Origin of the sequence: Atopomonas hussainii, assembly GCF_900109735.1 — a bacterium.
GTDB lineage: Bacteria > Pseudomonadota > Gammaproteobacteria > Pseudomonadales > Pseudomonadaceae > Atopomonas > Atopomonas hussainii.
The window spans coordinates 1-56,789 of record NZ_FOAS01000004.1 but is presented as its reverse complement, the minus strand read 5'-3'; the positions used below and the strand labels follow the sequence as shown (position 1 = coordinate 56,789).

At 59.2% G+C, this 56,789-nt stretch carries 49 protein-coding genes and 1 pseudogene (1 of these 50 running past the window's edge); 18 read left to right on the top strand and 32 right to left on the bottom strand.

Annotation, left to right across the window (positions count from 1 at the left end):
* The 3 genes from BMX80_RS04630 to gloA form a co-directional block, all read left to right on the top strand.
* Nucleotides 1-593: the 3' portion of a flagellar protein MotY gene (locus tag BMX80_RS04630; protein WP_407922776.1), read on the top strand. The gene continues 436 nt to the left of window position 1, outside the view; the window shows 593 of its 1,029 coding nt (coding positions 437-1,029); its start codon lies off the left edge, out of view; its stop codon occupies nt 591-593.
* Nucleotides 594-667: 74 nt separating this feature from the next.
* The gene (locus BMX80_RS04625; RefSeq protein ID WP_074865700.1) at nt 668-1,885 is read left to right on the top strand and encodes an argininosuccinate synthase; all 1,218 of its coding nucleotides are present in this window, start codon (nt 668-670) and stop codon (nt 1,883-1,885) included.
* A 206-nt stretch (nt 1,886-2,091) separates the two neighbouring features.
* The gene (gene gloA / locus BMX80_RS04620) at nt 2,092-2,484 is read left to right on the top strand and encodes a lactoylglutathione lyase (RefSeq protein WP_074865697.1); all 393 of its coding nucleotides are present in this window, start codon (nt 2,092-2,094) and stop codon (nt 2,482-2,484) included.
* 63 nt (nt 2,485-2,547) lie between these two features.
* Here the strand turns inward: gloA and BMX80_RS04615 are convergent, their stop codons facing one another.
* The 9 genes from BMX80_RS04615 to metG all read right to left on the bottom strand — a co-directional run bounded on the left by BMX80_RS04615 (nt 2,548) and on the right by metG (nt 12,002).
* Complete coding sequence (locus tag BMX80_RS04615) at nt 2,548-2,739, bottom strand: PA3496 family putative envelope integrity protein (protein ID WP_074865694.1); 192 nt, start codon at nt 2,737-2,739, stop codon at nt 2,548-2,550.
* A gap of 106 nt (nt 2,740-2,845) precedes the next feature.
* Nucleotides 2,846-3,481, bottom strand: coding sequence for an endonuclease III (gene nth / locus BMX80_RS04610; RefSeq protein WP_074865691.1), 636 nt, complete (start codon nt 3,479-3,481; stop codon nt 2,846-2,848).
* Between the two features lie 43 nt (nt 3,482-3,524).
* Nucleotides 3,525-4,241: an electron transport complex subunit E gene (locus tag BMX80_RS04605; protein WP_074865688.1), complete on the bottom strand. Its 717-nt coding sequence runs from the start codon at nt 4,239-4,241 to the stop codon at nt 3,525-3,527.
* A complete protein-coding gene (rsxG, locus tag BMX80_RS04600; protein ID WP_071873456.1) occupies nt 4,234-4,872 on the bottom strand; it encodes an electron transport complex subunit RsxG in 639 nt (212 codons plus the stop codon). The genes BMX80_RS04605 and rsxG overlap by 8 nt, the downstream gene beginning before the upstream one ends.
* Before the next feature lies 1 nt (nt 4,873).
* A complete protein-coding gene (locus BMX80_RS04595) occupies nt 4,874-5,944 on the bottom strand; it encodes an RnfABCDGE type electron transport complex subunit D (RefSeq protein ID WP_074865685.1) in 1,071 nt (356 codons plus the stop codon).
* A 10-nt stretch (nt 5,945-5,954) separates the two neighbouring features.
* Nucleotides 5,955-8,486 (bottom strand): electron transport complex subunit RsxC, encoded by a 2,532-nt coding sequence (rsxC, locus tag BMX80_RS04590; RefSeq protein ID WP_074865683.1) that lies wholly within the window; start codon nt 8,484-8,486, stop codon nt 5,955-5,957.
* Entirely contained in the window at nt 8,483-9,064 is a 582-nt protein-coding gene (gene rsxB, locus BMX80_RS04585; RefSeq protein ID WP_071871967.1) for an electron transport complex subunit RsxB, read from the bottom strand. The genes rsxC and rsxB overlap by 4 nt, the downstream gene beginning before the upstream one ends.
* Before the next feature lie 9 nt (nt 9,065-9,073).
* Nucleotides 9,074-9,658 carry an electron transport complex subunit RsxA gene (gene rsxA / locus BMX80_RS04580; protein ID WP_071872147.1) on the bottom strand — a complete coding sequence of 195 codons (585 nt, stop codon included), beginning with the start codon at nt 9,656-9,658 and terminating at the stop codon, nt 9,074-9,076.
* Between the two features lie 298 nt (nt 9,659-9,956).
* The gene (gene metG / locus BMX80_RS04575) at nt 9,957-12,002 is read right to left on the bottom strand and encodes a methionine--tRNA ligase (RefSeq protein ID WP_074865680.1); all 2,046 of its coding nucleotides are present in this window, start codon (nt 12,000-12,002) and stop codon (nt 9,957-9,959) included.
* A gap of 106 nt (nt 12,003-12,108) precedes the next feature.
* On the opposite strand from metG, the gene apbC reads away from it, so the two are divergent.
* Nucleotides 12,109-13,200, top strand: coding sequence for an iron-sulfur cluster carrier protein ApbC (apbC, locus tag BMX80_RS04570; protein WP_074865677.1), 1,092 nt, complete (start codon nt 12,109-12,111; stop codon nt 13,198-13,200).
* A gap of 94 nt (nt 13,201-13,294) precedes the next feature.
* Nucleotides 13,295-13,861, top strand: a complete 567-nt coding sequence (dcd, locus tag BMX80_RS04565) for a dCTP deaminase (protein WP_071871970.1) — start codon at nt 13,295-13,297, stop codon at nt 13,859-13,861.
* A gap of 76 nt (nt 13,862-13,937) precedes the next feature.
* Here the strand turns inward: dcd and BMX80_RS04560 are convergent, their stop codons facing one another.
* Nucleotides 13,938-15,536 (bottom strand): sensor domain-containing diguanylate cyclase, encoded by a 1,599-nt coding sequence (locus BMX80_RS04560; protein WP_074865674.1) that lies wholly within the window; start codon nt 15,534-15,536, stop codon nt 13,938-13,940.
* Nucleotides 15,537-15,771: 235 nt separating this feature from the next.
* On the bottom strand, nt 15,772-18,312 hold the full coding sequence (locus BMX80_RS04555) for a penicillin acylase family protein (RefSeq protein ID WP_074865671.1): 2,541 nt from the start codon (nt 18,310-18,312) through the stop codon (nt 15,772-15,774).
* A gap of 147 nt (nt 18,313-18,459) precedes the next feature.
* Between BMX80_RS04555 and BMX80_RS04550 the strand changes: the two genes are divergently transcribed.
* Nucleotides 18,460-19,359, top strand: a complete 900-nt coding sequence (locus BMX80_RS04550) for a haloalkane dehalogenase (RefSeq protein ID WP_074865669.1) — start codon at nt 18,460-18,462, stop codon at nt 19,357-19,359.
* 35 nt (nt 19,360-19,394) lie between these two features.
* Here the strand turns inward: BMX80_RS04550 and BMX80_RS04545 are convergent, their stop codons facing one another.
* Nucleotides 19,395-23,534 carry an EAL domain-containing protein gene (locus BMX80_RS04545; protein ID WP_235821604.1) on the bottom strand — a complete coding sequence of 1,380 codons (4,140 nt, stop codon included), beginning with the start codon at nt 23,532-23,534 and terminating at the stop codon, nt 19,395-19,397.
* Between the two features lie 384 nt (nt 23,535-23,918).
* Here BMX80_RS04545 and ettA point away from each other — a divergent pair, with 384 nt between their 5' ends.
* A complete protein-coding gene (gene ettA / locus BMX80_RS04540; protein ID WP_071871975.1) occupies nt 23,919-25,583 on the top strand; it encodes an energy-dependent translational throttle protein EttA in 1,665 nt (554 codons plus the stop codon).
* Between the two features lie 56 nt (nt 25,584-25,639).
* On the opposite strand, the gene panC is transcribed toward ettA, so the two are convergent.
* The 9 genes from panC to dksA all read right to left on the bottom strand — a co-directional run bounded on the left by panC (nt 25,640) and on the right by dksA (nt 36,100).
* On the bottom strand, nt 25,640-26,491 hold the full coding sequence (panC, locus tag BMX80_RS04535) for a pantoate--beta-alanine ligase (RefSeq protein WP_074865663.1): 852 nt from the start codon (nt 26,489-26,491) through the stop codon (nt 25,640-25,642).
* Nucleotides 26,488-27,288, bottom strand: coding sequence for a 3-methyl-2-oxobutanoate hydroxymethyltransferase (gene panB / locus BMX80_RS04530; protein WP_074865661.1), 801 nt, complete (start codon nt 27,286-27,288; stop codon nt 26,488-26,490). The genes panC and panB overlap by 4 nt, the downstream gene beginning before the upstream one ends.
* An 81-nt stretch (nt 27,289-27,369) precedes the next feature.
* Complete coding sequence (gene folK, locus BMX80_RS04525) at nt 27,370-27,885, bottom strand: 2-amino-4-hydroxy-6-hydroxymethyldihydropteridine diphosphokinase (protein ID WP_074865658.1); 516 nt, start codon at nt 27,883-27,885, stop codon at nt 27,370-27,372.
* Nucleotides 27,885-29,270 (bottom strand): polynucleotide adenylyltransferase PcnB, encoded by a 1,386-nt coding sequence (pcnB, locus tag BMX80_RS04520; protein WP_074865656.1) that lies wholly within the window; start codon nt 29,268-29,270, stop codon nt 27,885-27,887. The genes folK and pcnB overlap by 1 nt, the downstream gene beginning before the upstream one ends.
* Nucleotides 29,271-30,085: 815 nt before the next feature.
* On the bottom strand, nt 30,086-31,498 hold the full coding sequence (locus BMX80_RS04515; protein WP_071871830.1) for a sigma-54-dependent transcriptional regulator: 1,413 nt from the start codon (nt 31,496-31,498) through the stop codon (nt 30,086-30,088).
* A 53-nt stretch (nt 31,499-31,551) separates the two neighbouring features.
* Entirely contained in the window at nt 31,552-34,518 is a 2,967-nt protein-coding gene (locus BMX80_RS04510; protein ID WP_071871829.1) for a sensor histidine kinase, read from the bottom strand.
* The gene (locus BMX80_RS17665) at nt 34,502-34,678 is read right to left on the bottom strand and encodes a hypothetical protein (RefSeq protein ID WP_139214022.1); all 177 of its coding nucleotides are present in this window, start codon (nt 34,676-34,678) and stop codon (nt 34,502-34,504) included. The genes BMX80_RS04510 and BMX80_RS17665 overlap by 17 nt, the downstream gene beginning before the upstream one ends.
* 67 nt (nt 34,679-34,745) lie before the next feature.
* Complete coding sequence (gene gluQRS, locus BMX80_RS04505) at nt 34,746-35,621, bottom strand: tRNA glutamyl-Q(34) synthetase GluQRS (RefSeq protein ID WP_074865653.1); 876 nt, start codon at nt 35,619-35,621, stop codon at nt 34,746-34,748.
* 38 nt (nt 35,622-35,659) lie between these two features.
* Entirely contained in the window at nt 35,660-36,100 is a 441-nt protein-coding gene (gene dksA, locus BMX80_RS04500; protein ID WP_071871827.1) for an RNA polymerase-binding protein DksA, read from the bottom strand.
* 226 nt (nt 36,101-36,326) lie between these two features.
* On the opposite strand from dksA, the gene BMX80_RS04495 reads away from it, so the two are divergent.
* Nucleotides 36,327-37,511 (top strand): pyridoxal phosphate-dependent aminotransferase, encoded by a 1,185-nt coding sequence (locus BMX80_RS04495; protein WP_074865648.1) that lies wholly within the window; start codon nt 36,327-36,329, stop codon nt 37,509-37,511.
* Entirely contained in the window at nt 37,501-38,214 is a 714-nt protein-coding gene (gene sfsA / locus BMX80_RS04490; RefSeq protein ID WP_074865646.1) for a DNA/RNA nuclease SfsA, read from the top strand. Before BMX80_RS04495 ends, sfsA begins: the two co-directional genes overlap by 11 nt.
* On the opposite strand, the gene BMX80_RS04485 is transcribed toward sfsA, so the two are convergent.
* Both BMX80_RS04485 and BMX80_RS04480 read right to left on the bottom strand, forming a co-directional pair.
* Complete coding sequence (locus tag BMX80_RS04485) at nt 38,211-38,531, bottom strand: Rieske (2Fe-2S) protein (RefSeq protein ID WP_074865644.1); 321 nt, start codon at nt 38,529-38,531, stop codon at nt 38,211-38,213. The two genes, sfsA and BMX80_RS04485, sit on opposite strands and share 4 nt — an antisense overlap.
* Before the next feature lie 213 nt (nt 38,532-38,744).
* Complete coding sequence (locus BMX80_RS04480) at nt 38,745-41,000, bottom strand: TonB-dependent hemoglobin/transferrin/lactoferrin family receptor (RefSeq protein WP_074865641.1); 2,256 nt, start codon at nt 40,998-41,000, stop codon at nt 38,745-38,747.
* Between the two features lie 196 nt (nt 41,001-41,196).
* Between BMX80_RS04480 and BMX80_RS04475 the strand changes: the two genes are divergently transcribed.
* From BMX80_RS04475 to BMX80_RS04440, 8 genes are read left to right on the top strand one after another with little or no spacing between them, the layout of a single operon-like run.
* Nucleotides 41,197-41,877, top strand: coding sequence for an energy transducer TonB (locus BMX80_RS04475; protein WP_074865638.1), 681 nt, complete (start codon nt 41,197-41,199; stop codon nt 41,875-41,877).
* Between the two features lie 11 nt (nt 41,878-41,888).
* The gene (locus BMX80_RS04470) at nt 41,889-42,953 is read left to right on the top strand and encodes a hemin-degrading factor (RefSeq protein WP_074865635.1); all 1,065 of its coding nucleotides are present in this window, start codon (nt 41,889-41,891) and stop codon (nt 42,951-42,953) included.
* Nucleotides 42,954-42,955: 2 nt separating this feature from the next.
* Complete coding sequence (locus BMX80_RS04465; protein ID WP_074865632.1) at nt 42,956-43,627, top strand: MotA/TolQ/ExbB proton channel family protein; 672 nt, start codon at nt 42,956-42,958, stop codon at nt 43,625-43,627.
* Nucleotides 43,624-44,052, top strand: coding sequence for an ExbD/TolR family protein (locus tag BMX80_RS04460; RefSeq protein WP_074865629.1), 429 nt, complete (start codon nt 43,624-43,626; stop codon nt 44,050-44,052). Before BMX80_RS04465 ends, BMX80_RS04460 begins: the two co-directional genes overlap by 4 nt.
* Nucleotides 44,042-44,917 carry a heme/hemin ABC transporter substrate-binding protein gene (locus tag BMX80_RS04455; RefSeq protein WP_074865626.1) on the top strand — a complete coding sequence of 292 codons (876 nt, stop codon included), beginning with the start codon at nt 44,042-44,044 and terminating at the stop codon, nt 44,915-44,917. The genes BMX80_RS04460 and BMX80_RS04455 overlap by 11 nt, the downstream gene beginning before the upstream one ends.
* 9 nt (nt 44,918-44,926) lie before the next feature.
* Nucleotides 44,927-45,964 (top strand): FecCD family ABC transporter permease, encoded by a 1,038-nt coding sequence (locus BMX80_RS04450; RefSeq protein WP_074865623.1) that lies wholly within the window; start codon nt 44,927-44,929, stop codon nt 45,962-45,964.
* Complete coding sequence (locus tag BMX80_RS04445) at nt 45,957-46,724, top strand: heme ABC transporter ATP-binding protein (protein WP_074865620.1); 768 nt, start codon at nt 45,957-45,959, stop codon at nt 46,722-46,724. Before BMX80_RS04450 ends, BMX80_RS04445 begins: the two co-directional genes overlap by 8 nt.
* Nucleotides 46,721-47,560 (top strand): ChaN family lipoprotein, encoded by an 840-nt coding sequence (locus tag BMX80_RS04440; RefSeq protein WP_074865617.1) that lies wholly within the window; start codon nt 46,721-46,723, stop codon nt 47,558-47,560. Before BMX80_RS04445 ends, BMX80_RS04440 begins: the two co-directional genes overlap by 4 nt.
* Nucleotides 47,561-47,609: 49 nt before the next feature.
* On the opposite strand, the gene fdxA is transcribed toward BMX80_RS04440, so the two are convergent.
* From fdxA to BMX80_RS04410, 6 genes are all read right to left on the bottom strand, one after another.
* Complete coding sequence (fdxA, locus tag BMX80_RS04435) at nt 47,610-47,933, bottom strand: ferredoxin FdxA (RefSeq protein ID WP_071871802.1); 324 nt, start codon at nt 47,931-47,933, stop codon at nt 47,610-47,612.
* Between the two features lie 193 nt (nt 47,934-48,126).
* A complete protein-coding gene (locus BMX80_RS04430; RefSeq protein WP_074865614.1) occupies nt 48,127-48,396 on the bottom strand; it encodes a SemiSWEET transporter in 270 nt (89 codons plus the stop codon).
* Nucleotides 48,397-48,405: 9 nt separating this feature from the next.
* Nucleotides 48,406-48,855 (bottom strand): YcgN family cysteine cluster protein, encoded by a 450-nt coding sequence (locus BMX80_RS04425; protein WP_071872039.1) that lies wholly within the window; start codon nt 48,853-48,855, stop codon nt 48,406-48,408.
* Between the two features lie 134 nt (nt 48,856-48,989).
* On the bottom strand, nt 48,990-49,412 hold the full coding sequence (locus tag BMX80_RS04420; RefSeq protein WP_074865611.1) for an Hsp20 family protein: 423 nt from the start codon (nt 49,410-49,412) through the stop codon (nt 48,990-48,992).
* Between the two features lie 132 nt (nt 49,413-49,544).
* Nucleotides 49,545-50,513 carry a tRNA dihydrouridine synthase gene (locus BMX80_RS04415; RefSeq protein WP_074865609.1) on the bottom strand — a complete coding sequence of 323 codons (969 nt, stop codon included), beginning with the start codon at nt 50,511-50,513 and terminating at the stop codon, nt 49,545-49,547.
* A gap of 52 nt (nt 50,514-50,565) precedes the next feature.
* A complete protein-coding gene (locus BMX80_RS04410) occupies nt 50,566-51,000 on the bottom strand; it encodes an acyl-CoA thioesterase (RefSeq protein WP_074865606.1) in 435 nt (144 codons plus the stop codon).
* A 114-nt stretch (nt 51,001-51,114) separates the two neighbouring features.
* On the opposite strand from BMX80_RS04410, the gene BMX80_RS04405 reads away from it, so the two are divergent.
* Complete coding sequence (locus BMX80_RS04405; RefSeq protein WP_175474875.1) at nt 51,115-53,010, top strand: sensor domain-containing diguanylate cyclase; 1,896 nt, start codon at nt 51,115-51,117, stop codon at nt 53,008-53,010.
* Nucleotides 53,011-53,321: 311 nt separating this feature from the next.
* On the opposite strand, the gene BMX80_RS04400 is transcribed toward BMX80_RS04405, so the two are convergent.
* The 3 genes and pseudogenes from BMX80_RS04400 to BMX80_RS04390 all read right to left on the bottom strand — a co-directional run.
* The gene (locus BMX80_RS04400) at nt 53,322-55,055 is read right to left on the bottom strand and encodes a GEVED domain-containing protein (protein ID WP_074865599.1); all 1,734 of its coding nucleotides are present in this window, start codon (nt 55,053-55,055) and stop codon (nt 53,322-53,324) included.
* Nucleotides 55,056-55,339: 284 nt separating this feature from the next.
* Complete coding sequence (locus BMX80_RS04395) at nt 55,340-56,203, bottom strand: DUF1444 family protein (protein WP_083394239.1); 864 nt, start codon at nt 56,201-56,203, stop codon at nt 55,340-55,342.
* A gap of 280 nt (nt 56,204-56,483) precedes the next feature.
* A pseudogene (locus BMX80_RS04390) lies at nt 56,484-56,699 on the bottom strand (restriction endonuclease); the annotation flags it as partial.
* Nucleotides 56,700-56,789 lie beyond the last annotated feature (90 nt).

The following is a 56,789-nucleotide window of genomic DNA, read 5'->3' as shown; positions in this document are numbered from 1 at the left end:
CCTCCGACGACCAGCAGGCCGGCCGCTTGCTCACCGGCTTTATGGAAGGCCGCGTTGCGGCGGTGAAGCAGATGCAGTGGAAGGGCGGCATGCCGGTAGAGGTGCGCATGCTGGCGACCAATTTTATGACGCCCTACAACGACTACTTAAAGTGCGTCGCTGGGCTGTTGCCGGTGAATTTCGACCAGATTAAAAGCAGCATCATTGGTTTTCCCGGCGGTGGTTATGACCTCGAAGAAGTCGGCCGCGCCAAGCTGGAAATCATCGCCGATTACTTAAAGGCCGACCCCAGCGTGACGCGGGTGATCCTCGAAGGGCACTCCGATAACAGTGGCAATCGCTTGCTCAACCGCGACTTGTCGCGCCGGCGCGCCTTGGCCGTGGGGGAATACTTAAAAGCCTTGGGCATTCCCGAAGAGCGCATGCTGATTCGCTTCTTGGGCGAACGTCAGCCATTGGTGCCGAATAACTCCGCCGCTAACCGCGCGAAGAACCGCCGCGTGGGCCTAGAGCTCAGTCGAGTGCCGGTTGCAGAGCAGACCTTAGTACCGCCGGCCAGCGGTGATGCCGAGCAGGCCACACTGTCGGATTGACGTGGTGGCTGAGATTTCTGTCGCACCCGTGTAAAATGCCCGCCTTTGTGTTTGTGCGCGGGAGTTCTCACGGCATGTCCGAAATCAATAAAGTGGTACTGGCTTACTCGGGTGGTTTGGATACCTCAGTCATCCTTAAGTGGCTGCAAGATACCTACAACTGCGAAGTGGTGACCTTCACCGCCGATCTGGGCCAAGGTGAAGAAGTCGAGCCAGCGCGTGCTAAGGCACAAGCGCTGGGCGTGAAAGAAATCTATATCGAAGACCTGCGCGAAGAATTCGTGCGTGACTTCGTGTTCCCGATGTTCCGCGCCAACACCATCTACGAAGGCGAGTACCTGCTGGGTACCTCCATCGCGCGTCCGCTGATCGCTAAGCGCTTGATCGAGATCGCCAACGAAACCGGCGCTGACGCCATTTCTCACGGCGCCACCGGCAAAGGCAACGACCAAGTGCGTTTCGAGCTGGGCGGTTATGCGCTGAAGCCGGGTGTGAAAGTGATTGCTCCGTGGCGTGAGTGGGATCTGCTCTCGCGTGAAAAGCTGATGGATTACGCCGAGAAGCACGGTATTCCGATTGAGCGTCACGGCAAGAAAAAGTCGCCGTACTCGATGGACGCCAACTTGCTGCACATCTCCTACGAAGGCGGCGTGCTGGAAGATACGTGGACCGAGCACGAAGAAGACATGTGGCGCTGGACTAAGTCGCCAGAAGCCGCTCCAGATCAGCCGACCTATATTGAACTGACCTACCGCAAGGGCGATATCGTCGCCATCGACGGCGTCGACATGAGCCCGGCCACTGTGTTGGCGCACCTGAACAAGATCGGTGGCGAGAACGGCATTGGCCGTTTGGACATCGTGGAAAACCGCTACGTGGGCATGAAGTCGCGTGGCTGCTACGAAACCCCCGGCGGCACCATCATGCTGCGTGGCCACCGCGCGATTGAGTCGATCACCCTCGACCGCGAAGTGGCGCACCTGAAAGACGAGCTGATGCCGCGTTACGCCAGCCTGATCTACAACGGCTACTGGTGGAGCCCTGAGCGCACCATGCTGCAGCAGATGATCGACGCTTCTCAGGCCAATGTGAACGGCGTTGTGCGTATGAAGCTGTATAAGGGCAACGTGACTGTGGTGGGCCGTAAGTCGGATGACTCACTGTTCGATGCCAACATCGCCACCTTCGAAGAAGACGGCGGTGCTTACAATCAGGCCGATGCGGCGGGCTTTATTAAGCTCAACGCCCTGCGTCTGCGGATTGCCGCTGGTAAAGGGCGCGACCTGCTGTAAGGCGGCTTGATTGAATGGCTGCACGGCCCAATCACGGCGTTGTGCGGTGCTCGCAATCTCGCCCACCAACAGGTATGTCTCGGTTGCTGCGCTCCGTACGCCTTGTGCTTGAGTCGTTCGCCGATTCACTCAGCGCCTCCTAAGCTATGACGAGTGAACACAAAGCCTCGGTGATCCCGAGGCTTTGTCATTTAAGGAGAACCAACATGCGTTTACTGCACACCATGCTGCGCGTGGGTGACTTGGATAAATCCATCGCCTTTTACACAGAGGTGCTGGGGATGACCCTACTGCGCCGCAAAGACTACCCCGAAGGGAAGTTCACCCTGGCGTTTATTGGCTACGGCAACGAAGCCGAAAACACCGTGATTGAGCTGACCCATAACTGGGACATCGAGCGCTACGATTTGGGCAATGGTTATGGCCATATCGCCCTAGAGGTGCAGGATGTCTACAAGGCTTGCGAAGATATTCGCGCGCGTGGCGGCAAGATCACCCGTGAGCCGGGGCCGATGCTGCATGGCACGAGTATTCTGGCCTTTGTCGAAGACCCCGATGGCTACAAGATTGAGCTGCTGTCGCCCAAGCGAGCCGATTAAGCCTGAATCTAAACAACAACCCCGCCAGCTGGCGGGGTTGTTGTTTAGGGCTTAGCCAGCGCCTCAGTCGAAGTCGTAATCGCTGATTTGCTTCTGTAAACGCCGTTCGGCAAGCATGTTGTCGATCTGCCGACGCTTGGTCAGGTTGTTGCTTTTACTGTTGGCACTGCTGCTGGTTTCAGCGGCTTTGCTGTCGTTGTCATCATCGCCATCGAAGCTATCTTCGAAGTCGATATCGGAATCGCTGCCTGCCATAACGGACTCCTTAAAGATCAAGGGCTTTTCGGCGTCCTTATAACGACAAAGTACGAGCGCGACAAAAAGTTTTTTTTAATCAAAAAAAACAAATTTCAAGCTTTTTTTAATCAATGCTCTTTTGCTTGAACTCGCAGAGGTCTTCGATGCGACAGCTGCCGCATTGTGGCTTACGGGCTTTGCACACGTAGCGGCCATGCAGAATCAGCCAGTGATGGGCATCTAGCAGGAAATCTTTGGGCACAAACTTGAGCAGTTTTTTCTCCACTTCCAGCACGTTTTTACCCGGTGCAATGCCGGTGCGGTTGCTGACGCGGAAGATATGCGTATCCACCGCCATCGCCGGCTGGCGAAAGGCGGTGTTGAGCACCACGTTGGCGGTTTTACGCCCGACGCCGGGCAGCGCTTCGAGCGCCTCGCGGGTATCCGGCACTTGGCTGTTATGCCGCTCGACCAGCAAGCGGCAAGTCTCGATAACGTTCTTGGCTTTGCTGGGGTACAGGCCGATGGTTTTGATGTATTCGCAGAGGCCCTCATAGCCCAAGGCATAGATGGCCTCTGGCGTGTTGGCGACGGGGAACAGCTTGGCGGTGGCCTTGTTCACCCCCACGTCGGTGGCTTGCGCCGAGAGAATCACCGCAATCAGTAGCTCGAAGGCGTTGCTGTAGGCCAGCTCGGTAGTCGGGTTGGGGTTGTCGGCGTGCAGGCGCTGAAAGATTTCCAGGCGTTTGGCGGCGTTCATCGGCAGGCTCGCAAGCGGTGTGGGCTGGGCTGGGCCCAGCTGGTTATTCGATCACCCCGGTGACGCGCACCCGACGGCTAACTTTCGGGGCGTCCACGGCGGCGGCTTTGGCACGGGCTTCGAGACGGTCGTCGATGATGTTTTTCAGCGCGATCAACAGACCCAATACCAAGAAGGCGCCCGGCGGCAGAATCGCCAGTAAGAAGCCTTGGTAGCTCGCGCCAAAGGGCTGCATGGTCCAACCACTGGCCATCGGGCCCAGGAGCAGCTGCATATTGGCGAACAGCGTGCCGCTGCCCAGTAGCTCGCGCAGCATGCCGATAGCCAGCAGCACGGCGCCGAAGCCAACGCCCATCATAAAACCGTCGAGGGCGGCGTGGCTCACCGGGTTCTTCGCCGCAAACGCATCGGCGCGGCCGAGGATGATGCAGTTGGTGGTGATCAACGGAATAAAAATACCGAGGATCTGGTACAGCTCGTAAGTAAAGGCCTGCATCAGCAGTTCGGTGCAGGTGGTCAGCGCGGCGATGATCATCACAAACGCGGGCAAACGCACGGCGTCGGTAACCGCCGAGCGAATCAGCGATACGGCGATGTTCGAGCAGGTCAGTACCAAGGCGGTGGCGAGCGCTAGGCCTAAGGCGTTGACCGTCGAGTTAGTCACCCCCAGCAGCGGACATAAGCCGAGTAGCTGTACTAGACCGGGGTTGTTCTTCCACAGGCCGTTAACGGTGATGTCGCGAAAGCTGGTGTTAGCCACGAGGTTTTTCCTCCGTTACGGCGAGCAGCGGTTGGCGCTCGCGGGCGAAGTACTGCAGGGCGCGCTGCACGGCGCCGACCACCGCGCGCGGGGTGATTGTCGCACCGGCGAAGGCATCAAACTGGCCGCCGTCTTTTTTCACCGCCCAGCCGCTCTCGTTGGGATTGGTGAGGCTTAGGCCGTTAAAACCGAGAATCCACGGTGTTTTGCTCAGCTCGATCTTATCGCCAAGTCCCGGGGTTTCTTTGTGACTGACCACGCGCACGCCGGCCAAGGTGCCGTCGGCGTTGATCGCCACCAGCAACTGGATTGAGCCGCTGTAGCCATCGGGCGCGGTCACCGGCAGGATCACGGCGCTGACTTGGCCGTTCAGGCGCGCACGGTTGGCCTCAAGCGGACGGCGATTGCCCAGCAGTGGGTCGACCGCCAAGGGCAGGGTGTCGGCGAGCATGTCGTTGTCATGCCGCTCGCTGGGGATGAGCTCATTCAGCGCCTTGTGCTGTGCCTCGCGCTCGGCGGCAGCGATGCGCTCGGCGGTGCCGAGCTTGATCGCCGCCACACTGCCCACCGTGGCTATGGCAAATGCGCCGAGAATCAGGCTGTTGCGAATAATCGAAGAACCCGTCTGCATCTCAGTTACCTAGGTTCGGGCCGCGGCTGGGCGAGCTGTGCCCGTAGGTGCGCGGTCGGGTGTAGTAGTCGATGGTCGGCGCGGCAAGGTTCATCAGCAGCACGGCAAAGGCCACGCCGTCGGGATAACCGCCCCACGTGCGGATGATGTACACCAAGGCGCCGACGCACAGGCCAAAGATAAAACGGCCCTTGTTACTGGTGGCGCCGGAGACTGGGTCGGTGACGATGAAAAACGCGCCGAGCATAGTGGCGCCGGTGAGTAGGTGAAACAGCGGCGAACCATTGGAGTCCGAGCCCGAGCCACTCCAGAACAGCAGGCTCATTACGCTGAGGCCCAGTAGCATGCCCACCGGCGCATGCCACGTGATGATATGACGAGCTAGCAGATACAGACCGCCGGCGAGAAACGCCAGATTCACCGCCTCGACGCCGCGACCGCCCAGCCAACCAAATTCCGGGTGGCTAGCCCACAGCTCGCTGATGGTTAGGCTGTTATTGATCTTCAGGGTATCCAGCGCCGTGGCGTGTGCCCAAGCATCTGGCAGACCAGCGCCGCCGGCGAAGATGCGCACGATGGCGTCCCACAGGCCCAAGGTGGGTTGGATCGCGCCGTTGGTGAGCAGCGCCATGTCGCGTGCAGCGGGCCAGCTGGTCATCTCTACCGGGAAGGAAATCAGCGCCACCACGTAGCCGAGCATGGCCGGGTTAAACGGGTTCTGGCCAAGGCCGCCAAATAAGTGCTTACCAAAGATCATGGCAAAGCCCACGGCAATCAGGGTGAGCCACCACGGCGCGAAGGGCGGCAGTGCCATGGCCAGCAGCACAGCGGTGACCACGGCGCTGCCATCTTGCAGGAAGAAGCTCAGCGGGCGACGGCGGGCCAGCAGCACCAGCGCTTCGAAGCTTAGGGCCAAGGCACTGGCCCAGAGCAGGTTGATTAAGGTGCCAAAACCAAATAGCCACGTCAGGGCGAGAATGCCCGGCAGACAAGCCAAGAGGACATGCAGCATCACCGTTTGGGTACGGTTGCGGCCGTGGGCGTGGGGCGAGGTAATGCGTAGCAGCGCCATGGGTGCTCCGTTATTCGGTCAGTTCGGCCAGTGCGGCTTCGGCAGCGCTGATGCGTGCCTGTGCCTCGCTGACGGCCGCTTGCGCGTCGGCATCGCCGGCCTCTAAGGCGCGCTGGGCTTTTTTCAGCGCAGCGCGGGCCAGGGCCAGTTCGGTTTTGCGCTGACGGGTTTGTTCATCGACACCGCTTTTGTTCACCAGCACATGCTCGGGGGCGGGTTTGTTGCTGCTGTTTTCGGCGCTGTGCAGCGCGGCTTCGGCCTCTTGCAGGGCTTGTTGCAAGCTCTGTAACTCGGCTTCGTCGGCGCCGGCTTTCTCGGCCTTTTTCAGTTGGGCGCGGGCCATGGCCAGTTGCACTTTGGCTTTTTTCAGCGCGTCGACGTTGTTGTTCGCAGGTGCTGCTGCGGCCGGTGCGCTGGGTGCTTGTTCAAGTGCAGCTTGGGCTTGTACGGCTTGCGCCAGTGCTTGCTGGAGCTGCTCGATCTCTTCCTGTTGCTCGGCACTCGGTGCCTCACCGGCGGCTTTCTCAGCTTTCTTCAGCTGCGCACGGGCCATGGCGGTTTGGATCTTGGCTTTTTTCAGCGCGTCGACGGTGTCGTTGGCGGCTGGTGCGGCGGCCGGTGCGCTCGGTGCTTGTTCTAGCGCGGCTTGGGCTTGTTCGGCCTGCGCGAGGGCTTGCTGGAGTTGCTCGATCTCTGTCTGTTGCTCGGCGCTCGGTGCTTCGCCGGCGGCTTTCTCAGCTTTCTTCAGCTGGGCACGAGCCATGGCGGTTTGGATCTTGGCCTTTTTCAGCGCTTCCGTGTTGTCGCTGGCTGCCGGGGCAGGCGCTGCGGGGGCGCTGGCGACTTGTTGCTCCAGCTGGCTCAGCGTCTGCTCGGCTTTGCTCAGTGCATCGCGCAGCTCGGCGACTTGGCTTTGCAGCTCAGGCGTGTCGTTGGCGGCGAGTTGTTTCTCGGCTTTTTTCAGCTGGGCGCGGGCCATCGATACTTCGATCTTGGCCTTCTTCTGCGCATCGCTTAAACCGGCGCTGGCGCTTTGTGCCTGCACGCGGGCGATGTCGGCCTGCGGGGTGTCGGCGGCTTGCGCCTGCTCGGCTTTTAGCGCAGCGGCGCGTTCAAGGCGGGCTTTGCGTTCGGCTTCTTTGCGCTCTTCTTCCAGACGCAGGCGCTCTTGGCGATTTTCAAAGCGTACCTTGGAGTGCTCGGCCTTCTGGTGCTTTTGTTCCAGCTCGCGAATTTCGCCCTTGGCGGCGCGGTAGTACTGCACCAACGGGATGCTCGACGGGCACACATAGGCGCAGGCGCCGCACTCGATGCAGTCGAACAGGTGCTGGGCCTTGAGCTGCTCGTACTCCTTGCCTTGGGCGAAGAAGAACAGCTGCTGCGGCAGCAGGCTGGCCGGGCAGGCGTGCATGCATTCGCCACAGCGAATACACGGCTGCGCTGGCGCTGGGGTGGGTAGCTCGCGGCTATCGCCGGCCAACAGGCAGTTGGTGGTTTTCACCACCGGCACGTCGAGGTTGGGCAGGGTAAAGCCCATCATCGGGCCGCCCATCACCAAGCGCTGTAATTGCTGCGGGTTAAAGCCGGCGTAATCCAGCAAGTCGCGCACAGGTGTGCCGATCAGGCACTCGACGTTCTGCCGACGCGCCAGTGCAGCGCCAGTCAGGGTGGTGATGCGGCTGATCAGCGGGCGACCTTCGAGCACCGCGCGGGCAATCGCCTCGCAGGTGCCGACGTTCTGGCAAACGATGCCGATATCTGCCGGTAAGCCACCTGTCGGTACTTCGCGGCCGGTAAGAATTTGGATCAGCTGTTTTTCGCCGCCGGACGGGTATTTAGTCGGGAACACCACGACCTTGATCGGCGTGCCGCTGGTGGCCATGCGCAGCGCGGCGATGGCTTGCGGCTTGTTGTCCTCGATGCCGAGTAAGACTTCTTGCGGCTTGAGTATATGCATGAGGATGTCGATGCCGCTGACGATGGCATCGGCGCGCTCGCGTATCAGCATGTCGTCGGCGGTGATGTACGGCTCGCACTCGGTGCCGTTAATCACCAGTGTGTGCAGCTTGTCTTGGCGCCGCGCGCTGAGTTTTACCGCGCTGGGAAAGCCTGCACCGCCAAGGCCGGCGATACCGCTCTGGCGGATGATTTCGAGCAGCTCAGCGGGCTCGCACTCACGGAAATCGGCGACTGGGGTAAACGGCTGTGCTTCATCCAGACCATCGGTGTCGATGACGATGGCCTCTTCCAATAGGCCCGATACATGCGGGTACGGCGCAGGGCCAATAAAACTCACGGTGCCGGAGGTCGGTGCATGCACTGGCACGCTGACAAAGCCATCGGCCTTGGCGATCACTTGGCCTTTCAGCACCCGCTCACCGATGGCGACGCACGGCAACGCCGGCGCGCCAATGTGCTGGGCCAGCGGCAGGATCAGCTGCTTGGGCAGCGGCGCTTGGGCAATCGGTGTGGCGGTGCTTTCGTGCTTGTGCTCGGCGGGGTGAATGCCGCCGGGAATCGGCCAAATACGCTGGGCGGTCATGCAGCTTCTCCTCGTCCAGCGTCGGTGGCGATCAGTTGTGGGGCTTGGTTGGGCAGCTGCCATTTCCAGTTTTTGCTGGTGGTCGGTAGCGGCACCATGTCGATGCAATCCACCGGGCAGGGCTCGACGCACAGGTCGCAGCCGGTACATTCGCTGGCGATCACGGTGTGCATCTGCCGCGCGGCGCCGACGATGGCATCAATCGGGCAGGCTTGAATGCACTTAGTGCAGCCGATGCATTCGGCCTCGCGAATCACCGCGACCATCGGCGGCTTCTCGCCACCTTCGGCGTCTAGCGGTTCCGGCTCGACATCCAGCAGATCGGCCAGCGCTTGCACAGTGGCTTGGCCGCCGGGTGGGCACTTGTTGATCTTGTCGCCGCCGGCAATGGCTTCGGCGTAGGGCTTGCAGCCGGGGTAGCCGCATTGACCGCACTGGGTTTGCGGTAGCAGGCCGTTGATCTGCTCGACAATCGGGTTGCCTTCCACGCGGAAGCGGATGGCGGCGTAGCCGAGCACAGCGCCGCACACTAAACAGATGGCGAGCAGGGCGAGTACGGCGGAAATCAGTAGTGACATGGCGCCTCCTTACAGCTTGACTAGGCCGGAGAAGCCCATAAAGGCCAGCGACATTAAACCTGCGGTGATCATGCCAATCGCCGCGCCCTGAAACGGCTTGGGCACGTCGGCAATGGCGATGCGCTCACGCATGGCGGCGAACAGCACCAGCACCAGCGAGAAGCCAATCGCCGCGCCAAAACCATAAATGGCTGCCTTGGCGAAGGTTTGCTCCAGCTTGTTGGCGTTTAACAGTGCCACGCCGAGAACTGCGCAGTTGGTGGTGATCAGCGGCAAGAAAATACCCAGCACGCGGTACAGCAGAGGGCTGGTTTTGTGCACCACCATCTCGGTGAACTGCACCACCACGGCAATCACCAAGATAAATGCGATGGTGCGCAGAAATTCGATATCCAGCGGCTTGAGGATGTACTCCTGCACCAGATAACTGCAGATGGCCGCAAGCGTCAGCACAAAGGTGGTGGCCAACGACATGCCAATGGCGGTTTCGAGCTTTTTCGACACGCCCATAAACGGGCATAAGCCAAGAAACTGCACCAAGACAAAGTTGTTGACCAGAATCGAGCTGACCAAGATGAGGGCGAATTCAGTCACAAGCGGGCTACCCACAGTTGAGTCGGTGTGAACCGGCGCGGCGCACGGCACAAAGCCGCTTATTATCGGGGATGGGGTTTATGCCATTCAAGCCGATATGCTTTTAGTTTTAAGAGCTGGTAGGAATAAGCTTAGAGGGATACTGGTTTAATTGGTGAACAACACAGTGATTGGGCTGTGCAGCCAGTAAAACAGTGTTCCTCGAGGGCTTATCGCTGTTTTCAAGCATAGCCGTGCACAGGCTAAGTGCATTTGAGCCCGCGCAAGGCGGGCTCAAATAGCGATGGCGCAAGGCGTGTTACATCACCCGCTGACCCGGCTTAGCGCCGTTGTCGGGGCTGAGCAGGTGGATTTCGCTACCGCCGGGGCCGGCGGCCAGTACCATGCCTTCGCTGATGCCGAACTTCATTTTGCGTGGCGCAAGGTTCGCCACGTACAAGGTCAGGCGGCCTTGCAGGTCTTCGGGCTTATAGGCGCTCTTGATGCCGCTGAAGACGTTGCGCTTAACGCCGCCTAAGTCGAGGGTCAGGCGCAGCAGTTTGTCGGCGCCCTCAACGTGTTCGGCTTTTTCGATTAAGGCGATGCGCAGGTCGACGGCGGCAAAGGCGTCGAAGTTGATTTCCGCGGCCAGCGGTTCTTTCTCCAGTTCGCCATTGCTGATGACAGGGGCGGCGGCTTCGGCGGCGAGATCTTCTTTGCTGGCTTCGGTCATGGCGTCAATTTTCGCAGGTTCGATACGGGAGAGCAGGGCGCTGAACGGGTTTAAGGTGTGCTCGTCTAATGAGCTGGCCAAGTCGGCCCACGTCAGCGGTGCGACATTCAAGAAGGCTTCGGCATCGGCGGCCAGTTTAGGCAGCACGGGCTTGAGCAGAATCACCAACTGGCGGAACAGGTTTACCCCCAGTGCGCAGATGGCCTGCACTTCGGCTTGCTTGCCTTCTTGCTTGTTCAGTGCCCACGGCGCTTTGTCGGCGATGTAGGCGTTGGCGCGGTCGGCCAAGGCCATGATTTCGCGCATCGCGCGGGAGAAATCGCGCGCTTCATAGGCGTCGGCAATGCTTGGCGCAGCGTCTTGGAAGGCGGCCCACAGCTCAGGCTCTTGCGCGGTGCTGCCAGCGACCAGCACGCCGTTATTGCCTTTGTGGATAAACCCAGCGCAGCGGCTGGCGATGTTGACCACTTTGCCGACCAGATCAGAGTTGACCTTCTGCACGAAGTCTTCGAGGTTCAGGTCCAGATCGTCCACGCTCTTGCTGAGTTTGCTGGCGTAGTAGTAACGCAGGTACTCAGGGTTGAGGTGATCAAGATAAGTACGCGCCTTGATAAAGGTGCCGCGCGACTTGGACATCTTCTGCCCGTTAACCGTCAGGTAGCCGTGCACGTTGATCGCGCTGGGTTTGCGGAAACCCGCGCCTTCGAGCATCGCCGGCCAAAACAGGGCATGGAAGTTGACGATGTCTTTACCGATGAAGTGGTACAGCTCGGCGGTGGAGCCCTCGGCCCAATAGCTGTCGAAGTCCAGCTCGTTACGTTTGGCGCAGAGGTTTTTGAAGCTGGCCATGTAGCCAATCGGCGCATCCAGCCACACGTAGAAGTACTTGCCTGGCTCGCCGGGAATCTCAAAACCGAAATACGGCGCATCGCGGCTGATGTCCCACTCCTGCAGGCCGGCATCCAGCCATTCGGCCAGCTTGTTGGCCACCGACTCTTGCAGGGTGCCCGAGCGCGTCCAGTCTTGGAGCATGGCCTCGAAGTCGGGCAGCTTGAAGAAGAAGTGCTGCGACTCTTTGAGCACCGGCGTAGCGCCGGAAATGGCCGAGCGCGGGTTCTTCAGCTCGGTCGGCGCGTAGGTGGCGCCGCACTTTTCGCAGTTGTCGCCGTATTGGTCCTCAGCCGCGCACTTGGGGCAGGTGCCTTTAATAAAGCGGTCGGCGAGGAACATGCCCTTTTCAGGGTCGAAATACTGGGTTACCGCGCGGGTAGCGATGTGGCCTTTGTCGCGCAGGCGGGTGTAGATCAGGCTCGACAGCTCGCGGTTTTCTTCGCAGTGGGTGGAGTGGTAGTTGTCGAAATCCACCAAGAAGTCGGCGAAGTCGGCCATGTGTTCGGCACGCACGCCGTCGATCAGTTGCTCGGGGGTAATCCCTTCGCGCTCGGCGCGCAGCATGATGGCCGAGCCGTGCGCATCGTCGGCGCACACGTAGGTGGCGGTGTGGCCACGCAGTTTCTGGAAACGTACCCAGATATCGGTCTGGATGTACTCCAGCATGTGCCCCAAGTGAATCGAGCCGTTGGCGTAGGGCAGGGCGCTGGTAACGAGAATCTTGCGGGAGGTATCGGACATGGGAACACATCGCCAGAAGCTGAAAATCAAGCGCGGAACTTTACCACAGCCGTGCTGCTAGGGTCTGGTAGCATGCGCAGCAGTTTTCTTTGCTTTGAGGTGTGCCATGTCGACGGTCAGTCGTGATGCGGTGATGGCGGTGTTAAGCCAGTACCAAGACCCCTACCTGAACAGCAACCTGTTTGCTGCCGGTTGCTTGCGCGAGCTAACGGTGGACGAGCAGGGCGTGAAGGCGCATTTCAGCTTGCCGTACCCGGCGGGTTTGCAGACCACCGGCGTGGCGCAAATGCTCGAAATGATGCTCTCTGCGCAATTAGAAGTGGCCGCGCAGATTCGTATCGATTGGCAGGTCAGCGCCGGGCGCACACAAGTGCAAGTGCTGGGCATGCAGGGCATTAAGAACATCATCGCCGTGGCTTCCGGCAAGGGCGGGGTGGGTAAAAGCACCACCGCCGCCAATCTGGCCCTTGCGCTGGCGCGCGATGGCGCCAAAGTCGGCCTGTTGGATGCAGACATTTACGGCCCCAGCCAAGGCATTTTGTTTGGCATTGCCGAGGGCACTAAGCCGGCCGTCAAAGATGAGAAATACTTTGTGCCACTGACTGCGCACGGTATCGAGCTGATGTCGATGGCGTTTCTGGTGGATGACAAAACGCCGATGGTCTGGCGCGGGCCTATGGTGTCCGGCGCTTTGCTGCAGCTGATCACGCAAACCGCGTGGAGTGAGCTGGATTACTTGGTGGTGGATATGCCGCCGGGCACCGGCGACATTCAGCTGACCTTAGCGCAAAAGGTGCCGGTGGCCGGTTCGGTGATCGTCACTACGCCGCAAGACCTCGCCCTGCTGGATGCTAAGAAAGGCATCGAGATGTTCAGCAAGGTGCATATCCCTGTGCTGGGCGTGGTGGAAAACATGGCGGTGCATATTTGCTCTAACTGCGGGCATAGCGAGCATCTGTTTGGCGAAGGCGGCGGCGAGCGCTTAGCGCAGCAATATGGAGTGGAGCTGTTGGCCTCGTTGCCGCTGTCGATTCTGATTCGTGAGCAAGCCGATGGCGGCAAGCCGACTGTGTTGGCTGAGCCGGAATGCCAGATCAGCATGATCTACCAAGACTTGGCGCGGCATGCCACGGCGCGCTTGGCGGCGCTGAATGCGCAAGCGCCGGCGATGCCGACGATTGAAGTGAGCGACGATTAAGCAACACAAATACCCGTGGCCTGTTGCGCGGCTTGGCCGCGCGCGGCCTAGGGGCTAAGATGCAGACCGTTTTTTATCGAGTGTGGACACAGCCATGAGCATTAAGTCGGACCAGTGGATTCGCCGCATGTCGCAGCAACACGGCATGATTGAGCCCTTTGTTGAGCGTCAGGTACGCGACGCTGGCGACCAGCGGGTGATTTCTTACGGTGTGTCCAGCTATGGCTACGACGTGCGCTGCGCCAACGAGTTTAAGGTGTTCACCAACATCCACTCGGCGGTGGTCGACCCGAAGAACTTCGACGAGAAGAGCTTTGTCGATATTCAAAGCGATGTGTGCATCATTCCGCCCAACTCGTTTGCCTTGGCCCGCACCGTGGAGTACTTCCGCATTCCGCGTAACGTGCTGACCATCTGCTTGGGCAAGAGCACCTACGCGCGTTGCGGCATTATCGTTAACGTCACGCCGCTGGAGCCTGAGTGGGAAGGCCACGTGACGTTGGAGTTCTCCAACACCACCAACCTGCCAGCGAAGATTTACGCCAACGAAGGCGTGGCGCAGATGCTGTTCTTTGAATCGGACGAAGTGTGCGAAGTGTCGTACCGCGACCGTGGCGGCAAGTATCAAGGCCAGACCGGCGTAACGCTGCCCAAAGCCTAAGATTGCTTGATGCGCGTTTAGTCAACGCCGTGGCCAGTGCCACGGCGTTGTTGTTTTTGCTAGGTGGCTGCGCGGTTTAACTTAGCGTGCTGGCCGTGGCCACTTGGTTGCGGCCTTGTTGCTTGGCGCGATACAGCGCTTGGTCGGCGCGGCTGAATAGGCTGTCGGCATTGTTGTCGCTGTGCTCTAGCTGGGCGATACCGGCACTTAATGTGATGTGGATGGTTTGCCCGTCAAACAGCAGCGGTTGGCTTTCGAGTTGTGAGCGTAAGCGGTCGACAAACAGGGCCGCGCCCGACAATGCCGTTTCTGGCAGTACCAAACCAAATTCTTCGCCGCCTAAGCGAGCCAGCAAGTCGCTTTGCCGTAGGCCACTGTTGAGTAAGTTGGTGGTGTGGCACAACGCGGCATCGCCCGCCGCGTGGCCGTAGCGGTCGTTGAGTTGCTTAAAGTGATCGAGGTCAAGCACCGCCAAACACAGCGGGCGCTGGTAGCGGCGCGCGCGTTCTATCTCATGCGGCAAGGTCAGGCTAAAGCGCCGGCGGTTGGGGATGCCGGTTAAATAGTCGCGGCTGGCTTGCTCCAGTAGCTCTTGGTTAAGCCGCTCTAGTGCTTGGTTGGAAAGGGTGAGGTTGTCGGCTTGTTGTAAGGTTTTTAGCCGATAAATGAGGGCGGCGGTGAGTGCCCACGCGAGCAAAAAGGACAGCAGCAATAGCCATAAGTTAAGCCGCGCAATGCCTTCATCGAGGCGTTTAAGGGTGGGAAGGTCGGATGTCACGTGCACCGTCATATTGGTGTAGGGGTCGGTATGGCTGACCCAGAGGTAACACTCGCCGGGGCGGTCGCTGCGTTGCCATAAGGTGTGGCCCATGAACGCGAGGCGGTTAAAGGGCAGTGGCATGAAAGTGTCGCGCTTATAACGGGCCAATAACTGCGCGCTGGATAGCTGATTGGCCAGTGCATCCGGCAGGCGCAGGTAAGTTAGGCTGGGGTCGTTGGCGATAATCACTACGCCCAGTTCATCGCTGATAAAGCCTTGTACACCGCGTAATAGTTGTTGCAGTTGCGTGCTGGTAAGGCGCGTAGCCACTACGCCCAGCGCGGTATCGCCACTGTGTACTTGTGATGAAAAGTACAGGCCGGGGGTGTTGGTTTGCCGCCCCACGACAAACTGCCGGCCTTGCTGAGCTTGCATGGCGGCGGTGAAGTATTCGCGGTCGCTGTAGTCGGTGCCTATCAAGCTTTCCTCTTGCTCGTAGTTGCTGCTGGCCACGGCAATGCCTTGTTTATCCAATACCCAGATCAGGTCCGGTTCGCTGCGTTGAGTGAGCTGTTCGAGCCACTGACTGGTTTGCTGGGTGTCTTGCTTGCCGGTCAGTAGGTCGCGCACATCTTGGCTGCTGGCTAATGCTTCGGGCAGGTCGTTGAGCAGGTGGTAGCTGCGGGCAAGGTTGAGCGCGGCGCCCTCGGCGTCTTTCTGGATGGCTGCCCACTCGATATCCAGCAGGCGCTGCGCTTCGCTGTCTTGGTAGTAGCGCATGCCTTGCTGAGCCAACAAATAAATCAGCGCAAACGGCAGCCAAGCAAGGCACAGCGTGGCGAGACGAGGGGAATGGGTCAGCCATTGGCTGAAGCGGCGGCTGAACGCACGGGCGTTGCCCGACTCATGCGACATAGGCGACTCTCGCAGATCAGGCAGTGCTGAAGACGCTGCCTGAGATGACTTTCCTTAAGCGTAGTTGCCTTGCGGCATTAAGAAACTGCAGGCAAAAGAAAAGGCGCCTTTGCGAAGGGCGCCCAGATCAAATGGAGTAGTCATAGAATCTGACTGAGCTATCGAGAAAAAGTTCGCCGGGCTTAGAAAAAAGTTTTTAAGCCCGACGAACGGTCGTTTTGATGCAGATGTCGAGTTACTTCTCTGGCATCAGCAGCAAACGCTCTTGGCCATACACCGCATCGAGGTTTTTGCTCTGGAACGGGAAGCTCTGGTACTGGCCTTTTTGCCACGCATGAATGCCGTCATCGTAGTGCGGGCTGGCTGGGTCGCCGGATTGCCCCGTGCTGTTGAGCGCCTGCATGGGTTCGGCTTGGTTGAAGTCGACGATCAAACGCATCGCCGGAATCAACCAGGTATCGAAGCTATCGCCCCAATGCCAAGCGGATACATTCAGCGTGGTGTGGTCGCCGCCTGCCGGGTAGGGGCCGCGATCAAACAGGCCTTGCAGTGACTTCATGCCCGCTTGCTCCAGCGCCGACATATGCGGCGCGAGTTGGCTGCCGTCGGTTTGGAAGTGATAAGTGTGCAGTTTGCCCCACTGCCACAGGGCGGAGTTAGCGCCTTGCTGCAGTTGCATAAACTGCCATGCGCTGGCGAGGCTCTGCGCCAGAATCGCCGGCTTGTCTTCTTGGCTGGCGGTGTTGGTGTTATTCCAGAACGGCGAGTCTTCACGGCCTAGCAGGTGATCGGCCACGGCGGAGTACGACACATCGTTGCTCAGCACAAAGGCTTGCCAGCTGGCGCTGTTTTTTGGGCCTAGCTCATCGAGAAAGATCTGTTCGGCGGCTTGCTGTAAGAAGGCGCCCCACAATGCTGCTTGTGAGGACTCCGCGCGCAGTTGGCCGTCAAACCCTTGCAGCTTGCGCCGCGCTTGTTGAGCGGCACTGCGCTGCTCGGCGGGCAGGGTGTCGATAGCTTTCTTTAGGCGCGGGGCAAAGTGGCTGTCTTGCCACTGTTGCTGCACCTTGGCGACGAACAGGCTTTTCTGGTCATAGTGCATGGCCTTAAAGCTAGCCAAGTCGTGGCTGCGGCGGTTATCCAGCAGTTCGCCGATGCGCTCGGCGCGTTCGGGGTAATACCAACTAGCCGACAGCTGCACGCCATAACCGGGCTGCACGGTGCGGTGGTTGGCGGTGCCTAGCCAGCCTTGTGCGGGGTTTTGCTCATAGGGGTGCAATAGGGTGTCGGCGTAGCCTTCCCAGTCGTAATCGCCGTTCCAGGCTGGCGACGGGATTAAGCCGCGCCCGGCTTTGCGGTACGGATAACGCCCAGTGACTTGCCAAGCGATGTTGTTCTCGTCGGCATACAAGAGGTTGAGCGCCATGCCGCGAATATCGCGCACGTGCTCGGCGGCCTGATCGACCGACTGCGCGCGGCTGAGCTCAAAGAAGGCATCCAGTGTGCGGTCATCGCGCAGTGCTTCTTGGTCGGCAGCGGCGCTTTTCAGCGCGATGCCGTAACCGAGTTTTAGGCCCTGCGGTTGCAGCATGTGCTTGTGCTGACCCAGCGCGGGATTGAGTAGCGGGCCGTGCTCGGTGTGGTAGAAGGTCACGCGCTGCGGGCGCTCGCCTTTGATAAAGAAGGTTTCGCGCCGTTCGCGGGCCGGCAGCCAGCGCTCGCCGCGTTTGTAGTGCAGACGGCCGGCGCGGTTTTCTAGTTGCTCTAGGAACAGGTCTTGGTTATCGCCCATGACCATGGTCATGCCCCATGCGAGCTTGCCGTTAAAGCCGGCGACAATCGCCGGAATCCCGGCCAAGCTCACCCCGGCGGCTTGGTATTGCGGGGCGCGAATGTGCACGTAATTCCACAGCGACGGCATGCTGATCGGCAAGTGCGTGTCGTTGGCCAGCATGGCTTTGCCGCCACGGCTGTGACTCGGCGCCACCGCCCAGTTATTTGAGGCCGCAATGCCTAAACTGGCCAGCTGTTGCAGCGGGCGCAGGTTGGCATTCAGTGCGGTTAAATCGGCTTTGCTGGCGCTTAAATTGAGGCCTTTAAGCTTGTCGGCTTCGGCAAACGGTAAGTCTTCATCGGGGTAGATGGGCGTGAGCCACGCAAGGTTGTCGGCACCGACTTTTTGCGCCAGCACCAGCGTGGCGATTTCTTCTTGCAGGTTGGCCGCCAGCGCTTGGTTGACCAAGGCAAACAGTAGGGCGGAGTCCTCGGGCTTCCAGTACGCCGGTTTGTGGCCGGAGAGTTTTAAGTCCGCCGGCATACGGTCTTGGTAGCGGTAGATATAAGCGTTAACGCCGCGGGCGTAGACTTCGAAGAAGGTTTTAATCCGCGGTGAAGCGTTTTTGTACAGTGCATTGCCTTGCTCGCGCAGTTGCAGGGCGCGCATAAAGTGGTCCAGCTCTAGTGCTGCCGGGCCAACCATTTCCGCCAAGCGGCCTTCGGCGACTAAGCGCATGCCGATCATTTGGCTTAGGCGGTCGGCGGCGTGCAGGTAGCCCAAGCTAAACAGCGCATCGTGAAAGTTGCGCGACTCAATCAGCGGCATGCCCAGCGCATTGCGGCGCACCCAGACGTTATCGGCCAGCCCTTTGAGCTTCACGTTGCCCTTGGTGGGGTGCACGCTGGAGCCATCGGCCAGCCAGCTTTGGCAACCGGCCAGCAGCACGCTGGCGCCTAAAACGACGGCAGAGAGAAAGGGGCGCAGAACACGAGTGGACATGCGAAGCCTCGCTAAAGATGGGGCAGAAAGAAGGGATAGATCGCAGGGTGGCCACGCTATCACGCAGATCAATCATGGCGGCCCGCACTTTCGGGCTGCCTATACTGCCTGTTCGCCTTTTGACCAACAACAATAGCGAGGCTAGGCATGGATATTTTGCGCACCCCCGAAAGCTGTTTTGCTGACCTGCCGGATTTCCCCTGGCAGCCGACTTACCGTGAGATCACCGATAGCCAAGGCCACACGTTGCGCATCGCCAGCATCGAGGCCGGCCCGGCCAATGGCCCGTGTGTGTTGCTGATGCACGGCGAGCCGTCGTGGTCATTCTTGTACCGCTTTATGATCGCCAAATTGGTGGATGGCGGCTGCCGTGTGGTGGCGCCGGATTTAGTCGGTTTTGGTCGCTCCGATAAACCCGCAGCTACTAGCGATTACACCTACGCGCGGCATGTGGAATGGATGAGCCGCTGGTTTGCGGCCACCGAGCTCAGCGACGTGACCTTGTTCTGCCAAGACTGGGGCGGCTTGATCGGCCTGCGCTTAGTAGCAGCGTACCCCGAGCGTTTTGCCCGCGTGGTTACCGCCAATACCTTCTTGCCCACCGGCGACCGCCCAGCAGGCCCGGCGTTTGACGCGTGGAAGCAGTTCTCGCAAACCGTGCCGGTGTTCCCTGTGGGGCAGATTATTCAGCGCGCCACCGTGCGTAAGCTGAGCGATGCCGAAGTGGCCGCCTACGATGCGCCGTACCCTGAAGAGCGCTTTAAAGCGGGTGCGCGGATTTTTCCCGCGTTGGTGCCGGTGACGCCGGACAATCCTGAAGCACCGGCTAACCGTGCTGCATGGGAAGTGCTCAGCGGCTTTAACAAGCCGTGGCTAACCCTGTTTAGCGACCAAGACCCGATCACTAAGGGTGGCGACCAGCTGTTCCAAAAACTGGTGCCGGGCACCGCCGAGCAGCCGCACCATGTAATGGTCGGCGGCGGGCATTTCTTGCAAGAGGATGTCGGTGTTGAGCTGGCTGAGCGAATCTTGGCTTGGCTCGGCTGAGATTAGGTTGAATTGGGCCTGCAACGGGCGCCGTGCTATTCGGCACCCGTTGCAGCTAGGGCGCGAAAGCGCTGCAAAAACTCACCCGCCGGTAGCGGCTTGGCCAGCAGATAGCCCTGAAACTCGTCGCAGCCGTGCTCTTGCAAGAAGGCCAGCTGCTCGGCGGTTTCGACCCCTTCGGCAATCACCTGCATATTGAGGCTGTGCGCCATGGCGATAATGGCGCGAGCAATCTGCCCGTCTTGCTCACCGTCGGGTAGGCCATCGACAAAACTGCGGTCAATCTTGAGCAAATCAATCGGCAGCTGCTTTAGGTAGCTGAGCGATGAATAGCCAGTGCCGAAGTCATCAATCGCCAGCGTCAGGCCAAGGCGCTTAAAGCTTTCAATCAGTGGCAGCACGGCTTCGATGTTGTGCATCAAAATCGATTCGGTCAGTTCTAGTTCTAAGCGCTTAGCGTTGAGCCGGGTTTCTGCCAGTACCGAGGCCACGCGGCTGCCCAAGCTGGCATCATCAAATTGCCGTGCCGAGAGATTGACCGACACCTTGGACATCACCAAGCCATTGGCATCCCAGCGCATCAGCTGCTGGCAGGCTTCGCGCAGCGCCCAGTCACCCACCGGCACAATCAAACCGAGTTCTTCCAGCACCGGGATAAACAGCGCTGGCGAGATCAGGCCGCGCTGCGGATGGCGCCAACGCAAGAGTGCTTCGGCACCGATCAGCTGCTGGCCGTCGCGGGCAAATTGCGCTTGGTAGAACAGTTCGAACTCTTGCTGTTCCACGGCGCGGCGCAAGTCGCTTTCTAGCTCTAGGCGCTCAAGCGCGCGGGCGTTCATTTCCGCTTGATAGAACTGGAAGTTGTTCCGCCCGACTTCTTTGGCGTGATACATGGCGGTGTCGGCGTTTTTCATCAGCTGGTTGGCTTCTACGCCGTCCTGCGGGAAGAGGGCGATACCAATACTGCCGGTGACAAAAAAGTCGCGGCGCTCAAGACGGAAGGGCTTGGCCAACTGGGCGAGAATGCTTTCCGCTAAATGCATGGCTTGGTTCAAGGCTTCTTCGCGCTGCGGCAGGCCGCTGACTAACAGGGTGAATTCGTCGCCGCCCATGCGCGCTAGGGTGTATTCCAAGTCGCTGCAATGGCTCAGCCGCTCGGCCACTTCTTTCAGCATGCGGTCGCCGGCGGCGTGGCCGAGCGAGTCGTTAATCGGCTTGAAGCGGTCGAGGTCTAAGAACATCAAGGCCACCCACTCATTGTGCCGGCCGGCGTGTTGCAGTGCGGCGTGCAGGCGGTCTTGAAACAAGCTGCGGTTGGGCAGGCTGGTGAGCGCGTCGTAATAGGCCAAGCGGTGGATGCGTTGTTCGCTGGCTTTGCGCTCGCTGATATCCACGCAGAAACACACGAAGCTGACTAAGTCGCCTTCGCTGTCATCCACGCTGTTAAGGCCGATCCACGCGGGGAACACTTCGCCGTTTTGCCGCTTGAGCCAGATCTCGCCCTCCCAGCTGCCGGCCTGCAAAACATATTTTTGGATATCTGGCAGACTGGCTTCTTCTTGGCGATCGGCGGTGAGCCAGTTGGGGCGTTTGCCGACGATCTCGTCATTGCTGTAACCGAGCATCTGCGTGAAGGTGTGATTGACCTTGACCACGTAGCCGGCGGGGTCGGTGACCAAAACCGCCGCCGTGGAGTGATCAAACACCGTGGCGGCCATGCGCAGCTCGCGCTCGGCACGGCGCTGTTCGGTGACGTCCCGCGCCAGCCCGAGCAAGCCTTTGAAGCGGCCGTTGGCATCCCACTGCAACGATACGGTGATGTCCAGCGGTACCTTGTGCCCGGCGGCGTGGAGGAAATCCAAGCTGATCTGGTAAGACGCTTGGTTGTCGCGCAGCTGCTGTTGGCGGTTAACGTTGAGCAGGTCGTTGCGCAGGGTTTGCAGAGCCACATTGGCCGGCGTTAGCTGGCGGCGGTCGGCAATAAACTGCATGTAACCGCGATTGAGAAAATGCTGTGGCGCAATGCCCAGCAATTGCTCGGACATAGGGCTGACGTAATCGAGGCGGAACTCGCTGTCGGTGGTCCAAATGACTTCTTGCAGGCTTTCGGTAAGCGCGCGGTAGCGGGCTTCGTCGGTGCGCATGCGTTCGGTGGCTTCGATCAGGTCGGTGACGTTTTTCGCCGTGCCGATTAAACGATGCACCGTGCCGTCGGGCTTGCGTGAAAAGGCGCGTTCGCGAATCTGAAACCACAGGTAATCGCCATTGTGATGGCGCCAGCGCAGTAAGCCGGTGATGGTTTGATGGTCGCCAATCACCCGCTGACTGCGGCGGATTTTCTCGTAAAACTCATAGTCATCGGGGTGGAGGATTTTCTCCCAGTATTGCGCGCCCATGGCTTTCAATTCGGCATGGCTGTAGCCCAAATCAAAACCCAGTCCACGGTTGGTAAAGATGGCGCGGTGCTCATTAAAGTCATGGATATAGAGGGTGTCAGGCACAGCTTTAACCACATCCGACCAGAACTTTTCCCGCTCGATCAGCGAGGTTTCGATACGTTTGCGCGCGGTGATGTCGTTAAAGCTGGCGGTCACCGCAGAGAGGTCTTGCACCATGTCGGGCAGGCGCATGGTCAGCCATAAGTGCCGTTTGTGGCCTTGATGGGTGTGCAGGGTGACTTCGGTATCTAAGTGCTGTTGCAGGCCAATACTGGCGGCGATGATTTGCGTGCGTACGCTGCTAGGGCGCAGCGGGCCGTGGTCAAACAACAGGCGCCAGGCCTCTTGCGGTGAGCGTGCGCCGAGCAAACGGCTGGTGACTTGGTTGATTTCGGTGATGCGAATCAGGCGCAGCAGTTTGTCGTGCAACGTGGGGTTGTGCTTGAGCCAGCGCTCGAGGCTTTGTGTGTCGTGTACGCGCTGTTCGATCAGAAAGCTGCGGACTTTGCTTAAGTCCAGCACGATCAGCGAGGTGCCGACCCCTTCGAAAATTTCTTGGTAGCGGCGACGGGTTTCCTGCAGGCCGCGCATGGCCTGCTGCTCGTCGGTCACATCGCGCAGTAACCACACGTAGCCCTCGTCTAAATTGGCCTGTAGCGGGTTGCGTACTACGTTAAACAAGCGGCTTTCGCCTTGCTCGATCAGCCGCACATGCTCGGCGCCCATATCAAAGGCGAAGCTCTTTTGCTTAAGCAGCGGTAGCAGCTCAGGTAAGCATTGCGAGAGATGCAGGTCGCGATTAGCTGTCTGCTGGCGCAGCAGGCGCTGCGCTGGCAGGTTGAGGTACAGCACGCGGCCTTCGAGGTCGGTGGCCAAAACGCGCTCATCCAAGGCGTCGAGTAACTCGCCGGCTTGGCGCAAGCTGCGTCTGGCTTCGCGGTTTAAATGCTGTAGCGAGTGTTGCTCGCGAAATAAGCTCCACAGCAGCCACAGGCACAGCCCAGTCAGAGCGCCAATCAACAGGGTTTGTGCCAGCAAGTTACGCAGCAGGCGCTGGCTCAGCTGTTGCTCATCCAGCAGGCTGATCACCAGCCAATCACTACCAGCCACGGCATGAGCACTGAGGCGCTGGCCAGTTTCTTGGGCATTCAAGGGCTGCGCGGGTAGCTGAACGGGCAGCCCTGGGCGCAGCAGAGCATCGTCACCTTCGGCATCGGCGAGCAGCCAGTTATCTTCTTGGTTAGGGCGCGGTAGCTGCTCCAGTAGGCTGCTGGCATCGAGCAGGATCAGCCACTGGCGGCGGCTGCCGACATCTTGCAGTTGCAGCCACAGGTGTTGGCCATCTTGCGCTTGGCGAAAGTAATAACGCTGCCCGGGCTCAAGCGGCGGTAGGCTGTTGCGTAAGGCCAGGGCCAGAGGGTCGGCCAGTTCGCGGAAGGCCGGTAATAAACTGCGCAGGCGCTGCGCGGCTTCAAGGCGCGGCGTGTCGAGCAAGACTTGTTGGGCGACTTCGGCGCGTAGCTTAAGGCGTTGGCTAAGTGACTGGGCAATCGCTTCGGCCTGCTCGCTGCTGTGCTGGCGGAAGTTTTCGCTGATGTCGCGGTACTGGGTGATCACATGGCCAATCAACAGCGCCACGGCGGCCAATAGCAAGGTCACCAAGTACAGGCGCGAAGGCCGGCGGAGGCTAGCTTCGCGCGCTGAACCTAACGATGAAAGAGTAGGGTCGTTAGACAAAATCGTTACCTGTTGACATAAGCCGATAGCGTCACTCAAGGGGTGCGCTTGCCGTGACCTAAAAACAATCAGCCAGTGGCTTAATGCTGGCACATAACCGCGCATTTAGCCGCATTTGATCGTTCCGTGAAGGTAAATCTTGATCGGGCTTGCCGCCGCGCGACATCGTTCTTAGAGCTGTGTTGTGGTAGTTTTGCGCCTACCGCGAAATACCTCGCTTGCAGGCTGGGTGAAAACCACAGTGGCACGCGGTGCGGCTGTACCTCAGGTCTATAAATGGCGACGCAGTAAGCACGCCGCTTGCCTGTTCTGCCGTGCTCAGCCGTTGCCCTGGTGTTTTTACCTCGTTTGCTTTGTCGGCTTTTTAATTAGGTTAGCAAGCTCATGGCGCAATACGTCTACAGCATGCATCGGGTCAGCAAAGTGGTGCCCCCGAAGCGTGAGATTCTGAAAAATATTTCTTTGTCGTTTTTCCCCGGCGCCAAGATCGGCGTGCTGGGTTTGAACGGCGCCGGTAAGTCGACCCTGCTGCGCATCATGGCGGGCGTGGATACCGAGATCGACGGCGAAGCCCGGCCGATGCCCGGCATTAAAGTCGGTTACTTGCCGCAAGAGCCGCAGCTCGACGCCAGCAAAACCGTCCGCGAGATCGTTGAAGAAGCCGTGGGCGAAATTAAGCAAGCCCAAGCGCGCCTCGACGAGGTGTACGCCGCTTATGCTGAGCCGGATGCTGACTTCGACGCCTTAGCCGCCGAGCAAGCCAAGCTGGAAGCCATTCTGCAAGCCGCCGATGGCCACAATCTGGAGCGTCAGCTGGAAGTCGCTGCCGATGCGCTGCGCTTACCGGCCTGGGACGCCAAAATCGAGCACCTCTCCGGTGGTGAAAAGCGCCGCGTCGCGCTGTGCCGCCTGCTGCTGTCGGCCCCCGACATGCTGCTGCTCGACGAACCGACCAACCACTTGGATGCCGACTCGGTGGCGTGGCTGGAGCGCTTCCTGCACGACTTCCCCGGCACCGTAGTGGCGATTACCCACGACCGTTACTTCTTGGATAACGTCGCCGGCTGGATTCTCGAACTCGACCGTGGTCACGGCATTCCGTTCGAAGGCAACTACTCGCAGTGGCTCGAATCCAAAGCCAACCGCTTAGCGCAAGAAGCCAAAGCCGAAGCCGCTCACGCCAAAGCCATGAAGGCCGAACTGGAATGGGTACGCCAAGGTGCCAAGGCGCGGCAGAGCAAATCCAAAGCCCGTTTGGCGCGCTTTGAAGAGATGCAGAGCCAAGAATTCCAGAAGCGCAGCGAAACCAACGAGATTTACATTCCCGTCGGCCCGCGCTTGGGTGACAAGGTCATCGAGTTCAATAACGTCTGCAAAGGCTTTGGCGACCGCCAGCTGATCGACGACCTGTCGTTCAGCATTCCGCAGGGCGCCATCGTTGGCGTGATCGGCGGTAACGGCGCGGGTAAATCGACCCTGTTCCGCATGATCACCGGCAGCGAAAAGCCGGATTCGGGCAGCATCGAGCTGGGCGAAACCGTGCAAGTGGCCAGCGTCGATCAGAGCCGCGAAAACCTCGACGGCAGCAAAACCGTGTGGGAGCAAGTGTCTGACGGTTACGACATGATCAAGGTCGGTAACTACGAAGTGCCTTCGCGTGGCTACGTGGGCCGCTTTAACTTCAAAGGCGCCGACCAGCAGAAGTTCGTCAAAGACCTCTCCGGCGGTGAGCGCGGTCGACTGCACTTGGCGCTGACCTTAAAACAGGGCGGCAACGTGCTGCTGCTCGACGAACCGTCTAACGACCTCGACGTAGAAACCCTGCGCGCGCTGGAAGAAGCCCTGCTGGACTTCCCCGGTGCGGCGATGGTGATCTCCCACGACCGTTGGTTCCTCGACCGTATCGCTACGCACATCCTCTCTTACGAGGATGACGGCAAAGTGTTCTTCTTCGAAGGCAACTACACCGAGTTCGAAGCCGACCGCAAAAAACGCCTCGGCGAAGCTGCCGCGCAGCCACACCGCGTGCGTTATAAAAAGCTGGCGTAATTACCGTCAGGCACAAAAAAGCCCAGCAGATTCGCTGGGCTTTTTTGTGGGATCAATTAGAGCAGGCTAACGGGCACGTTATCCAGCAAGCGCGGCTTGCCTAAGAAGGCGGCGGCGAGAATCACCAGTTCGCGGTCGCCAAGGCTGGCGGGCTGGAGAGTTTCGGCGTTGCGAATTTCCAGATAATCCACCTTAAAACCGCTGCGAGTCAGACGCGCTTTGGCGTTTTTGATCAGGCGGGCGAAGTCTTGCTCGCCGTCACGCAGTGCGCTGGCCATCTCTTGCAGCGTGGCTTGCAGGCGTGGGGCGATTTCTCGCTCTGCGGCGCTCAAATAGCCATTGCGCGACGACAGGGCCAAGCCGTCGTCGGCACGTACAGTGGCACCGCCAATGATTTGTACCGGCAGATTAAGGTCACGGGTCAGCTTGCGGATCACCGCCAACTGCTGGAAGTCTTTCTCGCCGAAGATGGCGATATCCGGCTGCACCATGTTGAACAGCTTAGTGACCACTGTGGCCACGCCGTTAAAGTGCCCGGGGCGACTGCTGCCGCACAGGCCTTCACTGACGCCACTGACCTGGACTTGGGTCTGTAGGGCCATGCCGTCGGGGTACATTTCTTCCACGCTGGGCGCAAACAGCAGCTGGCAACCGGCTTCGTGGAGCTTTTCTTGATCGTCGAGCAGGGTGCGCGGATAACTGTCGAGGTCTTCGCTGGGGCCAAACTGCAGTGGGTTGACGAAGATGCTGGCAATCACGAATTCGGCGCGTTGGCCGGCCATTTCCACTAGTGATACGTGGCCTGCGTGCAGGTTGCCCATGGTGGGTACAAACGCAATGCGTTTGCCTTCGTTGCGCGCACGCTGCACGGCGGCGCGCAGTTCGCGCACGGTTTTAACGGTGATCATGCTGAGAAGCTGTGCTCTGGGCCGGGGAAGCTGCCATCTTTAACGGCCTGAACAAAGGCAGTGATGGCGTCTTGAATACTGTTTTGGCCGGCCAGAAAGTTTTTCACAAACTTAGGCGTGCGGCCGGAGATGGATAGCCCCAGCAGGTCATGCATGACCAGCACTTGCGCGTCGGTGGCGTTACCGGCGCCAATGCCGATGACCGGGATTTTCACGCTTTGGGTGATTTCTGCGGCCAGCTCACTAGGCACGCATTCCAGTAGCAGACAGGCCGCGCCGGCTTGCTCTAAGGCGGTGGCGTCGGCGCGTAATTGCCGGGCTTGCGCTTCGGCACGGCCTTGCACTTTGTAGCCGCCCAGAACATTGACGGTCTGTGGGGTGAGGCCTAAATGAGCACACACGGGCACGCCGCGCTCGGTGAGTTGACGCACCGACTCGCACAGCCAGGCGCCGCCTTCGAGTTTGACCATATGCGCGCCGGCTTGCATCAGGGTGGCCGAGCTTTGCAGAGCTTGCTCGACGGTGGCGTACGCCATGAAGGGCAAGTCGGCCATGATCAGCGCATCACGGTTGCCGCGCTTTACGCAACGGGTGTGATAGGCCATGTCGGCAACGCTCACCGGCAGTGTGCTGTCATTGCCTTGCAGCACCATGCCAAGCGAGTCGCCCACCAAAATAACCTCGACACCGGCTTGATTGGCGGCATGGGCGAAGGTGGCGTCGTAGCTGGTGACGACAGCGAATTTCTCACCGTCTTGCTTGCGCTTTTGCAGTGTTGTCAGAGTAACTTCAGGCATGGCTTATCTCTTGGCATCCGGCAAGCGGGGGCAAAGGGTGACTATAGTCCCGATGGCTGCCGGTGAAGTCAATCACAGGTGTTACGTTTTGGTGCAATGCGGTAACACTGCACTGTTGTCCAAGCGCTCAAGCCCAATAAAAGGGCAGTGCTGCAGTAGCGTTTGCAAGCTTTGCCCATCGGGCAGCAGCAGTTCTGGCGCCAGATCCGCTAAGGGATACAACACAAAGGCGCGCGCCTGCATGTGGTAATGCGGCACGGTCAGGCGCGGCTCATCGATGCACTGTTGGTCATACAGCAGAATATCTAGGTCGAGGGTGCGCGGCCCCCAGCGCTGCTCTTTACGCACGCGGCCTTGTTCTTGTTCGATGCGCTGCAACACATCGAGCAGCTCCAGCGGCGCAAGCGTGGTCGTTAAGCGTGCCACTGCATTGACATAGCGCGGTTGGTCGGCCGGGCCGAGCGGGTCGCTGATATACAGCGGCGAGCACTCGACATGGCTGATGCCATCGGTTTGCATCAAGGCGCTCAAGGCATTCTGCAGTTGCTGGCGCGGCTCGGCTAAATTGCTGCCGAGGCCGATGTACACGCAAGCCATTACTCGGCGGCGCTGGGTTTGCGCGGGCCGCGACGGCGGCCACCACGGCGACGGCGCTTGCCGTCAGTGCTTTCGCCGCCACCGGCGTCGGCTTGTTTGCTGAGCTGACGGATCATCTCGCGGCGTCGGCTGTCATTGGCGAACTGGTACTCAGTCCACCATTGGCCCAGCTGCTCGGTGACTTCGCCGGCATGCTCGCGCAGCAGCAAAAAGTCGTAGCTGGCGCGGAAGCGCGGGTTTTCCAGCAAGGTATCGGCGCGCTTGCCGGCGCGGCGGGGCAAGCGTTCTTGCAGCTCCCAAATATCGCGCATGGGGAAGCTAAAGCGCTTTGGAATGGCGGTGCGCTGGCATTGTTGGTGGGTGACGTCTTGCGCCGCTTGCTGCATGGCTTGCAGTGCTGGAGCACCTTGTTCTTGCAGCTGTGCGGCGCGGGCGCGCAGGGCGGGCCAAAGCAGGGCAGCAAATAAGAAGGCCGGGGTCACCGGCTTGTCTTGGGCGATGCGCTCGTCGGTGTTGGCTAGCGCTTGGCGAATCAGCGGCAAGGCGGTTTCGTCATGCTTGAGGGCTTTGGCCGTTAGCGGGAAGAGCGGGGCAAATAAGTTGTACTCCTGCATCACCTCGAAGGTGCGCAGCGCATGGCCGCCCATAAACAGCTTGAGCACTTCATCAAACAGGCGCGCGCTGGGGATGTCATTGAGCAGGTGGGCCAATGAACGGATTGGCGCGGCGGTGTGGCGCTCAATCTCGAAGTCCAGCTTGGCGGCAAAGCGCGCGGCACGCAGCATGCGCACCGGGTCTTCTTGATAGCGCTGCTCGGGCGTGCCAATCAGGCGAATCAGGCGGTTGTGGATGTCATGCACACCACGGGCGTGGTCGATGATGCGTTCGCCGTCGATATCGAAATACAGCGCATTGATGGTGAAGTCGCGGCGCAGGGCGTCTTGGTCCAAGCTGCCGTACACGTTATCGCGTAGCAAGCGGCCGCTGGCGTTGGTTTGTGCTTTGGCGTCGTCACTGTCGTTGTCGTGGTTGGCGCGGAAGGTCGCCACTTCGATCACGTCACGGCCAAACACCACATGCAACAGCTTGAAGCGCCGGCCGATCAGGCGGGCATTGCGGAACACACCGCGCGCTTGTTCGGGGGTGGCGCTGGTAGCGACGTCAAAGTCTTTGGGGTCTAGGCCCAGTAACAGGTCACGTACGCAGCCGCCAACCGGGTAGGCTTCGTAGCCTGCTTTGCGTAGGCGCTCAACCACCGTGAGGGCGTTCTTGGACAGCTGATGGTTACGCACCGGATGCTGGCGCGGGCCAATTAACTCAGGGTGCTGGCGATGGCTCTGACGGCCAAGGCGAACGGGAATTTTTTTCAGCAGCTTTTTAAGCATGAAGACGCTGATCCAGCCAGTAATCGATGCAAAGATCCGTCAGCCAAGTCGCTAGAAATGCAGGCGCAGGCGTTGGCGGGGTTAAAGCAACGCACCCAAAGGCGATTAGTCGCAATAAACGGTGAAGATTGGGTGAGCTTGCTCTTGCCTGCCGGGCGCATGTGACCTGAGCACAGGGGCTTGGAAGGCGCAGAATATGGGGCGGGATGGTGCATGATGATGTTGCTTAAGTCAAAGCAACAGGGGAGAACGAAGCTCCCCATGCCATAGAAGGTGTGTGCTTTATGATTATTTTTCTCATGGGCATTTGTTATTGTTTTTACCCATAGCCGCGCGGTGCACGGTGTGATGACTAAAACAGTCTCACGAACATAAACGGATTGCTTTGGACGCTGTAGAGGACGCGTGTCCTGTCTGTCGGTCGACTGCTTAGGCAGTTTTTATTGTTCTCGACAGCTGATCGACTCCGCGATCTCTACCTCTCCAAAAAAATCAGCTTACGTGGCCTGCCTCTTTTGTTTTTGTTGTTGAGGTATGCACAAGTTTTATTGTTGTTGTTAGCAAGCTTTTTTATTTTTGTTGTACGAACAATAGAGCAGGTGTTGTGCCAACTTTTGCAAAGCCTTGTAAATCAATGGCTTGGCGTTTTTCTCGGTGATTTGTGGGGCGGCCTTGGCCTGTGTTTCGTTACCTATGCTCCCGCAGGTTTGTTACGACTTGGGATGTGGGTAACAGGTTGTGGGGGCAAAAATGGCGCGCAGAAACGACAACGCGACCCAAAAAGGGTCGCGTTGTCGGTGTTACTAGCGGCGGGTTTAGGCGTTAGAGGTGCTGGATTTCTTGCGCGGAATGCCGAGGCGCTGGCGGCGCTCCCACAGGCACTTGCGGCTGATGCCCAGTTTGCGAGCCAGCTCGGTTTCGGTCATATGCTCTTGATGTTCGAGCACGAAGTGCTGGAAGTAATCCTCAAGGGATAAGTCTTCGGTAGGCTCAAGGCTGCGGCTGGGCTTTTTCTCGGCGCTGCTCAGGCTGGGTGTGTCGTCGTCATCGAGGTCGATATCGATGCCCAGTAGTTCTGTGCTGATTTCTTTGCCATCACACAGAATCACTGCACGCTCCACGGCGTTTTCCAGCTCGCGCACGTTACCCGGCCAGCTGTAATGCTCGATGGCTTGCTCGGCATCGGCATTGAAGCTGATGTTGTCGAGGCTCATCTGCTGGCTTTGGCGCTGTAAGAAGGCGCGGGCGATGGCGATGATGTCGCTGCCACGTTCACGCAGCGGCGGCAGGCGTAGCTCGATCACGTTGAGGCGGTAATACAGGTCTTCGCGGAACTGGCCTTGTTTGGCCAGGCTTTTTAGATCGCGGTGGGTGGCGGCGATTAAGCGCACGTTAACCTTATGCGACTGTACCGAGCCCACACGGCGAATCTCGCCTTCTTGCAGCACGCGTAGCAAGCGCGCTTGGGCTTCCAAGGGCAGCTCGCCAATTTCATCGAGGAACAGGGTGCCGCCGTCAGCGGCTTCCACTAAGCCGGTGCGCGCGGCGTTAGCGCCGGTGAAGGCGCCTTTTTCGTGGCCGAACAGTTCCGACTCAATCAGGGTTTCCGGGATCGCCGCGCAGTTCACTGAGATCAGCGGTGCTTTAGCGCGTTTGGATAAGTTGTGTAAGGCGCGAGCGACCAGTTCTTTACCGGTGCCTGATTCGCCGTGAATCAGCACGGTGGAATCGGTGGGCGCAACTTTGCGGATTTTGCCGAACAGCTCTGTCATCGCTTTGCAGTTGCCGATGATGCCGATGTCGTCGGCCACTTGGCTCGGTGCTTCGCTGGTGCGGGCTTCGGGTTCGTCTTCAGCGGTGTCATTGGCCGCGCTGCGGCGCGGGGCGGCCAGTGTGCTGGCCACGGCTTGGAGCATTTCGTCGTGATCAAACGGCTTGGCGATGTAATCCACCGCGCCGAGCTTCATGGAGTCCACTGCCGAGCGCAGGCTGGCATAGCTGGTCATGATCAACACCGGCACGGTGCCGGCATGTTTGATCAGCTCGGTGCCCGGTGCGCCCGGTAGCCGCAGGTCGCTAACTACCAAGTCGAAGGAAGAGATGTCGTAGCGTTCCTGGGCTTCCTGCACGGAACCAGCCTCGCTGACCTGATACTGGTTACGTTCCAGCAGGCGGCGCAGGGCGGATCGAATGATGGTTTCGTCTTCAACTACCAGGATGTGTGCCATCAATGTTCTCTCGGTTCTCTCGATTTGCAGGTTTGCGATTAAGGGCAAACAGGTTACGGGACTTGCGCGGAGGCGGGCTCCGCCAAGGGCTCAAGGTGGCGCGGTAATTTGATGCTAAAGCGGGTACCGCGTTGACGCTCGGGGTCAGCCGGACTTACGACACTGATCTGACCATAATGCTCTTCGACGATGGAATAAACCAGCGCCAAGCCCAGACCCGTGCCTTTGCCGGGGTCTTTAGTGGTGAAGAACGGCTCGAAGAGTTGTTCTTGTAACTCCTGCGCAATGCCGCTGCCTTCATCTTCCACTTGCAGGGTGATGGTGTGTTCTTCGGCATCGCTCCACACGCGAATGGCGTCGCCGGGGTTGGAGGCGTCGCGGGCATTGGAGAGCAGGTTGATTAAGACTTGTACTAAACGCTGGTCGTCACCGCTGACCAAATGTTCGGGGTCGCAGGCGTTGTAGAAGTGCACATCGACGCTGCGTTTGTTCAGTGACAGCAGGCCAATGGCTTCTTGCGCGATGTCGTGCAGGTTAACCGGTTCGTCGTTATGGCTACGACCGCCCGCGTGGGCGAAGCTCATCAGCGACTGCAGAATGCGCGACACGCGCTTGGTCTGGTCGATGATTTGCTGGCTCATCTCTTGGATTTCGCCGTCTTGCTCGCGTTCTTCACGCAGGTTTTGCGCAAGACAGGCGATGCCAGTGACCGGGTTGCCAATCTCGTGCGCCACGCCAGCAGCCAGACGGCCGATGGAGGCCAAACGCTCGGAATGCGCCAGTTTGTCGGCCAGTTGCTGGGTTTGCGTGGCGTCTTCAATCAGCAGCACAAGGCCGCTGTTACCGGGGCTGTTGGGCTCGTCGATGGCGGCTTTGTGCAGGTGCAGCCAGCGGGTGAAGCCATTTAAGGTGATCTGCTGGCGGTGCAGGTGCTGCAAGGGGGATTCCACCAAGCACTCCAGCAGTGCATTCCACGGCGGCGGCAGGCTGGACAAGCGCGAGCCGACGACTTGGTTGGCGGGAATGCCAGTGAGCTCTTCCAGCGCGCGGTTCCACAGAATGATCTCGTTATCACGCGCCAGTGAACACACGCCCATGGGCAGTTCTTGCAGGGTTTGTCGGTGATAGCGGCGCAGGCTGTCTAATTCTGCGGCCAAGCCGGTGAGGCGGGTGTGGTAATCCTCAAGGCGGTTCTCGATAAAGTGGATATCGCCGCTGATATAGCTGGAGCCTTTCTTGTAGGGTAGGAAGGTCTCGACGATGTCTTGCGCTACGCTCGGCCCCATCAGGCCGGAGAGGTTGGCTTCTAGCCGGTCACGCAGGCGGCGCAAGGCGTAGGGGCGGCTTTCATCAAAGGGCAGCTGCAAGTCGCGCAGTGCTTGCTCTACTTCGCGCTGGGCGATTTTGGCGCCAAGCGGGCGCGCTAGCAGCTCGGCAAATTGCTGCGCTGAAGTGGCCGTTAGTTCGCGGCGCTGTGGACGGCGCAGGTTGTCTAAGGTGCAGGCCTCGGCGGCGCTTTGTTCTTCGGCGCTGGTGGTGGTGAACAGCGATACGCCGCTAAACACCAGCAGGTTAGCCGCCAGCGAGGCAATCGCAGCGAGGTGCCAGCTGGTGTCGTCCAGCACGTAGACCATATCCAGCATGGGCAAATACAGCCCCGGAATGCTGCCCAGTAGCGGCAGCAGCATGGTCACGCCCCAAATCACAAAGCCAGAGATGAGACCGGCGATAAAGCCGCGACGGTTGGCGGTGGGCCAATACAGCACGGCTAAAGTGCCGGGCAAGAATTGTAAGGTGGCGACAAAGGCGACGATACCGAGATTGGATAAGTCTTGCTCGGCGCCTAATAAACGGTAGAAGCCAAAGCCCGCCATGATGATGGCAGCGATCAACGCGCGGCGCGTCCACAGTAGCCAGCGGTAGATATTGCCTTCGGCGGCGGGCTGGTAGACCGGCAGAATCAGGTGGTTAAGCACCATGCCCGAGAGCGCCAAGGTGAGCACAATGATGATGCCGCTGGCGGCAGACAGACCGCCGATATAGGCCATCAGCGCCAGCGTGGGGCTGTTCACCGCAATGCCGATGCCTAGGGTGTAGTACTCCGCTGAGGTAGTGGCGCCGAGCTTTAGCCCGGCCCATAAAATCAGCGGCACGGCGAGACTGATCAGCAGCAGATACAGCGGCAAACTCCAGCTCGCGGTGTTCAGCGCGCGCGGGTTGAGATTCTCGCTAAAGGTCATGTGGAACATGTGCGGCATGGTCACCGCCGCAGCAAAGAACACCAGCAACAGGGTGCGCCACGGCCCTTCCTGCAAGGGGGTGTGCAAGGTGCTGAGCGCGCCTTGGTTTTCCAGCAGCCAGACTTCTAAGCCTTTCGGGCCATCGAACACGCCATACAGGGCGAACAGGCCCACACCGCCGATGGCGACCAGCTTGATGATGGATTCAAAGGCAATCGCCAGCACTAAGCCTTCGTGCTTCTCGCGGTTGGTGATGTGCCGGGTGCCGAACAAAATGGTGAACAGAATGATCAGCAAGCAGAAACCTAGCGATACGCGCTCGTGCATCGCCGCTTGGGTGAGGATGCTGACCGAGTCCGACACTGCCTGAATCTGCAACGCCAACAGCGGTAACATGCCGATCAGCATGATCAGCGTGGTTAGTGCGCCAGCGGCGGTGGAGCGAAAGCGGAAGGCAAACAGGTCAGCCAGCGACGACAGCTGATAGGTGCGGGTAATGCGCAGAATCGGCTGCAGTAATACCGGCGCGAGCAAGAAGGCGCCGCAGATGCCTAAGTAGTAGGCCAAAAAGCCGTAGCCGTATTGGTAGGCCAAGCTCACGGTGCCGTACACCGCCCATGCGCTGGCATACACGCCGAGCGATAAGGTGTAGGTGAGCGGGTGACGCAGCACGCGGCGCGGAATTAAACCGCGCTCGCCAATCCACGCCACGCCAAACAGCAGCAACAAATAGCCGGCGCTGTAGAGCGAAAGCTCCCACAGACTAAAGTTCGTCAGCATCGCTTTGTCCCTGCAGGATCATGCCGACGATGATCAAAATCAGCCACAGTAAATAGGGGCGGTACCAGGCGCCGGTGGGGTCGATCCACCAATCCATGATGGCTGGCGAAAACAGATAAATGCCGACCACCAAGAGCAGTACCAAGCGGTAGATGTACATGGATGTTTCCAAATATTGCTGTCACCGATGGTAGCGGAAGCGTGGCGTGGCCGACAAACCCCCGGCGTTACAAATCCGCCTCGAAGAGTGACGCGGCGGCCGGTAGGGCACTGGCTTGCCAGTGCTGGATGGCCCAATGCAGCAGCTCGTCGCGGCTGGCTTCGCGCAGCTGCGCTGGTGGGTTTTGTCCCAAAGCATGCAGTGCGCGCAGCAGTAATGGGGCGACTTGCTCGTGCGGTAACGCCGGCGAGCGGTATGACTTGCCCAGCTTGTGGCCGTCGGGCTGGAGGATCAGCGGAATATGCAGGTATTCAGGTTCTGGCAGTTGTAGCAGGCGCTGCAGGAATAGGTGCTTGAAGGTGCTGTCGAGTAAATCGGCACCACGCACGATGTGGCTGATGCCTTGGTAAGCGTCATCCAGCACAACAGCTAAGTGGTAAGCAAATAAGCCATCACGGCGGCGGATAATAAAATCGCCTTCGCTGGCGGCATCGCCTTGGCAAAGCCCTTGCAGACGGTCGTTAAAGCTTAACGTTTGCGGTTCGCAGCGCAGGCGCAGTGCAGCGTTGTCAGCGGGTTTGTGCGCCGCACGGCATAGGCCTGGGTAGTGGCCTTGGTAGGCGCTTAAGTCTTTGCGTGAGCAAGTGCAGTAGTAGGCCAGCTCTTGCTGGTACAGCTGCGCGCAAATATCGGCGTAGGCTTCGCCGCGCTGGCTTTGGTACAGCACAGGGCCATCCCAGTGCAGGCCGTAGACGTCTAGGGTGTGCAAGATTGCCGCGGCGGCGCCGGGCACTTCGCGCGGCGGGTCTAAGTCCTCCATACGCAGCAGCCATTGGCCGCCGGCGTGGCGAGCATCTAAAAAGCTGGCAAGCGCCGCGAGCAGCGAGCCAAAGTGCAGGTAGCCGCTGGGCGTGGGGGCGAAACGTCCGATATAGGCAGGCATAAACGATCAGGGCACCTTGCGGTGCCCTGAGCTGTCGATCAACCGCCGTGGTGGCGTTCTTTGATTTCCGACAGTGTTTTGCAATCGATGCACTGAGTCGCGGTGGGGCGAGCCTCAAGGCGGCGTACACCGATTTCGACGCCGCAGCTGTCACACCAGCCGTAGTCGTTTTCTTCGATGCTTTGCAGCGTCTTATCGATTTTCTTGATCAGCTTACGCTCGCGGTCGCGGGTACGCAGTTCAAGGCTGAATTCTTCTTCCTGCGTGGCACGGTCAGCTGGATCGGGGAAGTTGGCCGCTTCGTCCTGCATGTGATGCACGGTGCGATCCACTTCTTCCATCAGCTTTTGTTTCCACTGATTGAGGATATTCGTGAAGTGCTCGCGCATGCGATCACTCATGTATTCCTCGCCTTTCTTTTCCTTAAAGGGCTCAAAATCGCGGTTCAGCGGGGTGCTGTTCTTCTTTGCTGCGGGCATCGATGGCTGCCTCTGTGTCGCTAATGTCCTTGGCATCCGGGGCTTTTAGCTGGGCCCCGGTGCTACGCAAGCCGGGAAAGCTACCAGACATATTCCCCGCTTGCCAAGTTCTCTGCGCCTGCCGGTGTGGCCTTGCGCAAACTCTGTGGCTTTCGTCGTAGGCTTAGTGCATTGACCTAGCGCGTGCTTTGCGCGTGAATGCCACTCTTTAAGTGTAGGACAGCGCATGCCGTTTACCCCCAGTCTTAGGGCGCAAGCCATTGAGCCGTTTCATGTAATGGCGCTGTTGGCGCGCGCTAAAACCCTGCAAGCCGCCGGGCATGATGTGATTCATCTGGAGATCGGAGAGCCGGATTTCACCACCGCCGCACCGATTGTTGAGGCCGGCCAAGCCGCTTTGGCAGCTGGGCACACGCAATACACCCCAGCACGTGGGATTGCCCCGCTGCGTGAAGCCATCGCGCAGTTTTACGCCAGCCGCTATGGCTTAAGCGTGAACCCCGAACGCATCTTGATTACCCCCGGTGGCTCAGCGGCGCTGCTGTTGGTCTCGGCGCTGTTGGTTAACCCCGGCCAGCATTGGCTGATGGCTGACCCTGGTTACCCGTGCAACCGGCACTTTTTACGCTTGGTCGAGGCCGAAGCGCAGCTGGTGCCAGTAGGGCCAGAGTCGGCCTATCAACTGACCCCTGAGCATATCCGCGCGCATTGGCAGGCGGGTAAAAGCGTGGGGGCGTTGTTGGCCTCGCCGGCGAACCCGACCGGCACCGTATTAAGTGCCGCGCAGCTGGCGGCGATTAGCCAGACCTTGCGCGGCTTAGGCGGGCAAATGGTGGTGGATGAGATCTACCACGGCCTCACCTACGGCGAGCAAGCCGCCAGCGTGTTGGCGGTGGATGACGATGCCTTTGTGCTCAACAGCTTTAGTAAGTACTTCGGCATGACCGGCTGGCGCTTGGGTTGGCTGGTGGCGCCGGAGGCAGCGGTGCCGCACTTAGATAAGCTGGCGCAGAACCTTTATATCAGCGCGCCGTCGATGGCGCAGTACGCCGCATTGGCGTGCTTTGACGAGTCGACCTTGGCGATTTTGGAACAGCGCCGCGCCGCGTTTCAGGCGCGCCGCGATTACCTGCTGCCGGCGCTGCGTGAGTTGGGCTTTAAGATTGCCGTTGAGCCTGCTGGGGCCTTCTATCTGTACGCCGATATTTCCGCATTTGGCGGCGATGCGCAGGCATTCTGCAGGCATTTTCTGGAAACTGAGTATGTCGCCTTCACCCCCGGCTTGGACTTCGGCCAGCACCACGCCAGCACCCATGTGCGCTTTGCCTACACGCAAGATTTACCGCGCTTAGAAGAAGCGGTAGCGCGCATTCGTCGCGGCCTGGCCAGTTGGGGGCCGCATGCAGTTTGATCCGCCGCTTAAGCAAGGCACCTTGCTTAAGCGTTACAAACGGTTTTTTGCCGACATTATTACCGCCGAGGGGCAGCCGCTGACCATTCACTGCCCCAACACGGGCTCCATGCTCAACTGCATGAGTGAAGGCGCGCGGGTGTGGTATAGCGAATCCAACGACCCTAAACGCAAGCTCAAAGGCACCTGGGAGCTGGTCGAGACTCCACAAGGGCGACTGGCCTGCGTCAACACCCACCGTGCCAATGCCTTAGTGCAAGAGGCGCTAGAAAGCGGCGTGATCACCGAGCTGGCAGGTTTTACCCAGCTCAAGCGCGAAGTGCGTTATGGGCTGGAGAACAGCCGTGCAGATTTCTGCCTGCAATTTGCCCAAGGTGACGCGGTGATGGTGGAAGTGAAAAGCGTCACCTTAGGCTTTGCCGACAGCCGTGTGGCGGCCTTTCCCGATGCCGTTACCGCGCGCGGCGCCAAGCATTTGCGCGAGCTCGCCGCCTTAGCGCAGCAAGGCCAACGGGCTGTGCAGTTGTATTGCGTGAACCTAAGCGATATTGATGCGGTGCGCCCAGCCAGCGAGATAGATCCTGCCTATGCGCAAGCACTCGCCGAGGCAAAAGCCTGCGGCGTTGAGGTGTTGGCGTATGCGGTAACGATTGACCCTGCCAAGGGCTTAGCGGTTAGTCATGCCTTGCCGGTCTTGGGCTAGTCGTTCGCCAGCCAAATCCCCTCAGTATTCTCAACGGCCTTGAGTTTGGTTAAGGCCTGCCCTGCACAAGGCCCAGCCACGCATTCGCCGCTATCGAGTAGAAACAGCGCGCCGTGGGTGGCGCATTGCAGCAGGCTGCCGCTGCTGTCGAGAAATTGATCGGGCAGCCATTCCAAGCCAATGCCGCGATGCGGGCAGCGGTTGAGGTACAGGTACACAATGCCTTGATAGCGCACGGCAATCAGCGCGCGCTCGGCCACGCTAAAACCACGGGCTTGGCCTTCTTGAAGGTCGCTGGAAGGGCAGAGGAAGTGCATTAGGTGATCATGGCGGGCAAAAAAAGAGCGGGAATTATCCCGCTCTTTTTATCGCTAGGCCACGCTTCATTAGGAAGCGTTGAATCAATCGTCGAACGGCTCAAGCACAAGGCGTCCGGAGCACAGTAACCGAGGCATACCGCTTGGTAGGCGAGGGTACGAGCAGCGCATAACGCAGTGATTGAGCCGTGCAGACATTAAGTCAGTGCTTCCTTAAAGCTCCCAGCTCACATTAACCGCGCCATAGCGGCCCGGCTGACTGTAGCGGCTAAGGCCTGCATTGCTGGCAGTGATGCCGCGCACGTCGCCCCAGTTCCAGTATTGCTTGTCGGTGAGGTTGTACAGGCCGGCATTCACCGTCACCCCGCCGCCAATTGCCCACCTTGTGGTCAAGTCCACAATGCCGTAACCGGAAGGCTCGTACTGGTTAGTGATTTGCGTTTCATCCACGCGCTCTTTGGCGGCGACTAGCGTCCAAGTCAGTTCGCCACCAAAGCGTTCGTCGTGGTTGTATCCCAAGCCAAACACGCCTTTGAGCGGGTCGACGCTGTTGATCGGCTGGCCAGTGCTTTCGTCTTTACCTCGGGCATAGGCCACGGCGCCTTTGAGGTAGCTGCCTTGCGGCATGCCAAAGGCACCCAATTGCAGATCGCCACGGGCCTCGGCGCCACGAATGGTCACGCGGTCGAGGTTTTGGTTCTGGAAGGTGGTGCGGCCATTGCCGGTCGGGTCGCTAGCAAGGGTGACTTGCTCGATAAAGTCTTCATAGCGGTTATAGAACAGCGCCACCCCGAAGCTGCCGTGGGCGTACTCGCCACGCAGGCCGGTTTCCAAGCTCTGGCTGGTTTCGGGCTTGAGATTCGGGTTGGCAATGGTTTGATAGCCATGCGCGGCGTTAATAAACTCGCCATAGATATCGATCGCATCAGGGGCGCGGAAGCCTGCGGCATATTGGCCATACACGCTGTGTGCGTCGTCGATATGATAGGTGGCGGCAAACTTCGGCGACCAGTGGTCGTCGCTAAAGTTGCTGGGGTTCTGATCGGCACGCGTGGCGTTTAAGTACTCCGGAGTGACATCCGGCTTGAGCTTGAAATGGTCGTAGCGCAGGCCCGGTAGCAGCGTCCAGCGGCCCAGTTCGATACGGTCTTGGATAAACAGGCCGTACTTGTCGATGGTCGGGTCAGGGAAGTCGCTCAGCGGGAAGGTTTCGCTGCTGGGAATGATCGCGCCGGTTGAGATAACGCGCTCGCCGCCGCGACGCAGGTTGCTGCTTTCCGAGCGCTTTAAGTCCGCGCCGTAGGTCACGAAGTGGTTACTGATTTGCTTGTCGACTTGGCTGGTCAAACCCCACTGAGTGTCTTCATAGCGTGAGTCGCGGAAGCGCTCGCGCTTGGCTGAGGTTGGTGTGGTGGAAGGAGCGCCAAAACTCATCCAGCTGTAGCGATTGTCGTAGGTTTCTTGACGAATCTGACTGTCTTGATAGCTGAGCTGCCATTGGATGCGGTCACTGATGGCGCTGGAAAGGTCAAATTCGTGTTTGAGGCTGACATGCTGTCTGTCGGTGGAGTCTTCCGCGTCGCTCGTTTCGGTCAGTGTGTTGGAGTAGGTAGTGCCAAAGATACGGGTAGAGCTACTGGTGCCGTAGCTGCTGCGGATTTTGCTGTCTGCTTTGTCATTGAGCTTTTCATAGGTCAGCTGCAGGCGCTGATTGGGCGCGTAGTCCCAGCCCAGTTTGGCCAGCAGGTTTTCTGTGCTGAAGTCGATTGGGTTGGCTTCTTCGCGGCTGCTGCCAATGCCGCCTTGACCGCCGTAGGTGTTCAGCGCATGGCCGTGGCGGTGGGTCAGTTGCAGCACGCCATCAAACTGGCCGGCGCGACCGGCGAAGGTGGCGCCTTTCATCCAGCTGTCGTCGGCGCCGTCGTAGCCGGTTTTAAGGCGCATGTAGAAGTCTTTGTCGGCGCCTAAGTAGTCCTTGGCGTCTTTGCTGATAAAGCTCACCACGCCGCCAATCGCGTCGCTGCCGTACAGCGAACTGGCAGGGCCGCGGATGATTTCTACCTGCTTGACGCTATCCAAGTCGATGTAATCGCGGCGGGCATTGAGGAACGGGCCAAACTCAAACGCACTCGGCACACTCACGCCGTCGATCTGCGTGAGCACGCGGTTGCCACCCACGCCGCGAATGGTAAAGCCGTCGCTGCCAAAGCGGCTGCCATTGCCGCCGACGCTGACGCCCGGCTCGTAGCGGATCAAGTCGGCGGGGCGGTTGATGTTCTGCCGGTCGATTTGCTCTTGGTCGATCACCGATACGGTGCTCGGTACTTCGCTCAAGGTTTGCGCGCTGCGTGTGGCTGTTACGGTCACGGGGCTGAAGGTGGTGGTGTTTTCGGCCATGAGTGTGGCAGGGGCGAGCAAAAGCAGCGCCATCGCCGGTTTCAGGGCAAAGGGAGGGGTACTGCGGGGCATAGTTGCTTCTCCGAATCGTTTGGCTGTTAAACAGCCGGCTCAGCAACCACCGAATACAAATTGTCGGTAGGGTGGTTGTCTGGCCTTGTCGTTATCGATTCAGGACATCACGGCGCGGCGAAGATTAAATGAACTTGACTAGTATTCGCAAATGATTCTCAATATGCGGCATTCCTGCTGTTGAGATGTCTGCGTGATGCCGCGTTTTCTGTTGCCTGGGCTGTTGTCTGTCGTGTTGCACGCGGCAGTGTTTATGGTTTGGCCCAACACGGAGCAGCCGACGGTCGAGCAGCCCGTCGCCGCGATGAGTTTGGCGGCTTTACCACGCTTGGTTGCCGCCGCGCAGCCGCCTACGCCTGAGGTAACGCCGCCAGAGCCGGCGCCGCCTGTGCCAATAGCGCCGGCCAAACCTAAACCTGTGGTGGTGGCAAAACCGGCGCCAGCAAAGCCCAAGCCGGTGCATAAGCCAGTGGTGGCGGCCAAGCCCGCTGTCGAACCCGTGCAGCCGCAGTTGGAGCCGCCACCGCAGCCGATAGCACAGCAACCGGTTAAACCCGTGCAGGTGGCTAAACCGGCGCCGGTGCAGGCAGAGGTGCTGGTGAGCAAACCGCGCTTCGCCGCGCCGCCACAAGCGCCGGAATACCCCATGCAAGCACGTCGCCGCAAGCAAGAAGGCGTGGTGTTGGTAGAAGTTCGCTTGGATGCCCGTGGCAGCCAGCGTGCTCGGGCGGTGCTGAAAAGCTCCGGCTTTCCCGCCTTGGATGAAGCGGCGTTGGATGCCGTGGCGCGCTGGCAGTTTTTACCCGAACAAAACAACGGCTTGGGTGTGCCAAGCCGTGTGCAAATTCCCGTCCGTTTTGCGCTGGCTCGGCGCTGAGAGGTATAGCGATGAATATGGCCAATTCCCATCTGCCGTCGAAGGCGTTGTTCGATCAGTGGCAAGCCCTGCGTGGCGAGCAGCCGCGCTTGCGCGCCCGTGAAGCGGCCGCCCAGCTGGCCGTTAGCGAGGCCGAGCTGTTGGCCTGCCGTTTAGGCCAAGGCGTGCTGCGCTTAAACCCCGATTGGGCACAGTTGCTACCGGCGCTCGAAAAACTGGGCCGCGTGATGGTGCTGACCCGCAACGAGCACTGCGTGCATGAGCGCAAAGGCCACTACCGCGAAACCAGCGTTGCCGCCAATGGCCGCATGGGCTTAGTGGTGTCGGCGGATATCGACTTGCGCTTGTTCTTGGGCGAGTGGGCCAGCGTGTTTGCCGTAGAAGATGAAAGCCCGCGCGGCACGCTGCGCAGCCTGCAAATCTTCGATCAGCAAGGCGTGGCTATTCACAAGGTTTACCTGCAAGACGACAGCGACTTGAGCGCGTGGCAGGCGCTGCTGGAGCAGTTCCAGCAAGCCGAGCAAAGTGCCGATTTGGCCTTGCAGCCGTTGGCTGAAAAAGCGCCCGGCAAAGCCGACAGCGAGATCGACAGCCACAGCCTGCGTGAAGGCTGGGCCGCGCTGAAAGACACCCACCACTTCTTTGCTCTGATTAACAAACATGGCGCGCAGCGCGAGCAGGCCCTGCGCTTGGCCGGTAGCCAGTGGGCCGAAGCCTTGCCGGTACAGCAGCTGGTGAGCGCCATGGAGCAAGCGGCCAGCAGCGAACTGCCGATCATGGTGTTTGTCGGCAATCGTCACTGCATTCAAATCCATTCCGGCCCGGTGGCGAACCTGCGCTGGGTGGGGGATTGGTTCAACGTGCTCGACCCCGAATTCAACCTGCACCTGCACATGCCCGCCGTGGCCAGCCTGTGGCGAGTGCGTAAGCCGAGCACTGATGGGGTGATCACCAGCCTCGAAGCCTTCGATGCCGACGGCGAGCTGATCGTGCAGCTGTTTGGCGCGCGTAAACCCGGCGTGCCGGAACTGACTGGCTGGACCGCGCTGGTCGAAGCCCTGCCTGTGGAGGCCTAATTATGCTGCCGCAATGGTTTGTCGCGATGGGCCCGGTGGCTTGGCCGCTGTTGGCCTGCTCAGTGCTGGTATTGGTGTTGGCTGTTGAGCGTTTGGTGCTGTTTAGCCAGCTCAGCCTGTGCAGCCGCGCGCAAGAAAAACAACTGCTGACCTTGTGCCAAAGCGCGCGCTTTGCCCAAGCGCAATTGCCCACCCGTTCGTGGGCTAAAGGCGTGGCGCTGCTGCTGGCGCACCGCCAACTAGCGCAGCCTCAGCGCGAAGAAGTGCTCGGCTGCTGGTTGATGGAAGAACGCCAACGCCAGACCCGGCACCTGCGCCTGCTGCAGTTGCTCGGCGTGCTGGCGCCCATGCTTGGCTTGCTCGGCACTGTGCTGGGCATGCTGGACATGTTTGCTGACATCGCCACCACCGACAAACCCGTGACCCCGGCGCTGTTGGCCGATGGCCTGTGGCAGGCGCTGTACACCACCGCGTGGGGCATGCTGATTGCCGTGCCGGCGCTGGGTGTCGGGCAGGGCTTTAGCTTGTGGAGCAACCTGTATCTGGATCGCCTGCAAGCGCTGCTCAATCGCTGTCAGCTGGCCTTGGCCGGGCTTAGCCTCGACCTCAGCAGCAAGCCGGTGGCGGTAGAAGCACCCGCGCCGGTAGTGCCTGGCAAGGTAGCCACGGCATGATCCGCTTGCCCGAGGCCGACAGTTCAGGCAGCAGCTTGCTGCCTGACTTAACCCCGCTGTTGGATGTGATTTTTATCGTGCTGGTGTTCTTTTTGCTCACCGCACAAATGCCGCTGAAAACCCTGCCGCTGGATTTGCCCAAGGTGCCGGAAGACCACCCGCCGGCGGCCAACGCCCCCGATGAGCGCCTGCAAATTGCCCTCAATGCCGACGGCCAGTGGTATCTGGATGACGCCCCACAAAGCGACTTCGCCGCGTTGCGTGTGGCGCTGGATAGTCGCTTGACCAGCACGCCGCCGGGTATCGACCTACAGCTCGATCGCCAAGCGCCGTTGGATGCCTTCTTGCGCTTGGTCAGCTTGCTGCAAGACCGCGGTGCGCACGACACACGTATCTTGATGGAGGACGGCAACCATGCGCCGTAACACCCTCTTAGCCATGGCTTTAGGCCTGCTGATAAACCCCGCCCAAGCGGCCGAACGGCTGATCAGTGTCGGCGGCGCGGTCAGTGAGTGGTTGGTGGCCTTAGGTGGCGAGCAGCACTTAGTGGCGGTGGATAGCACCAGCCGGCATCCCCTGTCGCTCACCGCGCTACCGAATGTGGGCTATCAACGTAACCTCACCGCTGAGGGCATCTTGGCCCTGCAGCCGGACGCCCTGATCGGCACCGAGGAAATGGGCCCGCCGCCGGTGTTGGCGCAGCTCAAAGGTGCCGGGGTGAACTTGTATACCTTGTCATCTGCGCCCAGTTTGCCAACCTTAGAGGCTAACCTTGCCCAGCTAGGTGCGCTGCTCGGCCGTGAAGCCGAGGCGCAAGCGCAGTATCAGGCGTTTCAGGCGCAACTGGCCCAGCTTGAGCAGCAGCTCAGCCAGCAAAGCAGCCAGCCCGGCGTGCTGTTGCTGCTGAGCCACGCAGGCGGCAACCCGATGGTCGCCGGCACCGATACCGCCGGGGATTGGTTGATTAAACTGGCCGGCGGGCACAACCTCGCCAGCCACGAAGGCTATAAGCCGATGACCAGCGAAGCCTTGCTGGCACTGGCGCCGCAAGTGCTGGTGGTGACGGATCGTGCGTTAACCGGTGCCAAAGCGCGTGCCGCCTTGCTGGAGCAACAGCCGGCGTTAGCCGCAACGCCTGCCGGGCTTGCACAGCGTTTGCCGGTGATCGACCCAACCTTATTGGTCGGCGGCGTTAGCCCGCGCGTGCCCAAGGCGGTGGCAGAGTTGGCGCAGGCCTTTTATCCTGCCCTGCAATTGCCTTCATCCACCCTGGCTGGGTCTGCACCCTAAGCAGGAGCCATGAAACCTCTGTTTTCCATTCGCCTGGTGTTTATCGCCTTGGCGCTGGGCCTGTTGCTGGCGATCAGTTTGTCGCTGAGCTTAGGCCCGGTCGCCATGTCGCTGGATACCCCGTGGCGCGTCTTGCTCAGCCGCTTGGGGCTGCCGCTGTTGGTCGAGCCGCAAGCGCAACTGATCATCGAACAAATTCGCCTGCCCAGAACCCTGTTGGGCCTCGCCGCCGGTGGTGTGCTGGCGCTGTGTGGCGTGGCGATGCAGGGCTTATTCCGAAACCCTTTGGCCGACCCTGGCTTGATTGGCGTGTCTAGCGGCGCGGCGCTCGGCGCGGCGTTGATGATTGTGCTCGGCGCCGGCTTAGGCGGGTTGGCGCCTGAGTGGTCGCCCTATCTGCTGTCGGCCAGCGCGTTTGCTGGCGGCTTGCTGGTGACCAGCGTGGTGTATCGCTTGGGCCGTAAACAGGGGCGTGTGGATGTCGCCACTATGCTGCTTGCCGGCGTGGCTTTGGCCGCATTAGCGGGCGCGCTGATTGGCCTGCTGCAGTACTTGGCCGATGACGCCACGCTGCGCACCTTAACCTTCTGGAACTTAGGCAGCTTAAACGGTGCCAGCTATAGCCGCTTATGGCCGCTGTTGGCGATTGCCTTGCTGGTGCTAGTCAGCTTGCCGCGCAGTGCCAGCGCGTTGAATGCCTTGCTGCTGGGCGAATCTGAAGCGCGTCACTTGGGCGTGGATGTCGAGCGTTTAAAGCGGCGGCTGATTCTGCTCACCGCCTTGGGTGTCGGCGCCGCCGTGGCGGCCTGCGGCATGATCGGCTTTGTCGGCTTAGTGGTGCCGCATTTGATGCGCCTGCTGCTGGGGCCGGATCATCGCACGTTGATTCCTGCCTCTATGTTGGCCGGAGCCAGCTTGTTGCTGTTGGCCGATGTGCTGGCGCGCTTGTTGGTGGCACCGGCGGAAATGCCCATCGGCGTGCTTACCGCACTGATCGGTGCGCCGTTTTTCCTCTACCTGCTGGTGAGGGGGCGCTCGCATGCTTAAGTGTGACAACCTGCACGTGCAGCGTGGCGGTAAAACCATCCTCGCTGGCATAAACCTCACCCTGCAAGACGGCGAAGTGCTCGCCGTGCTCGGCCCCAATGGCGCGGGTAAAAGCACCCTGCTGGCGGCGTTAAGTGGCGAGCTTCTGCCCAGCCTTGGGCAAGTGCTGTTTGCTGATAAACCACTGGCAGCGTGGTTAGGCAGCGAGCGTGCGCAGCGCTTGGCAGTGTTGCCGCAGCAGTCAAGTTTGAACTTCGCGTTTGTGGTGGATGAAGTGGTCGGCCTTGGCCGCCTGCCGCATGCCAGCGGTCGGCAGCGCGATAGTGAGATTATCGGCCTAGCCCTAGAAGCCGCCGATGCAGCGCATCTGCGCGGGCGTAACTATGTGGAACTATCCGGCGGCGAACGCCAGCGCGTGCATTTAGCGAGGGTGCTCGCGCAGTTGTGGCCGGGGCAGGGCGGGCAAGTCTTGCTGCTCGATGAACCGACCTCGATGCTCGATCCGCTGCACCAGCTTGCCACGCTCAAGGCTGTGCGTGCTTTTGCTGGGCAAGGCGCTGGGGTGCTGGTGATTCTGCACGACCTTAACTTGGCCGCGCGCTTTGCCGATCGCATCGCGCTGCTGCATCAAGGCGGCTTGCATGCCATCGGCACGCCAGATGAGGTGCTCACCGAGGGCAACCTGCAAACCGTGTTTAACTTGCCGGTGATCATGAGCCGCCACCCCGAATTAGGCTGCCCTTGGGTGATTCCACGATGAAATACCTGTCTGCGCTGATTTTCTCATTGTGCTTGGCGGTGTCAGCGCAGGCTGCACCGGCGGGGCGCATTATTGACTTGCACACAGGGCAAAGCCTGACCCCTGCGCAGCTGTTAGAGCAAACCGCGCGCGCCGAGCGCTTAGTGGTGGGTGAAAAACACGATAACCCTGCGCACCATGCCATCGAGCTGTGGCTGGTTGAACAGTTGGCCACTCGTCGCAGCACAGGCGCGCACTTGCTGGAGATGCTGGTACCCAGCCAGCAGGCGGCTGTCGCGGCTCTGCAAGCCAACCCCACACGCCTGTGGCTGCCAGAAGATATTGCTTGGAGTAAGGGCTGGGATTGGACGCTCTACGGCCCGTTACTGCGCCACTTAATGGCGGCGCCGGTGCCGTTACTGGCAGCCAATTTAGACCGCGACGAGATCATGGCGATCTATCAAAACCCACCGCAACTTGACGGTCAGCACAGCAATACCGCGGCACTGCGCGAGCAACTGAGTGTGGAGATTCGCGATTCGCACTGCGGCCTGCTGCCCGAGGCGCAAATCCCCGCCATGCTCGCCGTGCAGCAACAGCGCGACCGACGCATGGCCGAAGCCTTGCTGGCCGCGCCTACACCGGCGCTACTGATTGCCGGGGCTTTCCATGCCCGCAAAGACCGTGGCGTGCCGCTGCATGTGCAAGACCTAGCACCCGCTAAGCTGCCGCGCGTGCTTTTGTTAGCTGAAGAAGGCGCCGAGGTAAGCGCCGCGCAAGCGGATTGGGTGTGGTTTACCGAAGCGATGCCAGAGCAAGATTACTGCGCCGAACTGCGTGCCAAGCACGGCCAATAAAAAAGCCCGCGCGGTAAACCGGGCGGGCTTTTTAGCCAACAGCGCGAACTTAGTGCTCTAAGTACTGCAGCTTGTTCGGCTTGCCGTCCCACTCTTCGGAGTCGGGCAGCGGGTCTTTCTTCTCAGTGATGTTCGGCCACACTTCCGCCAGATCAGCGTTCAGTTGGATGAACTCCTGCTGATCATCGGGCACTTCGTCTTCACTGAAAATGGCTTGGGCCGGACATTCCGGTTCACACAGGGCGCAGTCAATGCACTCATCCGGGTGAATCACGAGGAAGTTCGGGCCTTCGTAGAAGCAGTCCACGGGGCAGACTTCCACGCAATCGGTGTACTTGCACTTAATGCAGTTGTCGACAACGACAAAGGTCATGTTCTGATTCTCCTCAGGCAGGCTCGCTTGGCAGCGGGGCGCGATTCTAACAGCAAAATAGCCAGAACTGCCCAGTCACGGCTTATTCAAATCATCAATATGGCTTAACGGCACACTATATTTGCGGATGATTCTCAATAATCTTTTTGGGCGCGCGTTTTGCGCTAATTATTGAGCGTAGGGCCCTTAATCATCACTGCAATTGATCGCGACGGAGGTTACTCAGCTTGATCACTAAGATGCACAGCGCCAACAAGAAGGTGACGGCATTAGCGGCAATCAGTGCCCAGTCACCACGCACCCAGCCGTAAATCAGCCAGCAAGCCACGCCCGTGGTGAACAGGCTGTACATACCCAGCGACAGGCCTTGGGTGTCGCGCGTGCGCAGGGTGAGTACGGTTTGCGGTAAAAACGCGGCGGTGGTCAGCACCGCGGCCACGTAGCCAATCCACTCCAATGCCATACGTTGCCCTTAGCCTGCGCGGAAGATTAAGTAGTCTTCCCAATCATCTTCTTTGACTTGGCTTTCGCACAGCATACGCCCGGCGTAAGACACCCGCGCGGCATGCACGGCGTCCGGGTCGCCGCACACCAGCGGGTGCCACGGCAGCAGGTCTTTGCCTTCGGCGATTAAGCGATAGGCGCAGGTCGGCGGCAGCCATTTGAACTCGTCGGCTTGTGCAGCGGTGAGCTGAATGCAGTCGGGCACTTGCGCACGGCGATTGGGGTAGTCCGTGCAGCGGCAGGTGTCGCGGTCTAGCAGCTTGCAGGCGATGCGCGTGTAGTACACGCCGCCGTCGTCTTCATCCTCAAGTTTTTGCAGGCAGCACAAGCCGCAGCCATCGCACAGCGATTCCCACTCTTCTTGATCAAGCTGAGCGAGGGTTTTGCGCTTCCAGAAGGGTTCGACTTTAGCGGCCATCACAGCACCTGCGGGTTAAAACGCGGCAGTCTAACCAGTGCTTACGCACGCGCCAATGCCAGCAACGCGTTGCCCGACCAACTGGGCAATAAAAAAGCCCCGAACGAATCGGGGCTTTTGCTTAGGCGGCGCGCTTAGGCGCTGATGGGGATCTGCCGCAGCTTGGCTTCTTCCGGCACGATGCGCTTAAGTTCGATGCGCAGCAGGCCGTGTTCTAACTTGGCGCCTTGCACTTCGATATGGTCGGCCAAGCGGAATTGCAGACGGAAGCCGCGCTGGGCAATGCCTTGGTGCAGGTAAGTCACCCCTTCTTCGCTGCGCTCGGCCTTGCGGCCTTGCACGCTGAGCACACCGCGCTCGACGTTAAGTTCCAGCTCGTCTTGATGGAAACCAGCCACGGCAATCACGATGCGGTAAGCATCATCGCCGACTTTTTCCATGTTGTAGGGCGGGTAGCTGGTGCCTTCGTTACGCTGGGCGGCTTCGAACAGGTCGTTTAAGCGATCAAAGCCCACCGAGTGACGGAACAACGGGGCCAGAGAGAATGCGCTAGTCATGGGGTGTTACCTCCTGAAATTCAGCAAAGTGATGTGGGAAAGCTTTCCCTCGCCGACCCGCTTAGCAGCATCGGCTTACTGAATAGGTGGGGGCGTCTGTGGCGATTTCAACCCATGAAATAACCGCGCGGTTTAACCCCGGTGTGGTGTGCTGCGGGCAAACTCGGCCAGCACGGCGTCCACCGCTGCCGGGGTAGTGAGGCGCTTGATCTGGCCAAACAGTACTTCGGCTTCGGGGTAGAAGCGCGTCAGCATGGCTAGCCATTGTTTAAGGCGACCCGGCGAGTGACGTGGCGCGATGCGGCTGCGCGCTTCAAGCCAGAAGTCTTGCAGCAGCGGCCACAACTCGGCCCAGTGCATGTCATCAGCCACTTCGCCGCGAATCTCTGCGGCGATCTGCCGAGCCAGCCCCGGGCGCGACACTAAGCCACGGCCCAGCATCACATCGCGCGCGCCGCACTCGGCTATGCAGCGGCGGTAATCCTCGACGCTCCAGATCTCGCCGTTAGCCATCACCGGCACCGGCACGGCCTCGGCAATGCGGGCAATCCAGCCCCAATGCGCTGGCGGTTTGTAGCCCTGCACTTTGGTGCGCGCATGCACGATGATTTCGCTGGCGCCGCCGTCGGCCATGGCGCGTGCGCAGTCCAGCGCGAGGCTGGCATCCTCATAACCCAAGCGCATTTTCGCCGTCAGCGGCACGTGTTTGGGCATAGCGGCGCGCACTTGGCTGACGATGCGGTGCAGGGTTTCAGGCTCTTTCAACAGCACCGCGCCGCCGCGATGGCGGTTAACGGTTTTTGCCGGGCAGCCGAAGTTTAAATCCACCACCGGCGCGCCCAGGCGACAGGCCAGCGCGGCGTTATCGCCCAAGCAATAAGGATCGGAGCCGAGCAGCTGCACGCGCACTGGCACGCCGGCGGCGGTGCGCGCGCCGTTAAGTAGTTCCGGCGCTAAGCGGAAGAACTCTTTGGCTGGCAACAGGCGATCGGTGACGCGGATAAACTCGGTCACGCACCAGTCCACACCGCCCACGCGGGTGAGTAAGTCGCGCAGGGGCGCATCGACAAGGCCTTCCATCGGGGCCAAAGCAATCTGCATAGCGGGCTCTAAACAATCGGGGCCGGCATTGTAGGGGGCGGCTTAGGCGCTGTCAGGCCTCAGTCGTCAGTTGCCCGTAAGCGGCGACAAACTCTGGCGGCATGCGTTTGGGTTTGCCGCTGGATAGCTCCACACAGGCAAAGGTGGTGCGCCCACGCAGCAAGGTGGCGCCATCGCTAACGCGACGAATTTGAAAACGCCGAAAGCTGCGCAGCTTGCGGTCGCAATCCACCAGCCAAGTCGCTACTTGCAGCGCCTCGTCGCAATAGGCCGAGGCCAGATAGTCCAGCTCATGGCGCACCACGGCCATGCCGCGATCCAGCTGCTGATAGGTTTGCACACTCAAACCCAGCGCTTGCGAATGCGCCCAGGCGGCTTGTTCCAGCCATTGCACGTAAACAGCGTTATTGGCGTGGCCAAGGCCGTCGATATGTTGCGGCAACACCTGCACATCAATCACAAAAGGTGAAGGTAAGTCCCAATTCATAGAAGCGCTCCTGCGGATAATCTGTTGGGCAGACGCTGATTAATGCCGCCAGAGTACATTGCTGGCCGTTACAGCGTGCTTTACTTCAAGCAAGCCTGACAGGCAGGCTTGCTATTGACTGAACGCTTCGCCCGCCTTGGAGGCGCATTGCCGTATCTCACCCGTCATTGGCTGCTGGTTCTTACGCTGCTGTGCTGCAGCGCGCTGGTGCGTGCGGAAGATTACCAACAGCTGAGCGTCATCCCGCAAGCGGGGCCTTATACGCTGGGCGAACAATGGCAGTATGTGGAAGACCCCACAGGCCGCTTAGCATTCAGCCAAATCCGCCAGCTGCCCGATGCCCAATGGCAATGGAATAACCGCCCCGATGTGAACTTTGGCTATCGCCAATCGGCCATCTGGCTACGTCTGACCTTACACAACCCATTGCCGGTGGCACGCAGCTGGTACTTGCGCATTGGCAATCCGCTGCTCGATGAAGTGGATGTCTTCTTAAATGGCCTGCACATCCAAAGCGGCGATCAGCGGCCTTTTAAGCAGCGCCCCAATTTTCACCGGCAAGTCTTGGTGCCCATTGAGCTGGCGGCCGAAGCCAGCCAAGACATTTATCTGCGCATCGCCTCGCAAGGTTCGCTGCATTTAGATGCCAGCCTATTAACGCCCAAACAGCTGATGAATGATGAGCAACGCGTGCTGCTTCTGCAGGGAGGCTTCTTCGGCGCCATGTTAGTGATGCTGCTCTACAACCTGTTGCTGACCGTGCTCGTGCGCCAGCGGGTGTATCTCAACTATTGCGCGTTTGTGCTGTGTTTTGCCTTGTACCAGTGGGCGCAACTGGGCTTTGGTTTTCAGTGGCTATGGCCCGACTCACTGTGGTGGCAGCAGCGCAGTTTTATTGTGTTTGCCGCGCTTTCGGCGCTGTTTGCCTGCTTGTTCACGTGGGATGCCCTGCAAATCCGGCAAATGTCGCGCGGTTTTCGCGTGGTTGGGCGCGGCTTAATCGCCCTGTGCCTGCTGGCTCTGCTGTTAGGGCTGCTGATGCCCTATCAACTGGCGCTGCTCAGCAGCTTCGCGGTGGTCGGGTTGTGCACGGTGTGCGCGGTGATCTTTGCCTTACGCCGTTGGCTGCAAGGACATGCCCCGGCCAAGCTGTTTGCCTTGGGCTGGGGCGTGCTGGTGATTGCCACCTTCCTGCATGTGTTAAGTGGCTCCGGCGTGCTGCCGATTGCCGGTGGCACCTTGGTCTTTCAGCAAATTGGCGCGCTGTTGGAAGTGGTGATCTTTGCGTATGCCTTGTCGTCGCGCATTCGCCAAGCCGAAGTGACTAAGCAACGTGCGCAAAAAGCGCTGATTCGCCAAGAAAAACAGCAACGCGAGCAGCAAGCCCACACCTTAGCCTTGCAGCGCAGCTTGAATGAGCAACTTGAACAGCGCATCCGCGAGCGCACCCAAGCGCTGGAGCAAACCCTGCAAGAGCTGTCCAGCGCCAACCAGCGCCTGGCCCGCCTAAGCCGTGAAGATGGCCTCACCGGCTTGTATAACCGTCAGGCGTTTAACGAATTTTTGCTGCAAGCGTGGCATCAAGCCGAACGCTACAAGAACCCGCTAGCAGTGCTGATCATGGATATGGACCACTTCAAGCAAATCAACGACCAGCACGGGCATCTAGCCGGCGACACCTGTCTGCGCCAAGTGGCCGAACTGATCAAAAACTCATTACGGCAAAGCGATATCTGCGCGCGCTATGGCGGTGAAGAGTTCATTGCCTTGCTGCCTAACACCGACGTAACCGCCGCCGAACTGCTCGCCGAACGCATCCGCCTCAACGTGCAAAGCCACCCTGGCGCTTGGGATGGGCAAACCATTGCCCTAAGCCTCAGCCTTGGCGTCAGTGCGATCACCCCGCACAGCCATAGCATGACCGCCACCGAACTCATCGACCGCGCCGACCGCGCGCTGTACCAAGCCAAAGCCGCCGGGCGTAATCGCGTGGTGCGGGCTTCGCTGTGAAAGCTTTTAGGCGATTTGCCTGTTAAACATTAGGTGTGGATCAAACCTAGAAGTAGAACAGCCCACAAAGCCAACGACCTTGTGGGCTGTTCATGTCGCAGCGTACGGCAAGAATAGCGGCTTGCTGCATCAAAATGAGTCAAACAGCTCACGCAACATCGCTAAGTAGAGCTGAGGCCGTCATTATGCTGCTACGCATTGCCTTAACGCCGTTTGGATAAGCCGGGCTGGGTATATGCGTCTCAGCGTCGTGAGCTGCTAGCGACTGGGCCGCGTTACAGGCGTAGCCCGGTCGCTAGTAGATTGCTCGTTTAGTAGGTCACGATGGGCGATACCCGCTGATAGCGGCCGTCAATATAAGCTTTTAGCCACGAGCGGTAAGTTTTGCCGGGGCTGTAATTGAAGTAGCGGTAGCTCAGCTCGTTGCTTGCCAGACGCTCCAGTACAGTGACGCCGTCCTGCTCGATAACCCAGGTCAACATGGTGTGATTACCTTGCGAACGAGTCAGGAGCTGATTGGCGTCCACACCGAGTTGGTAGAGCGGCAAGAAATTCTCGCTGCCGTCAGTGGGGGTGCTGCCTTGGCCATAGCGCACGACATTGGAGACCCGCTGGTAATACCCATCGACAAAGCGAACCAGCCAGACCCGGTAGGGCTTGTTTGGATCAAAGCGATAATGGGTATACGCCAGCTCATTGCCCGCATAGCGCTTGAGCACAACATTACCGCCTTCTTCGATAACCCAGGTCACAGACTCGCCGAGCGTGCCGCTACGGGTGATTTGCCGATTGGTATCGATAGTCAGCTGATGCTGATCGCTCAGACCTGGCGAGAAGTATTCGGCATCGGACACCAGTACCCACTCATTCCCGACCAATTGCTCTAGCCAGACCTTGTATTTGCGCCCTGTTTGGAAAGGGTAACGAAGCTGGGAAGCGTTGCCCGTTGCTTGTCGAAAGACTTCCACGCCATCTTCACGAATGACCCAGAGTAGCGAGTTGTTAGCCGGGCCGTTGTGTCGCAATAGGAAATCGGCTTCGACTTCCACGTCGATATAAGGCGATGGGAAACCTTCGCGAAATGCTAGGGGTACCGAGATGGGCTCACTCTTTTGATTGATCGTGGCTTCAGCCCATACCTGATAACGCACGCCATACACGAAGGGGTACCTTAAAGGTTGGCCGGTCTGAGCCGGTAGGCGGGTTTGTTCGGCATTTTCCGGGGCAATAATCCACTCGCCTTGAAAGTCAACGGATGGAGTAATGGTGTTGTTAATCACATCGCGGCTCAGTAGTACGCGATCTGTTGTGCCGGGTCGGTAGGTGATCAGGTTAGAGACTTGCTTGTACGCGCCGTTAATAAAAGCCTCTAACCAGATTTTGTAAACACTGCCTGTTTGATGGTTCGAGTAGCGGTCGCGCAGGTTTCCTGCCGCGTTACGGCTTAAAACTCGGGTGCCGTCTTTTTCTACGATCATGGCTAACCTATCACCCAGCTCACCGCTGCGCGTCACCCAGAAATCGGGCTCTAGGGTCAAGCTGTAAGGATAAGCCGCCTGACTGGGCGCGCCCGGCAACTGCACCAAGTAATCTTCGGTTTCGCCGTAGGTGTAACTGCCACAAGGCTGTGCAGCAGAGCCCCAGCGCATTTGCACGCGCATGCGCGTGGTGCCGCTGGCGCCAGCGGGCAGATTGATGATGGCGGACTGTGCGGTGTTGCCTTGCGCCGTCATTACCAACTCGTTGCTTTCGAAGGTGGCATTTTGGTTGAAATCAATCCAGACGCCCCAGTTTTCGGGGTACTGGGTGCTTATGAACCCAGGGCGGAGTTCAAGCCTGTCGCCTTTTCCGCTCAGTTGTAGTGGCGGCTTATTGGTTGCATCTAGGTAGCCGCCGTTATTGCCGGAGGCTTGGCTTATGCCATTGAGGCTGATCGCCGCGATCCATTCGTAGCTGCTATTACTGCCGCGACTGTCGCAATAGTTGGCGGCCATTGCAGGGCTGACTGCCAGGCATGCAGCGGCGGCTAAGAGTATTTGCTTCACAGAGGTTGCTCCTTGCTTAGACGATTAGCAGGGGCAGCAACTCCCATTGCGCATAGTGTGCGCGTCTTTCATTGATGCTTCCCTGCACAGCCATATTAAAGACAAGTTGCTTAGCTGTGTTGGAGTTTTTGGCCAGGGCTTACTGGTTATCTATGCTTATAGCTCAGTGCGGGGCATGTCTTGATCGGGCGGACAACGCCTGAAGAAAGGCCACTGCCTATTGAGGTTAGGCAGCAGCGCATTAAACACTTGGCCTGATTAAAGGTGGAGTTGTGGTGAGTGTGCTACAGGCTATCGAACACTTCCCAGCGGGTGCCTTCGCGGATAAAACCTTGGCGTGAAATCATATGCGGCCAATGTTGCTCTGGGTCGAGAACAATGCTTTTGGCTTTGGCGAGGCCTTCTGGGTCTTCTGAGCCGGTAATGAGCAGTAAATCGCGCGAAGGCAGGTAGACGACAATTTTACCTTTTACGGGAAATTGTTCTTTGTTCCATAGACTATCGAGCAGAATCAAAGAAGCCTCGTAATTTCCATCGGCAATCAGCATGGATAACGTGTGTGGATCACCTTGCAGGGTTAACTCAACCGCATCGCGGAGGTTGGATATGGCCAGTTCGCGAAGATCCTCGGCGGCAATTGCGAGATTTTTAATATCTTCCTGGCTGGCAAAGCGCATTGTTGTCTCACTGTCGAACACATAGAGGACATAGAGCTCCTCATTTAATGCTTCGCGGTAAGTGGGTGAGGGCTGCTTGCTTTTGGCATTGGCTAACATTGCATCAAGGGTTTTGATGTGTGCTTTGCTCTTGATGACCGGGAAAAGACGTTTGCTATCGAGCGGTTCTGTGCTCGGGTAGAAAGTGTTTTTTATTGAGCGCGTGTAATGCGCCATTACGGAATTAAACGCTGTTGGGTCGTTTTTATAAGTTAGGTAAGCATTGTCGAGAAAAGCTGTTCTCTCACTATCGACCTCGCCACGTTCACTGAGTTGCACTTCAAGAGCGGCGACCTTGTTGATTATCAGCTCTGGATGCTTCTGTTGCGCGATCCTGATGTATTGATCGGTAAATGCGTCCTCGCTGAGTAGCATGCTGGCGAAGGCTTCTTGGCATAACAGCGTTATAGCTAGGGCTAATAGGAGTCTCACGCGTTGTTCCTTTTTCGCTGAGTTTTGTGCTTTCGACACTTTTGCCAGTGCCTAAAAGCAAGAAGCCCCCGAAACTCTAAGAATTTCAGGGGCTTACGAGCATAAAAATGGCGGAGAGATAGGGATTTGAACCCTAGGAGAAATTTTCTCTTCGCTAAGCCTAATAAAATCAATGAGTTAGGTGTGCTGCGGTTGCTGGATTGTACGCTTTCTTTGTACGAATGGTAGGCCTTTCTCTAGGCATGAGTCTATGCGCCTTCCTTGGCGCTTCACTGAGGGCTTACTCGTAGTAGCTGACAGAGCCTTTCAGATGCTCGGCAAAGGTGTAAATATCATCGAGCGTTTCGATTGGGTGACGTGTTTCGTTTTTGTCTTTGTCGAACAGGCCTAAGTACTTCTGAGTGCGGTTGAAATGTAAGCGGCAGAGCGGTTTGCGGTTGTTGTCGTCAAGAAGCACGCCCATGTAGCTCTGGGTGTCTCGGTACACAATTCGCTTAGGGAAACGCTGATTTATTAAGCCTCACACCAGCACCAGTGCCGATTCGCAGCGCAAAATCAGAAAACCAGCTCGATTCCCCGCATGACT

Excerpts from the sequence above, each read along its gene's own strand:
- pcnB (WP_074865656.1), bottom strand. The coding sequence starts at position 29,270 with ATGCTTAAAAAGCTGCTGAAAAAAATTCCCGTTCGCCTTGGCCGTCAG.
- panC (WP_074865663.1), bottom strand. The coding sequence starts at position 26,491 with ATGATCACCGTTAAAACCGTGCGCGAACTGCGCGCCGCCGTGCAGCGT.
- rsxG (WP_071873456.1), bottom strand. The coding sequence starts at position 4,872 with ATGCAGACGGGTTCTTCGATTATTCGCAACAGCCTGATTCTCGGCGCA.
- BMX80_RS04445 (WP_074865620.1), top strand. The coding sequence starts at position 45,957 with ATGCTTAAGTGTGACAACCTGCACGTGCAGCGTGGCGGTAAAACCATC.
- BMX80_RS04615 (WP_074865694.1), bottom strand. The coding sequence starts at position 2,739 with ATGGCAGGCAGCGATTCCGATATCGACTTCGAAGATAGCTTCGATGGC.
- BMX80_RS04555 (WP_074865671.1), bottom strand. The coding sequence starts at position 18,312 with ATGTCCACTCGTGTTCTGCGCCCCTTTCTCTCTGCCGTCGTTTTAGGC.
- BMX80_RS04510 (WP_071871829.1), bottom strand. The coding sequence starts at position 34,518 with ATGCTGACGAACTTTAGTCTGTGGGAGCTTTCGCTCTACAGCGCCGGC.
- BMX80_RS04515 (WP_071871830.1), bottom strand. The coding sequence starts at position 31,498 with ATGGCACACATCCTGGTAGTTGAAGACGAAACCATCATTCGATCCGCC.
- BMX80_RS04425 (WP_071872039.1), bottom strand. The coding sequence starts at position 48,855 with ATGGCCGCTAAAGTCGAACCCTTCTGGAAGCGCAAAACCCTCGCTCAG.
- BMX80_RS04440 (WP_074865617.1), top strand. The coding sequence starts at position 46,721 with ATGAAATACCTGTCTGCGCTGATTTTCTCATTGTGCTTGGCGGTGTCA.
- BMX80_RS04455 (WP_074865626.1), top strand. The coding sequence starts at position 44,042 with ATGCGCCGTAACACCCTCTTAGCCATGGCTTTAGGCCTGCTGATAAAC.
- BMX80_RS04465 (WP_074865632.1), top strand. The coding sequence starts at position 42,956 with ATGCTGCCGCAATGGTTTGTCGCGATGGGCCCGGTGGCTTGGCCGCTG.
- BMX80_RS04470 (WP_074865635.1), top strand. The coding sequence starts at position 41,889 with ATGAATATGGCCAATTCCCATCTGCCGTCGAAGGCGTTGTTCGATCAG.
- dksA (WP_071871827.1), bottom strand. The coding sequence starts at position 36,100 with ATGCCCGCAGCAAAGAAGAACAGCACCCCGCTGAACCGCGATTTTGAG.
- sfsA (WP_074865646.1), top strand. The coding sequence starts at position 37,501 with ATGCAGTTTGATCCGCCGCTTAAGCAAGGCACCTTGCTTAAGCGTTAC.
- BMX80_RS04450 (WP_074865623.1), top strand. The coding sequence starts at position 44,927 with ATGAAACCTCTGTTTTCCATTCGCCTGGTGTTTATCGCCTTGGCGCTG.
- BMX80_RS04550 (WP_074865669.1), top strand. The coding sequence starts at position 18,460 with ATGGATATTTTGCGCACCCCCGAAAGCTGTTTTGCTGACCTGCCGGAT.
- fdxA (WP_071871802.1), bottom strand. The coding sequence starts at position 47,933 with ATGACCTTTGTCGTTGTCGACAACTGCATTAAGTGCAAGTACACCGAT.
- BMX80_RS04480 (WP_074865641.1), bottom strand. The coding sequence starts at position 41,000 with ATGCCCCGCAGTACCCCTCCCTTTGCCCTGAAACCGGCGATGGCGCTG.
- gloA (WP_074865697.1), top strand. The coding sequence starts at position 2,092 with ATGCGTTTACTGCACACCATGCTGCGCGTGGGTGACTTGGATAAATCC.
- BMX80_RS04475 (WP_074865638.1), top strand. The coding sequence starts at position 41,197 with ATGCCGCGTTTTCTGTTGCCTGGGCTGTTGTCTGTCGTGTTGCACGCG.
- BMX80_RS04460 (WP_074865629.1), top strand. The coding sequence starts at position 43,624 with ATGATCCGCTTGCCCGAGGCCGACAGTTCAGGCAGCAGCTTGCTGCCT.
- BMX80_RS04595 (WP_074865685.1), bottom strand. The coding sequence starts at position 5,944 with ATGGCGCTGCTACGCATTACCTCGCCCCACGCCCACGGCCGCAACCGT.
- rsxC (WP_074865683.1), bottom strand. The coding sequence starts at position 8,486 with ATGACCGCCCAGCGTATTTGGCCGATTCCCGGCGGCATTCACCCCGCC.
- folK (WP_074865658.1), bottom strand. The coding sequence starts at position 27,885 with ATGGCTTGCGTGTACATCGGCCTCGGCAGCAATTTAGCCGAGCCGCGC.
- panB (WP_074865661.1), bottom strand. The coding sequence starts at position 27,288 with ATGCCTGAAGTTACTCTGACAACACTGCAAAAGCGCAAGCAAGACGGT.
- BMX80_RS17665 (WP_139214022.1), bottom strand. The coding sequence starts at position 34,678 with ATGTACATCTACCGCTTGGTACTGCTCTTGGTGGTCGGCATTTATCTG.
- BMX80_RS04410 (WP_074865606.1), bottom strand. The coding sequence starts at position 51,000 with ATGAATTGGGACTTACCTTCACCTTTTGTGATTGATGTGCAGGTGTTG.
- metG (WP_074865680.1), bottom strand. The coding sequence starts at position 12,002 with ATGTCCGATACCTCCCGCAAGATTCTCGTTACCAGCGCCCTGCCCTAC.
- nth (WP_074865691.1), bottom strand. The coding sequence starts at position 3,481 with ATGAACGCCGCCAAACGCCTGGAAATCTTTCAGCGCCTGCACGCCGAC.
- BMX80_RS04625 (WP_074865700.1), top strand. The coding sequence starts at position 668 with ATGTCCGAAATCAATAAAGTGGTACTGGCTTACTCGGGTGGTTTGGAT.
- ettA (WP_071871975.1), top strand. The coding sequence starts at position 23,919 with ATGGCGCAATACGTCTACAGCATGCATCGGGTCAGCAAAGTGGTGCCC.
- gluQRS (WP_074865653.1), bottom strand. The coding sequence starts at position 35,621 with ATGCCTGCCTATATCGGACGTTTCGCCCCCACGCCCAGCGGCTACCTG.
- dcd (WP_071871970.1), top strand. The coding sequence starts at position 13,295 with ATGAGCATTAAGTCGGACCAGTGGATTCGCCGCATGTCGCAGCAACAC.
- BMX80_RS04415 (WP_074865609.1), bottom strand. The coding sequence starts at position 50,513 with ATGCAGATTGCTTTGGCCCCGATGGAAGGCCTTGTCGATGCGCCCCTG.
- BMX80_RS04495 (WP_074865648.1), top strand. The coding sequence starts at position 36,327 with ATGCCGTTTACCCCCAGTCTTAGGGCGCAAGCCATTGAGCCGTTTCAT.
- rsxB (WP_071871967.1), bottom strand. The coding sequence starts at position 9,064 with ATGTCACTACTGATTTCCGCCGTACTCGCCCTGCTCGCCATCTGTTTA.
- BMX80_RS04560 (WP_074865674.1), bottom strand. The coding sequence starts at position 15,536 with ATGTCGCATGAGTCGGGCAACGCCCGTGCGTTCAGCCGCCGCTTCAGC.
- apbC (WP_074865677.1), top strand. The coding sequence starts at position 12,109 with ATGTCGACGGTCAGTCGTGATGCGGTGATGGCGGTGTTAAGCCAGTAC.
- BMX80_RS04430 (WP_074865614.1), bottom strand. The coding sequence starts at position 48,396 with ATGGCATTGGAGTGGATTGGCTACGTGGCCGCGGTGCTGACCACCGCC.
- BMX80_RS04485 (WP_074865644.1), bottom strand. The coding sequence starts at position 38,531 with ATGCACTTCCTCTGCCCTTCCAGCGACCTTCAAGAAGGCCAAGCCCGT.
- BMX80_RS04420 (WP_074865611.1), bottom strand. The coding sequence starts at position 49,412 with ATGACTAGCGCATTCTCTCTGGCCCCGTTGTTCCGTCACTCGGTGGGC.